The sequence below is a fragment of the Aestuariibacter sp. A3R04 genome (assembly GCF_018860805.1).
Lineage (GTDB): Bacteria > Pseudomonadota > Gammaproteobacteria > Enterobacterales > Alteromonadaceae > Alteromonas.
This window is the reverse complement of sequence record NZ_JAHKQR010000003.1, coordinates 1-57,671: the sequence shown is the minus strand read 5'-3', so window position 1 is coordinate 57,671 and position 57,671 is coordinate 1. Positions and strand designations below refer to the sequence as shown.

At 47.3% G+C, this 57,671-nt stretch carries 47 protein-coding genes (1 of these 47 running past the window's edge); 35 read left to right on the top strand and 12 right to left on the bottom strand.

Going from position 1 to position 57,671, the window contains the following annotated elements:
* The 3 genes from KO518_RS05175 to KO518_RS20180 all read right to left on the bottom strand — a co-directional run.
* On the bottom strand, positions 1–632 hold the 5' portion of the coding sequence (locus KO518_RS05175; protein WP_216024782.1) for a hypothetical protein. 505 nt of this gene lie to the left of the window's left edge; only the first 632 of its 1,137 coding nucleotides appear in the window; its start codon is at positions 630–632; its stop codon lies beyond the left edge, outside the window.
* A 248-nt stretch (positions 633–880) separates the two neighbouring features.
* Positions 881–1,363: an acyloxyacyl hydrolase gene (locus KO518_RS05170; protein WP_216024781.1), complete on the bottom strand. Its 483-nt coding sequence runs from the start codon at positions 1,361–1,363 to the stop codon at positions 881–883.
* Positions 1,364–1,540: 177 nt separating this feature from the next.
* Positions 1,541–2,728, bottom strand: coding sequence for a dimethylsulfonioproprionate lyase family protein (locus tag KO518_RS20180; protein WP_216024780.1), 1,188 nt, complete (start codon positions 2,726–2,728; stop codon positions 1,541–1,543).
* A gap of 62 nt (positions 2,729–2,790) precedes the next feature.
* Between KO518_RS20180 and KO518_RS05160 the strand changes: the two genes are divergently transcribed.
* On the top strand, positions 2,791–4,230 hold the full coding sequence (locus KO518_RS05160) for a hypothetical protein (protein ID WP_216024779.1): 1,440 nt from the start codon (positions 2,791–2,793) through the stop codon (positions 4,228–4,230).
* Between the two features lie 3 nt (positions 4,231–4,233).
* Positions 4,234–4,860: a dimethylsulfonioproprionate lyase family protein gene (locus tag KO518_RS05155; protein WP_216024778.1), complete on the top strand. Its 627-nt coding sequence runs from the start codon at positions 4,234–4,236 to the stop codon at positions 4,858–4,860.
* On the opposite strand, the gene KO518_RS05150 is transcribed toward KO518_RS05155, so the two are convergent.
* Both KO518_RS05150 and KO518_RS05145 read right to left on the bottom strand, forming a co-directional pair.
* Positions 4,857–5,903 (bottom strand): PLP-dependent cysteine synthase family protein, encoded by a 1,047-nt coding sequence (locus tag KO518_RS05150; RefSeq protein WP_216024777.1) that lies wholly within the window; start codon positions 5,901–5,903, stop codon positions 4,857–4,859. The genes KO518_RS05155 and KO518_RS05150 overlap by 4 nt on opposite strands.
* Before the next feature lie 218 nt (positions 5,904–6,121).
* The gene (locus tag KO518_RS05145; RefSeq protein WP_216024776.1) at positions 6,122–6,514 is read right to left on the bottom strand and encodes a helix-turn-helix domain-containing protein; all 393 of its coding nucleotides are present in this window, start codon (positions 6,512–6,514) and stop codon (positions 6,122–6,124) included.
* A 310-nt stretch (positions 6,515–6,824) separates the two neighbouring features.
* Here KO518_RS05145 and KO518_RS05140 point away from each other — a divergent pair, with 310 nt between their 5' ends.
* Positions 6,825–8,009, top strand: a complete 1,185-nt coding sequence (locus tag KO518_RS05140; protein ID WP_216024775.1) for a DUF547 domain-containing protein — start codon at positions 6,825–6,827, stop codon at positions 8,007–8,009.
* 88 nt (positions 8,010–8,097) lie between these two features.
* On the opposite strand, the gene asd is transcribed toward KO518_RS05140, so the two are convergent.
* A complete protein-coding gene (gene asd, locus KO518_RS05135; protein WP_216024774.1) occupies positions 8,098–9,219 on the bottom strand; it encodes an aspartate-semialdehyde dehydrogenase in 1,122 nt (373 codons plus the stop codon).
* A gap of 646 nt (positions 9,220–9,865) precedes the next feature.
* On the opposite strand from asd, the gene KO518_RS05130 reads away from it, so the two are divergent.
* The 7 genes from KO518_RS05130 to KO518_RS05100 all read left to right on the top strand — a co-directional run bounded on the left by KO518_RS05130 (position 9,866) and on the right by KO518_RS05100 (position 16,140).
* The gene (locus tag KO518_RS05130) at positions 9,866–10,270 is read left to right on the top strand and encodes a hypothetical protein (RefSeq protein WP_216024773.1); all 405 of its coding nucleotides are present in this window, start codon (positions 9,866–9,868) and stop codon (positions 10,268–10,270) included.
* Positions 10,271–10,451: 181 nt separating this feature from the next.
* On the top strand, positions 10,452–11,390 hold the full coding sequence (gene cyoA, locus KO518_RS05125; protein ID WP_216024772.1) for a ubiquinol oxidase subunit II: 939 nt from the start codon (positions 10,452–10,454) through the stop codon (positions 11,388–11,390).
* A gap of 2 nt (positions 11,391–11,392) precedes the next feature.
* Positions 11,393–13,378 (top strand): cytochrome o ubiquinol oxidase subunit I, encoded by a 1,986-nt coding sequence (gene cyoB / locus KO518_RS05120; RefSeq protein WP_216024771.1) that lies wholly within the window; start codon positions 11,393–11,395, stop codon positions 13,376–13,378.
* Positions 13,375–13,971, top strand: coding sequence for a cytochrome o ubiquinol oxidase subunit III (gene cyoC / locus KO518_RS05115; protein ID WP_216024770.1), 597 nt, complete (start codon positions 13,375–13,377; stop codon positions 13,969–13,971). The genes cyoB and cyoC overlap by 4 nt, the downstream gene beginning before the upstream one ends.
* Complete coding sequence (gene cyoD / locus KO518_RS05110; RefSeq protein WP_216024769.1) at positions 13,971–14,309, top strand: cytochrome o ubiquinol oxidase subunit IV; 339 nt, start codon at positions 13,971–13,973, stop codon at positions 14,307–14,309. Before cyoC ends, cyoD begins: the two co-directional genes overlap by 1 nt.
* Before the next feature lie 57 nt (positions 14,310–14,366).
* The gene (gene cyoE / locus KO518_RS05105; protein ID WP_216025446.1) at positions 14,367–15,254 is read left to right on the top strand and encodes a heme o synthase; all 888 of its coding nucleotides are present in this window, start codon (positions 14,367–14,369) and stop codon (positions 15,252–15,254) included.
* A gap of 295 nt (positions 15,255–15,549) precedes the next feature.
* Positions 15,550–16,140, top strand: coding sequence for a porin family protein (locus tag KO518_RS05100; RefSeq protein ID WP_216024768.1), 591 nt, complete (start codon positions 15,550–15,552; stop codon positions 16,138–16,140).
* A 76-nt stretch (positions 16,141–16,216) separates the two neighbouring features.
* Here KO518_RS05100 and KO518_RS05095 read toward each other — a convergent pair whose 3' ends face one another.
* The 4 genes from KO518_RS05095 to KO518_RS05080 all read right to left on the bottom strand — a co-directional run bounded on the left by KO518_RS05095 (position 16,217) and on the right by KO518_RS05080 (position 23,603).
* Positions 16,217–18,637 carry a TonB-dependent receptor gene (locus KO518_RS05095; RefSeq protein WP_216024767.1) on the bottom strand — a complete coding sequence of 807 codons (2,421 nt, stop codon included), beginning with the start codon at positions 18,635–18,637 and terminating at the stop codon, positions 16,217–16,219.
* 303 nt (positions 18,638–18,940) lie between these two features.
* A complete protein-coding gene (locus KO518_RS05090) occupies positions 18,941–20,668 on the bottom strand; it encodes a solute:sodium symporter family transporter (RefSeq protein WP_216024766.1) in 1,728 nt (575 codons plus the stop codon).
* Positions 20,669–20,684: 16 nt separating this feature from the next.
* The gene (locus KO518_RS05085; RefSeq protein WP_216024765.1) at positions 20,685–22,754 is read right to left on the bottom strand and encodes an alpha-xylosidase; all 2,070 of its coding nucleotides are present in this window, start codon (positions 22,752–22,754) and stop codon (positions 20,685–20,687) included.
* A 99-nt stretch (positions 22,755–22,853) separates the two neighbouring features.
* Positions 22,854–23,603: a TSUP family transporter gene (locus KO518_RS05080; protein ID WP_216024764.1), complete on the bottom strand. Its 750-nt coding sequence runs from the start codon at positions 23,601–23,603 to the stop codon at positions 22,854–22,856.
* A gap of 101 nt (positions 23,604–23,704) precedes the next feature.
* On the opposite strand from KO518_RS05080, the gene KO518_RS05075 reads away from it, so the two are divergent.
* From KO518_RS05075 to KO518_RS05035, 9 genes are all read left to right on the top strand, one after another.
* Positions 23,705–24,454 (top strand): GntR family transcriptional regulator, encoded by a 750-nt coding sequence (locus tag KO518_RS05075; protein ID WP_216024763.1) that lies wholly within the window; start codon positions 23,705–23,707, stop codon positions 24,452–24,454.
* Between the two features lie 263 nt (positions 24,455–24,717).
* On the top strand, positions 24,718–25,671 hold the full coding sequence (locus KO518_RS05070; protein ID WP_216024762.1) for an aldo/keto reductase: 954 nt from the start codon (positions 24,718–24,720) through the stop codon (positions 25,669–25,671).
* 9 nt (positions 25,672–25,680) lie between these two features.
* Positions 25,681–26,688 (top strand): TauD/TfdA family dioxygenase, encoded by a 1,008-nt coding sequence (locus KO518_RS05065; RefSeq protein WP_216024761.1) that lies wholly within the window; start codon positions 25,681–25,683, stop codon positions 26,686–26,688.
* Positions 26,689–26,692: 4 nt separating this feature from the next.
* A complete protein-coding gene (locus tag KO518_RS05060) occupies positions 26,693–27,697 on the top strand; it encodes a YeiH family protein (protein ID WP_216024760.1) in 1,005 nt (334 codons plus the stop codon).
* An 83-nt stretch (positions 27,698–27,780) separates the two neighbouring features.
* Positions 27,781–29,067 (top strand): sulfite oxidase, encoded by a 1,287-nt coding sequence (locus KO518_RS05055; RefSeq protein WP_371742277.1) that lies wholly within the window; start codon positions 27,781–27,783, stop codon positions 29,065–29,067.
* Positions 29,068–29,098: 31 nt separating this feature from the next.
* Complete coding sequence (locus KO518_RS05050) at positions 29,099–29,464, top strand: hypothetical protein (RefSeq protein ID WP_252735952.1); 366 nt, start codon at positions 29,099–29,101, stop codon at positions 29,462–29,464.
* 92 nt (positions 29,465–29,556) lie between these two features.
* Positions 29,557–30,195, top strand: a complete 639-nt coding sequence (locus tag KO518_RS05045) for a 4'-phosphopantetheinyl transferase superfamily protein (protein ID WP_216024759.1) — start codon at positions 29,557–29,559, stop codon at positions 30,193–30,195.
* 238 nt (positions 30,196–30,433) lie between these two features.
* The gene (locus tag KO518_RS05040) at positions 30,434–32,626 is read left to right on the top strand and encodes a VTT domain-containing protein (RefSeq protein WP_216024758.1); all 2,193 of its coding nucleotides are present in this window, start codon (positions 30,434–30,436) and stop codon (positions 32,624–32,626) included.
* Complete coding sequence (locus KO518_RS05035) at positions 32,614–33,333, top strand: endonuclease/exonuclease/phosphatase family protein (protein WP_216024757.1); 720 nt, start codon at positions 32,614–32,616, stop codon at positions 33,331–33,333. Before KO518_RS05040 ends, KO518_RS05035 begins: the two co-directional genes overlap by 13 nt.
* On the opposite strand, the gene KO518_RS05030 is transcribed toward KO518_RS05035, so the two are convergent.
* The gene (locus KO518_RS05030; RefSeq protein ID WP_216024756.1) at positions 33,330–34,304 is read right to left on the bottom strand and encodes a LysR family transcriptional regulator; all 975 of its coding nucleotides are present in this window, start codon (positions 34,302–34,304) and stop codon (positions 33,330–33,332) included. The genes KO518_RS05035 and KO518_RS05030 overlap by 4 nt on opposite strands.
* 456 nt (positions 34,305–34,760) lie before the next feature.
* Here KO518_RS05030 and KO518_RS05025 point away from each other — a divergent pair, with 456 nt between their 5' ends.
* The 16 genes from KO518_RS05025 to KO518_RS04950 all read left to right on the top strand — a co-directional run bounded on the left by KO518_RS05025 (position 34,761) and on the right by KO518_RS04950 (position 56,453).
* Positions 34,761–37,331 carry a TonB-dependent siderophore receptor gene (locus tag KO518_RS05025; protein ID WP_216025443.1) on the top strand — a complete coding sequence of 857 codons (2,571 nt, stop codon included), beginning with the start codon at positions 34,761–34,763 and terminating at the stop codon, positions 37,329–37,331.
* 117 nt (positions 37,332–37,448) lie between these two features.
* Positions 37,449–38,270 (top strand): sulfite exporter TauE/SafE family protein, encoded by an 822-nt coding sequence (locus KO518_RS05020; RefSeq protein WP_216024755.1) that lies wholly within the window; start codon positions 37,449–37,451, stop codon positions 38,268–38,270.
* A 30-nt stretch (positions 38,271–38,300) separates the two neighbouring features.
* Positions 38,301–39,467, top strand: coding sequence for a histidinol-phosphate transaminase (locus KO518_RS05015; RefSeq protein ID WP_216025442.1), 1,167 nt, complete (start codon positions 38,301–38,303; stop codon positions 39,465–39,467).
* Between the two features lie 289 nt (positions 39,468–39,756).
* Positions 39,757–40,941: a methyl-accepting chemotaxis protein gene (locus KO518_RS05010; RefSeq protein WP_216024754.1), complete on the top strand. Its 1,185-nt coding sequence runs from the start codon at positions 39,757–39,759 to the stop codon at positions 40,939–40,941.
* 68 nt (positions 40,942–41,009) lie between these two features.
* Entirely contained in the window at positions 41,010–41,375 is a 366-nt protein-coding gene (locus KO518_RS05005) for a response regulator (protein ID WP_216024753.1), read from the top strand.
* 20 nt (positions 41,376–41,395) lie between these two features.
* Positions 41,396–43,327 (top strand): chemotaxis protein CheA, encoded by a 1,932-nt coding sequence (locus KO518_RS05000; protein ID WP_216024752.1) that lies wholly within the window; start codon positions 41,396–41,398, stop codon positions 43,325–43,327.
* A gap of 90 nt (positions 43,328–43,417) precedes the next feature.
* The gene (locus KO518_RS04995; RefSeq protein WP_216024751.1) at positions 43,418–44,254 is read left to right on the top strand and encodes a CheR family methyltransferase; all 837 of its coding nucleotides are present in this window, start codon (positions 43,418–43,420) and stop codon (positions 44,252–44,254) included.
* Positions 44,247–44,861, top strand: a complete 615-nt coding sequence (gene cheD / locus KO518_RS04990; RefSeq protein ID WP_216024750.1) for a chemoreceptor glutamine deamidase CheD — start codon at positions 44,247–44,249, stop codon at positions 44,859–44,861. Before KO518_RS04995 ends, cheD begins: the two co-directional genes overlap by 8 nt.
* Positions 44,862–44,868: 7 nt before the next feature.
* Positions 44,869–45,915 carry a chemotaxis response regulator protein-glutamate methylesterase gene (locus KO518_RS04985; protein WP_216024749.1) on the top strand — a complete coding sequence of 349 codons (1,047 nt, stop codon included), beginning with the start codon at positions 44,869–44,871 and terminating at the stop codon, positions 45,913–45,915.
* 210 nt (positions 45,916–46,125) lie between these two features.
* Complete coding sequence (locus tag KO518_RS04980; protein WP_216024748.1) at positions 46,126–46,491, top strand: response regulator; 366 nt, start codon at positions 46,126–46,128, stop codon at positions 46,489–46,491.
* The gene (locus tag KO518_RS04975; RefSeq protein WP_216024747.1) at positions 46,488–47,072 is read left to right on the top strand and encodes a chemotaxis protein CheC; all 585 of its coding nucleotides are present in this window, start codon (positions 46,488–46,490) and stop codon (positions 47,070–47,072) included. The genes KO518_RS04980 and KO518_RS04975 overlap by 4 nt, the downstream gene beginning before the upstream one ends.
* Entirely contained in the window at positions 47,072–48,361 is a 1,290-nt protein-coding gene (locus tag KO518_RS04970) for a sensor histidine kinase (protein WP_216024746.1), read from the top strand. The genes KO518_RS04975 and KO518_RS04970 overlap by 1 nt, the downstream gene beginning before the upstream one ends.
* A gap of 49 nt (positions 48,362–48,410) precedes the next feature.
* Entirely contained in the window at positions 48,411–50,282 is a 1,872-nt protein-coding gene (locus tag KO518_RS04965; protein WP_216024745.1) for a GGDEF domain-containing protein, read from the top strand.
* Between the two features lie 5 nt (positions 50,283–50,287).
* Positions 50,288–52,669: a DNA polymerase II gene (locus KO518_RS04960; RefSeq protein WP_216024744.1), complete on the top strand. Its 2,382-nt coding sequence runs from the start codon at positions 50,288–50,290 to the stop codon at positions 52,667–52,669.
* A 134-nt stretch (positions 52,670–52,803) separates the two neighbouring features.
* Entirely contained in the window at positions 52,804–56,091 is a 3,288-nt protein-coding gene (locus KO518_RS04955; RefSeq protein ID WP_216024743.1) for a winged helix-turn-helix domain-containing protein, read from the top strand.
* Complete coding sequence (locus tag KO518_RS04950) at positions 56,088–56,453, top strand: DP-EP family protein (protein WP_216024742.1); 366 nt, start codon at positions 56,088–56,090, stop codon at positions 56,451–56,453. Before KO518_RS04955 ends, KO518_RS04950 begins: the two co-directional genes overlap by 4 nt.
* 10 nt (positions 56,454–56,463) lie before the next feature.
* Here the strand turns inward: KO518_RS04950 and KO518_RS04945 are convergent, their stop codons facing one another.
* Positions 56,464–57,402, bottom strand: a complete 939-nt coding sequence (locus tag KO518_RS04945; RefSeq protein WP_216024741.1) for a sensor domain-containing diguanylate cyclase — start codon at positions 57,400–57,402, stop codon at positions 56,464–56,466.
* Positions 57,403–57,671 lie beyond the last annotated feature (269 nt).

Sequence of the window (57,671 nt, the reverse complement as noted above, 5' to 3'; positions counted from 1 at the left end):
TTCAGACCCGCAACAAGCTGATGGATGCCCTCCACGTCTGCATCCACTTCTTCTGTGCTCAGAGTCGCAGCCCTGAGTTGCCAACCGCCATAATTTACTTCAACCACACCGCCATAAAGCGCATCGACAGATAGATTAAACGTTTCGCCGCTGTTCTCGAAATCTGTGTTAAATCCACCGTAATACCCTTCCACATCGATGTAGACTTCATCAATACTCAACTGATACCGTGCTATAGCGCCTTCGAAGTTAGAAAAGAACAAATAGCTGCCGTACAGCTGCTGCGGTGCAGAAAGCCATGGATAGGCAAACCCGACATCGATGACATCTGAGTATTTGAGGTAGGGCGTTCTGAGTTTGCCCACGAGCAGTTTCAGGTTGTCTGTAGGCTTATAGGTGAGGTACGCCCATTCAATACCTGAATCCCTATTGCTATCACTGTGCAGTAACAGCTGTGCAGACGCTGACCACGTATCAGTAAGTCGATAGTCTCCCTGTAGAGCGAAGAGCGACTTCTCTGAGAAGCGAATACTGTTGTCATACCCTTCAAAGGATGCGTCACTGGTATCCAGTACGCCACCAATAACCCGAGCGAAACCAGACAGTGCAAACCGGTCTGATTCTTGTGCCATGGTATCTGTAGCAATACTAAGGCAAATAAATACTGCCCCAAATTTAAAAACTTTCACCATTGTTGTCACGAATACCAATACATATAGAATATAGTTAATATGATGAAAGAGTAGCAATCTAAAGGGATTTTGCCAGCAAACTTAGGTATGGATAACCAGGGCGTGGTATTGTCGCCCTGGTGCGAAGGATACGAATTATGGCAAGGGAAGCGAGCTACTGCGACACAGCGGATATCGCCAAAAAGCACTCAAAAGCTCTTTATTACACTTACCACGAAAGACTCTGAACCTGGGTTCGTATCGCCCAATCCGCCATTGGAGATATGTCCTACCTCCGCTTCTATGGCCCAATCACTATCGAGGTGATACCGGCCAGACAATGCCGAATAAAACTCCATGGTATCACCCAGTTCCTCCGCAGAATCCATCAGACCTGCGTGAAAGCTGAAACGCACTGACCAGGGCCAATTTTCATACAAATCTTTGGCTAACCCGGCGGCAAAATAGCGCTGACCTTCGTCTGCCCAGATCATCAGTATAGTGGGCCTAACACCGTAATGCTCATCAAGTGGCCGCAGCGTATAGGCGATGTGGATCGCGCTTCGATCTGCATCATCCATCAGGCTCCATATAGCCGCGCCGGTTTTTAATTCCGCCATGGGTCGGCTATAAGCAGTTGGAGCAAGGGTTAAGAACAAAAACGTAACTACAACAATTAACGTGTATTTCATCTGTGTTTTCCAGTTTGAGTGTTAGTGCGACCTGCCGGCCAAGTAACACACAAATAGGAACTAGGTAACAAAAATCAACCTACACAGTAAAAGTAACCTAATAAAAATTACATCTTTCTTATATCAAAAATGTCGCCCGCCATTTTCACTCTTTAAACACAGGTCGTTCGAGCGACGCTAATACTCCCATTTAGTGGGGTTGCAGATGTAACGGGAATGAGGTTCTGCGTTACGGGCTACACTGCGTTTTTCAACGACTTCACAGAGTCGGGTACTTTGTTCGTTGTCTCTTGCCGTGGTTCTTCCCCACACAGAAACAAGGCCGGAGGGCTGATTGCTACACCCTTTGCCAACGTTAAAGGCGTGAATCGCATTGCGTTCAAAATAGGTAAAATTATTGCCATTGGGTGATTGAGGAATAAACCAAGCAGGAAGATCTGCCGAGGGGTCTGCATCGATGTAAAAACCATCCTGCCGGGAGTGACGCTCAAACAATGCGCTGTCTTCTTGAGCTACGAAGAACAGGTGCTCATCACCACAGGACGCTGAAGTCAGAGGCATGTAAAACTCTTGTGGATGATGATAGTGATAGGGGTAAAACGTATCGCTAAGCTGAACGGTCATGCCAATTTCAGCCCCTACAGGTTCACCATCAATGGTTTTTATGCGCAATAGCCCCCAAGGCCCCATTACTTCGGCATAGGCATACCCTCCGCGAAAACGCACGTTATGCGCTTTTTCACTATCGGCGTAAAAAGGTAACCAGCCCACAGCAGCCCAAAGATCAGGAAGTTGCCGGACGGAGATATCCGTCTTCAGATAATAAGGCATTTTGCTTTGCTGCAAAATGGCCCAAAAGTCGTTTGCCAGAGACAGACCTGCGTCTTTCAATTCCCCTGATTTTTGCTGATAAAACGCGACTAAAGTAGGTCGGTCAAGCCAGGCTGCGACAGTAGATTTGGCCTTAATATCATCGTTGGCAGAATAAAGAGGAAAGGCATCGTAGTGCTTCTGCGTATCAAAGCACTTTCTCGCTGCATCGGGTTCTTTTAATACACTATCGAGGTGTTTAATGGCTTTTTGAACATCCTGATATTTGGTCACACACTGCCGGGCGACGTTTCCACCTCCATCGTTAGTTTCAACCACCGCCAGCGGCCCGTCATTGCAGCCGTTGTTCTCAGTTAGAATTTCCCTCACACCTTGAAGGTATGTTAGTGTTTGACTCCATAGTATGTTTGCTGCTTCCGAGTGTTTAGCTGACGCATCAATATCGTCGCTGCAAACAAACGTGGCGGCTGCGGCCATCGACGAGAGCATCCACAGTTGCACCCCCGCCGCATAGCTAATAAATTGGATTTTCACGATATTTTCCAGCTTGTTTCACACTGACAAAACTATAACATAACCAATTTGAAGGAATAGCAGTGCAAACCCCAGAACAGGAATATCTCATTGACAACAATGTGCAATTGTTTCTCGTTGCACCAGTTTGGTTTTCTTCAGCCTCTGTAGGTATGTCCCCTCAGGAACGCCCTACCCTTCTAGAACTGCTCCAGGAAGAACTCAATGAAGACGGAGACTGTGGTGTATGGAAGCTCGAAAAGTTTCTCGCACCGCGTACGCTGATGTTGCGCAAATACGGACAATTGTGGCGTGAGTTTTCTTTTAATAGCCAATTTATGCAGGCCATCTCTTCCATTTTTGGTGAAGATTTATCTGATGCCGTCTTCGCTCGACTGACAATATTCGACTACGGGCTGGGAAATGTGGAGGTGTCGGTAAACCTACCGCTAGCTAATACCGAATCGCTGGAGGACGTTGCCACTAAAGCAGAAGCATTAAAGCTAAAATTTGTGAAAGAGTTTAACCAAGGGTTGCCTAATGCAGAACTCGAACTCACTGCTATCGACAAAAAATATGTGACATTTTCCGAAGATTATCTCAACGGCGTCGTCAATCAACTTCGGCCTGAATACGATGAAGGTGTGGTTCCAAAACGGGTTGCTTTTATGTGTGGCCCGGTAAGCAGAAACCTGTTGTTTGTCAATTCCGGAGGCGTGTGTCCCCAACTCACCGTTCACGCCCAGCAATTGCATGAAACTGCGTACACCTTTCTCAACGACGCAAACGATAACATGGGCTTCACCGGTTCCGAAAAAATTCCTATCAGTCACGAAGGGTTTGAAGGTGCAGTGGCCTTGGTCAACCGAAGTGAGTCATCCTGTATCCGCTACCGCAAAAACATTAAGCGAGGCATGACCTTTAGTGAGTTATGCGCGGCGGAAAAAGAGAACATTAAACGCACCAAGTTTCTGTGGTCCTTGGTACATTTGTACTGGTCAGCGTTGTTCTGCTCTTCGGAAGGCTATTATGTGATTGCGGCATCCAGTCGCATTGCCGATTACAAATCAATGGCAGCTATCCATGAAGAAATACGCAACATTGAGAATTATCAGTCTATTATCTCCATGATAAAATTTGAAAGTCAGCCGGAAAAAGTAATCGTAGAGGGTGAGGATTCTATTCGTTACGCCGCCATATGGGATGCGTATAAATCTGAAGATCTCATTCGTTCACTGATCCAAATTCAGAGCGATTCTGAGCAGTCGCTACTGACATTGAGAGATAAAATGCGCGAGCTTTCCAACAAGCGAACTAATCGCATACTGGCAGCGTTTACCGGCTTTACAATTATAAGTGTTATTATTGACCTCATTCTGTTTTACGACGTTCAGAATTTACTCCCCCCACCCTCGCGTTTTTCCTATCTGGGCTACGCACTTTCAGCGTTAGGTATTCTCACTCTGGGCTATTGGGGAGTAAATTTTATTCTTCATCGGGCGGCTATTTTGCGAAAAGAGTAGTATATGCGAAATCAAACCATAGATAACTACGTTAACACCTTTGTGTCGTATTTGGGCTTTCAGCCCGCTAATAATGACATAAAAGCCACCATACAGGCAGCACAGCGGTTTTTAGCAGATAAATCGCTGGAGCGCTCCACCGTACAGCCAACCCAAGCGCCTGTCACCCGGTGGTTGGATCAAGCCCTTGAATCAGCACTTGCTGAACCACACGACAACGACCACTTACTTTCACTCTGCCAGGCAACCCAAGCGGTGCTACCTTGCTGTCCGTGGACACCGGGCTACGACGAGAAAGACGTGGGCAGTGCATTTAAGCAATATTTTGCCTATGCAACGTTAGTGGGAGATGGCGGGATTATTCCCTGTAGTTACTTTTCAACGGGGATCACACTCATTGCCCCTGATTTCTTCTATGACTGGCACCACCATCCGGCCATTGAAATTTATTTGAACCTCACTCCGGGCAGTATGTGGGGAATCAACAAAGCACCACTCGATGAAAAAAAACTGGGCGATATCATTATTCACCCCAGTCAAATCGCCCACGCTATGCACTGTGAAAAAGCACCTATTTTGGCGCCTTGGTTGTGGGCTGGTGACGTCAATGTGCCAGCGAAAATGTGTTAGTTCAAAGGTATGTCGTCCAGCCAATTGCGATATTGCGTTGTTGAACCAAACTCTTTTTCAACCCACGCGGGGTTGTAGTATGTGTCCTGATAGCGGTCACCACTATCACACATCAGGGTAACAATAGAACCTGACTCTCCCCGCTGCTGCATACTTCGTGCAACTTGCAGTACCCCCCACATATTTGTGCCTGTTGACGCGCCAGCTTTTACGCCTAACATTTCTGACAGCCAAAGCATAGTGGCAATAGACGCACCATCATCTACTTGCATCATGCAATCAATCACATCAGGCTGGAATGAAGCTTCCACCTTGGGCCGGCCAATACCTTCAATTCGACTACCGCGCGTGTTCTGTACACTATTGTCCCGAGTTTGAAAACTCTCGAAGAAAACAGAGTGCTGTGGGTCGACGACCAATAATCGGGTAGCAAGCCCCTTGTAGCGAATATAGCGACCTATGGTAGCGGATGTACCACCAGTACCAGCGCTCATCACTACGGTATGGGGCTCTGCGTGAGGCTCCGCCGACATTTGGCCAAACATGCTTTCAGCAATATTATTGCTTCCCCGCCAATCGGTGGCACGCTCAGCGTACATAAATTGATCCATAAAATAACCATTTCTGGCTTTTGCCACACGTACAGCTTCGTCGTGCATCTGCGTTGGGCAATCAACAAAATGACAATGCCCTCCAAACTGTTCAATCAAAGCAATCTTACTTTGCGCGGTGGCAGCAGGCATGACAGCGACAAATGGCACGCCAATCATTCTTGCGAAATACGCCTCAGATACTGCAGTACTGCCGGATGAAGCCTCAACAATAGTGGTGTTTTCCCGTATTTTGCCATTGCACAATGCGTACAAAAATAGTGAGCGGGCCAGCCGATGTTTAAGGCTACCCGTTGGGTGAGTACTTTCGTCTTTTAGATATATATCTACACCTGGAATGTTGATTTTATCCAGTTTGATCAAATGTGTATCTGCAGACCGCTGGTAGTCTGCATTAATTTTTCCAATAGCTTGAGATACCCACGATGACATAACGCTACTCACTCCTCACCCAGTTGATAGTGCAAGTTTATACTGCATCAACGAGCACCATAATGCGAAGTAACATTACTTATCGAAAAAAAAGAGCAAAAAAACCCGAAAAAATAATAATAGTTAGAATTTTTTACCAACCCAAACCCTGCTTAAGTGCACATGCACAAAGTCCTTAAAAGGGCATATTGTAAAACGCAACATAAAAGGCAGTGACATTAAATATCGTTGGCTTCAGACCACTGACGAACAGCATCAAGAACTTTCAGCGCACTCCTGCCAAAATCCGTCAATTCATAACTCACCGCAACGGGCCTGTCATTAAGTACCTTGCGAACGACCATATTGCGACTTTCTAACTCTTTTAGACGCTGATCTATCATTTTCTTACTTGCCCCTCCCAGCATACGCACCAAATCATTAAATCGCACGGGCTCGTCTTTGAGATGATAAATAATAGACCCCGTCCACTTACCGCCGATGACGCGCATACCTCTTTCAATTGCACAGGGCTCGAGGCAAGTTTCACGTGAATTTCTTTTTCGGGACTGCTGCCCTTCGTGACCATTTTGCAAACTAAAATCTCCTTTGCTGGTACAGCGCTCATTCATGTCAATGCTGCGTTAGCGGCAACCATACAAGAAAACCCTGGCAATACCAATTCACCGTACTGCGAAAGCAATGAAACTGTAGAGACACGCACGGCCTTGTCGATGTCTCTATCCCTGGTTACGAAAATTAACAATTTTTCTATTCACAGTCCAAACACAAGTATGGCAGGGCCCTGAGACCAAGTGTCAATATTTGTTGGTCTATATGCTTTGTACAAAAATTTACAAGGCAGTTGATGTTGTTGATAATTAAGCCTATAACAATGCATATTAAGTATTGTGACGAGAAGACGACAGAAAAGGATTTAACATGAAAATAAGCGCACTCTTTCTTTCAACCCTCCTGCTAGCAGGGTCATTCAACGCTTTTGCAGATGAGAAAAAAATTCCAGAGCCATTCCGCGGTGACGATCCTGACTCAAAATTTGAAGTTAGCTATGACGACCTCGATGCATTTTTACAATCATTGGTACTCGATGTAGGCCGATCCAGCAGAAAAAAAGCCCCCCGCCCGCAAAATACCGGGACGCGAATGAAATCAAGAGTTAACAGACTTACCGCTCTTGAGGGAAATCGTTTTAATTTTGATGCCCTGGATGACGAAGAGGTCACAAAAATTCTCACTACACTGCAAGACAGCCTGGAGACACTTCCAAGTCAGGTACCACTGAGTTTGCTCAACCGAAATGAGCAACTTGCCTACTGGCTCAACCTTTACAACTTCACACTGCTAGATGAGTTAGCAAAAGAAAAGCCTACAAGCAGCGTTAAGAAATTACTGGACTACGGTGATGAAGATTCGATATTAGCGAAAAAAGTACTCAACGTAGGTGGCGTTTCTTTAAGCCTTGACGATATTCAGTTTACGATCTTGAAAGAGAAATACCACGATAACGCACTGGTTATTTACGGCCTGTTCCAAGGCAACATAGGCGGTCCAAGTATTCAGAATAAGGCGTTCCAAGGTAGCAACGTTTGGCGTCAGCTTGAAGAGAATGCGACTGAGTTCGTTAACTCTAACCGTGGCACCTACTATGACGGTAAGATCTCGGTGTTTTACGAGCGAAACCTGCCTTTTTTTGATAACAGTAAAGAAAAACTGAAAGAGCATCTACTGGATTTTCTGGAAGATGATTTTTATACCGAAATCATGAATGCGAAAACGCTGGACTTCGATACCGCTGACTGGCAAATTGCCAGCCTGACGGGGGGAGCCAGAGATTTTGGAGCGTCGGGTATGATCAACAACGCCGCATTGCTCGATGCAGTACAAGCAAAACAACGCATCGGTGGTGGAAGCGGCGGTGTTAGTAGTGTCGCAATTGAAAACCCACTTGGAGAAAACGTTGTTGACATGGCTCGCTTGAACACCCGCTTCCCGGCCGCACAAATTGAAGTACTACAACGGCTACGGGAAATGCAAAAAATTAATCAGGGTAAAGTGGAAATTAAGGACCTTGATAAGGAAGATGTGAAAAAAGACATCAAAAATTAATAAAATATTACTTTTACCAATAAAAAAGCGGCTGTTGTGATGCCGCTTTTTTTATTGGTGCAACCTGCCGATGCCGGCAACGACTTACTTATTTTTCCAACAAAATTCGCAACATGCGACGCAGTGGCTCTGCAGCCCCCCATAATAGTTGGTCGCCAACGGTAAACGCGGAAATATATTCAGGCCCCATATTGAGTTTGCGAATACGGCCCACGGGGATCGATAATGTGCCAGTTACCTTTGCCGGTGTTAACTCCTTCATGGTCAGTTCTCTATCATCAGAAATAACCTTTACCCAATCGTTGTGTTCACCAATGATCCGGTGAATCTCATCAAGGGGTAAATCGCGCTTCAATTTAAGGGTAATGGCCTGACTGTGGCAACGCATTGCGCCTACTCGCACACAAAGCCCGTCGATAGGAACCGGCGCAGCTTGGGTACCCAATATTTTATTGGCTTCTGCCTGTGCTTTCCACTCTTCACGACTTTGCCCAGAAGGTAACTGACTGTCGATGTAAGGAATGAGGCTACCCGCTAAAGGCACGCCAAATTGCGCCGTAGGATTATCATCAGAACGAATGAAATCTGCAACTTGGCGATCAATATCAAGAATGGCCGAAGACGGGTCGTCTACTAAAGACTTAACACTGCTATGTACGGCACCCATTTGACTGAGCAATTCTCTCATGTGTTTAGCGCCGGAACCAGACGCGGCCTGATAGGTCATAGGCGACGCCCACTCCACCAAATCCTGCTCGAATAATCCGCCAAGGGCTAATAACATCAAAGAAACGGTGCAATTTCCGCCAACAAAAGTTTTCAGGCCATTATCCAACCCTTTGTCAATTTCCTTTCGGTTTACCGGGTCGAGAATAATAACCGCATCGTCACTCATTCGAAGGGCCGATGCTGCATCGATCCAGTAGCCGTTCCAGCCTGACTCACGAAGAGCAGGATAAACGGCCTTCGTGTAGTCACCACCCTGACATGTGATGATGATGTCCTGCATTGCCAACGCATTGATATCATGTGCATCTTCGAGAACACCACTCGATTTACCGGCAAAGTCAGGCGCAGCTAGACCTTTTTGAGAGGTTGTAAAAAAGGTTGGCTCAATAGAAGCAAAGTCGCTTTCTTCCTGCATTCTTTGCATTAATACCGAACCGACCATACCGCGCCAGCCCACCAAACCAACTTTTTGCTGAGACATTTGTAAACCCTTATTTCGTATCCTTTCCGATGTCTGCCTCGTGACAAAACCTCTGAGCGGGTTCTTTATCTCATTGTCACTTTCATCAGAAAACGTGTTGTAAAGCCCGCAGTCTATAAAGAATAAGATTGCTTTGCCAGTTGCAATTCACGGTTAGTCACAAATAAAAGGCCGAATGAATTCACTGGCAGAGCGGAAATGGCTAGGCCTAAGCGTAGTCAGCAATGAGTCAACCTTTACTACTGAGTAAATAACAAACAGTTCTATATGGCCTCTCTTCGGAGTTTCAGCAATATAACTTAAAAATAATACAGCTTAACGCTTGTGTAAAAAATGTTAATGACCATACATTTTTTACTGTTTTTTGTTGGCTGGTATGACGCTTACTTTCTCAATTTGTCTAAAAAAACAACGCCAAATCGAAAACCTGATTTCTTTTTGTACAGCTTATGAAAAATTGATACAGATCAATTACTCACGGCTATTCGCTTGCCTCCCCCTCTATTTACAATTCATTTTCAATTGAGAGATCAATGAGCACCCCGCTCCCATTCTCACTCTTGTTTACCCCACTTAGTTTCTCTACTCTCTGCCCGGAGAATTTGTACCTGGCATAGTCAATTTCAGTAAATTAAGAGCGTTAATCATGCAAACCGTTCCGCACCAGCCTGGCTTCAACTCGGTAGTCTTTGACCGAGTGGTGTTAGACAGCACCAAAGCTGTCGGCATGCTGTTGTGGATCGCTACTCTCGTATTGCTCTTCAACGTAACCACTATTATCAGCGGTATCATGGCTGACTCTTCTGAATTCGTAAGTGCACTTCACGACAATCTCGTTGTCGAGCCACATTTTCTGGCAATTGCACACGTATCCTTGTCAGTATTTTTCCTGTCAACCACCTTGCTACTGTGCTTAATAGGGCTAAGACTTTACCCCCGCGCTTTCGCACGATCACGCGTAAGCAAAGTTGCCACACCGATTTTTGTCTTAAATGACACGTACCGCCAGCCGTTTGTTCACCAATTCGGTAGCCGGGCTCCCCCTTTCTAGCAGATGACAACCGCTGGTTACACATGGCTCCAAGACACATTTGTAACCAAGGGCGCTTAATTCGGCGACAAGCTGTCTTTCCGCGTTCATTTGTTTGAAAAATCGTCGATATATTCTATCGATTTTACGCATGTCGCGCTAAGCGACAATAACGATAAACCTGGGTTATAGGAAAATGCTTTTGTCTATTCGTAACCTTTCTAAAATTGCTTTTGCAGCAATCGTGCTGTTTTTGGCCGGTTGTAGCGGTGGCGTACTTGATCCCAAAGGGCAAGTCGGCATTGAGGAAAAGAACCTTATCATTTTATGTACGGTTCTGATGCTCATCGTCGTTGTGCCAGTGATAGTACTTACCTTGTTTTTCGCCTGGAAGTATCGCGCCAGCCGCGATTTTGAAGTCTATACACCCAAATGGGCTCACTCGACCAAGATTGAAGCCACAGTGTGGACTATTCCCATTCTCATCATTATCGCCCTGGGCATAATTACCTGGCGTTCAACGCACTCACTGGACCCATACGCCCCACTAGAAGGTAAAGGTGAGCACATGACGGTTGAAGTGGTTTCGCTGAACTGGAAATGGCTATTTATCTATCCGGAACAGGGTATTGCCACGGTGAACGAATTGGTGTTTCCAACCGATAAGCCCATTGCTTTTAAGATCACATCTGAAGGCACAATGAATTCATTCTTCATCCCTCAACTGGGAAGTCAGATTTATTCAATGGCAGGCATGGAAACCAAGCTTCACCTTATTGCTGAAGAGCCGGGCACGTACAAAGGTATTTCGTCTAATTACAGTGGCGCAGGTTTCACCGGTATGAAGTTTGATGCCATTGCGACATCTACTGAAGACGAATTTGAAGCTTGGGTACAAAAAGTGAAACAGGAAGGCGGCGCGTTGACCTCAGAAAGCTATAAAACCTTGGCTGAACCGACGGAATATCATCCTGTTACCTACTTTAGCACCGTTTCCGACGGTCTATTCCACGAAATCGTTATGAAGTATATGAAAGATCATGGCTCCATGGATTTCTATGGCAAACCGGCTAACGCTGTTCAGGGTGAAAAACCCAAACACAGCGGGCACAACGGCCATCATATGGGAGTTGAAGAGTAATTATGTCTTTTCTCGGTAAATTATCACTGGAAGCCATTCCACACGATCCAATTATTATCGTTACCTTGTGTGTAGTGGCAGTACTTGGTGTTGTGATTGCATTTATGCTCACCAAGTACAAACAATGGGGACCTCTGTGGCGCGACTGGATTACCTCTGTTGACCACAAACGCTTGGGTATTATGTACATCTTGCTGGCCATGATTATGTTATTGCGCGGCTTCGCCGACGCCATCATGATGCGGACACAGCTCGCTGTAGCCACTAATGGCGCTGAAGGTTACCTGCCGCCGGAACATTACGACCAAATATTCACTGCCCACGGCGTGATCATGATTATCTTTATGGCAATGCCTTTCATGGTGGGTCTGATGAACATCATTCTGCCTCTGCAGATTGGTGCCCGTGATGTGGCGTTCCCGTTTTTGAACAACCTAAGCTTCTGGTTAACCGCCGGCGGCGCAATCCTCATTAATATATCATTGGGATTGGGTGAGTTCGCTAAAACAGGTTGGGTAGCCTATCCACCGTTGGCCGGACTGGAATACAGTCCGGGGGTTGGTGTTGACTACTACATATGGGCGTTGCAGATATCCGGGCTCGGTACGCTATTGACGGCCGTTAACTTCTTGGTAACGGTATTTAAAATGCGTGCACCTGGCATGAAATTAATGCAAATGCCAATTTTCACCTGGACCTGCACCTGGGCGAACATTCTGATTGCCGCGTCATTCCCTATTTTGACTGCGGTACTGGCCATGTTAACCCTTGACCGCTACCTCGACTTCCACTTTTTCACCAATGATGCCGGTGGAAACTCGATGATGTACATCAACCTGTTCTGGGCTTGGGGTCACCCTGAGGTTTATATCCTGGTATTACCTGCTTTTGGTATATTTTCAGAGATTATTTCAACCTTTACCGCTAAGCGCTTGTTTGGCTACAAGTCTATGGTATATGCCTCTGGCGCCATTGCTATTTTGGGCTTTATCGTTTGGTTGCACCACTTCTTTACAATGGGGTCAAGCGCAAATGTTAACGCCTTCTTCGGCATCATGACTATGGTTATTGCCGTCCCTACCGGTGTAAAACTGTTTAACTGGTTGTTCACTATGTATCGCGGTCGTCTGACTATCAGCGTACCCGTACTATGGACGCTTGGCTTTATGGTTACCTTTACCATTGGTGGAATGACGGGTGTGCTGCTTGCTATTCCCGGTGCCGACTATGTATTGCATAACAGCTTGTTCCTAATTGCCCACTTCCACAACACCATTATCGGTGGTGCGGTATTTGGTTACCTGGCAGGTTTTGCGTTCTGGTTCCCTAAAGCAATGGGCTTCAAACTGGACGAAAAAACCGGTAAAGCCGCGTTCTGGTGCTGGCAAATCGGATTTATGGTGGCATTCATGCCGCTGTATGTGCTTGGTTTCCTGGGAATGACACGTCGCTTAAACCACACGGATAATCCGGATTGGAATATCTGGTTGTACATAGCTGCCGTAGGTGCCTTCATCATTGCCGCTGGTATTTTCTTCCAACTGTTGCAATTGTTCATCAGTTTCAAGAACAGAGAAAAACTGAAAGATACAACAGGTGATCCGTGGAACGGCCACACGCTGGAATGGTCTACTGCCTCTCCGCCTCAGTTCTACAACTTTGCACACATCCCTCACATCAAAGACATCGATGCCTGGACGGATATGAAAGAACGTGGTGAAGCGTATCAGCAACCACAAAAGTACGCCCCTATTCACATGCCGAGAAACACCTCTGCTGGGTTCCTGATGAGCATGTGTTTCACCGCTATGTGTTTCGCACTTATCTGGCACATCTGGTGGCTGGCAGCGGTGGGTTTCATCGGCGGTATCGCAGTATTTATCAAGCGCTGTTACACCAGCGACGTTGATTACTACGTACAACCTGATGAAGTAGAAAAAATTGAAGCAGAGCACTTATCTGCCAATGCGAAAGGAGTGAGCGCATGAGCACAGTAGCAGCTGATATGCACCACGATCACGAGCATCACGAAAACAATAACGTATTCGGTTTCTGGCTGTACTTGATGACCGATTGCCTGTTATTTGCCTCGTTCTTCGCAACATACGCGGTATTATTTATGAATACCGCTGGCGGAGTATCTGGTAAGGACATTTTCGAACTGGACTTCGTGGCCGTAGAGACAGCAGCATTGCTGTTAAGCAGTATTACCTTTGGGTTTGCTATGATTGCAGCCCACAAGCAAAACAAAGGCGGCACATTACTGTGGCTTGCCGTAACCTGGGTTTTCGGTGCGGTCTTTATCGGCATGGAAATTTACGAATTTCATCACTTGATCGTCCATGGCAATGGCCCACAGGAAAGTGCGTTTTTAACAGCATTCTTCTCGTTGGTCGGTTTGCACGGCTTGCACGTGTCCTCTGGTCTTGTCTGGATGACGATTATGATCATCGAGGTGATGCGCCGCGGACTGCCTGATAAAACCGTTACGCGCCTGAGCTGCTTAAGCTTGTTCTGGCACTTTCTGGACATTGTCTGGATTTGCGTATTTACCGTTGTTTATCTGATGGGAGCACTGTAATGAGTCAGCACGATACAAATGCTGTTAGCCACGCAGAAGACCATGGTGATGTGAAGTCTTATGTCATTGGTTTTGTCTTGTCTGTCATTCTCACCGTGATCCCCTTTTGGATGGTCATGGAAGGTGATTTCAGCAAAACTACCACCATCTGGAGTGTCGTGACTCTGGGTCTGGTACAGATTTGGGTACATTTGAAGTACTTCCTGCACCTGAATTTCGTCACAGAAGAAGGTAAAGCAAACACAATCTCGTTCCTGTTCAGTGCACTGATTATCTTTATGGTAGTTGGCTTGTCCGTCTGGATCATTTACGAGTCAAACGCGATGATGATGTACTAGCCTTCTGGCTGGTACATCTCAGAATGGTTGAATGAGGTAAACGGGCAAATGAAACCCATATTTCGTCGATATTTAACAGTGACAAAACCCGGTATCATCATGGGTAATCTCATTTCCGTAGCCGGCGGTTTTCTGCTGGCCTCGCGGGGTGAAATTGACATACTTCTGATGACAGCAACACTGCTGGGATTATCACTGGTTGTTGCATCAGGATGTGCGATCAATAACTGCATTGACCGGGATATTGATGCCAAGATGCAACGCACTCGTACACGGGTTACAGTGACGGGTGAGATGTCCGCAAAAGCCGCTTTCTGGCACGGTATTGTGTTGGGTGTGGCCGGTTTTTCGTTGCTCGTTGCTTACACGAATCCCACCGCAGTATTTTTTGCTGCCTTGGGTTACGTTGTGTATGTCGGGCTCTACAGCCTCTACATGAAACGCAACTCGGTGTATGGGACCTTAGTGGGCAGTCTGTCAGGTGCCGTACCGCCAGTGGTTGGCTATTGTGCAGTAAGTGCGCAGTTTGATACCGCTGCTGCCATTTTGCTGGTGATGTTTAGTTTATGGCAAATGCCGCATTCTTATGCCATCGCCATTTTCCGCTTCAAAGATTACGAAGCAGCGAATATCCCGGTACTTCCGGTGGCAGAAGGTATCGGCAAAGCCAAGCACCACATTGTGCTGTACATCGCAGTGTTTGCATTGGTGACCCTGTTGTTGCCAATTAGTGGCTATACAGGTCTTGGATTTATGGCCGTTGCTTGCACCACCAGCTTCTGGTGGTTGTTAATGGCACTCAGGGGTTATCGCAGTGATATAGACGTTAATGGCTGGGCCCGCCAGGTATTCGGATTTTCTATTCTGAATATTACAGTGCTGTCCATCGCCATGGCCGTAGATTATCACGATACAGCCACCTCGCTCTTTGCCATTGCACTATGATTAAAAACAGCTCTTCGGAGCTGTTTGTTTTTCGCAACTCTATTCAGTGACATTTGTAATCCCTACACATCCCCCTGACACTTTTGCACTGCCCCCTACAAACAGTACAAGATTCACTCAAATACCGTCTGTATAGCTCTCAGATCGACCAGCTTTCATACAACCATTTTGGTACGCTAATTGAAATGCTCCTAATGAAGTAAACACAGACGGTGTGCAAACTGACTTCATCTGTTCTCTAGAGAAACTAAACAATTAAGCCCACCGACATGTAACAATGTTAAGGAGTATATCCATGACTAAATCACTATCCTTTATCGCCAGTGTTTCAGCAATAACGGCCTTTTCTTCTTTCAACACACAGGCACAGTCACTCGATACGCCTTGGCAGGATGATCCGGGTGTATACGTGGGAGGAAATTATGGCTACCTCAAGATTGATGGTGCCGGCGACTTTGACGATGACAAAGACGTATTTCAAGGACTAATAGGCTATCGCTTTAACCGCTACCTGGCCTTTGAGGGTTCAATTATAGATTTCGGAGATTACGGCAATGCGTTGTCAAACGCAGACACCGATGGCTGGACAGCTGCTATCAAAGGTACTTTGCCGCTCACTAATCGCTTTGCCGTGTATGCTAAAGCAGGTCAGCTTTGGTGGGATACTGACTACGATGTCGCAGGCGCGACCGGCAGCTACGATGACGAAAGCTTATTCATTGGTGCTGGTTTGTCTTACAACGTGACCAAGCACTTTCTAATCAATGCAGAGTACACAGTGTACGATGCAGATTTAGACGCTGATACGCTGGCTGACGATGTCGACGACACCAACTTCGATACAGACCTAAAGCAAGCCAGTATTGGTATCGAATACCGGTTCTAACAGCCTTTTCACTATTCACTTCGAACAAAAAATGGGGCGTATATACGCCCCACGAACACACACTACTACTTTTTTATTAGAATTGTGCTTTTAGCGCAATGCCGAAGTAGCGATCAGCATCCCTTGGAATTTGATAGCGGAAGTTGTCCCCACTATAGGTAGTGGCATAGCTTTCATCCAGTAGGTTCTTCGCAATCAGGGATACGCGCAGCGCATCTTCGTTAAACGACATACCCACACTGGCGTTTACCATCGAGTAATCAGGCAGTAGTGACGCTGGGTTAAAGCTACCGGTATTACCTGGCAAATCCGAATACTGCTCGTCGGTATACACATATGAAGCATTGTAAACCAGGTCAAAACCGTGAGATGTTTCCATAAAGTACTCAGCTGATAGTGAGTATTTCAAGTCTGGTGAGAAAGGAACGTCTAGTCCAGAGCGATCAGTACAAGCATCGGGATCCACTTCTACCGGGCAGTTAAACTTATCTATTTCCGCTTTCGTGTAAGCAGCACCACCTATGAGAGTAAGGTTATCAGTGGCATGCCACATAAAGTCTACTTCAACACCTTGCGTCGATACATCACCTGCATTTGTCAGCCGCGTAATACAGGCACCGTCAGAACAATCAAAGTTGTTTGCCTGGAAGCCTTCGATATCCGTAGCAAATAACGCTACGTTTAACAGTAAATCACGGCTGGCATATTTATATCCCACTTCAATTGAATCTGACTCTTCTGCGCCAATCGGGCGACCATCATTGTCTGGATTGAAGTTATAGTAGACATTGAATCCCGGGCCTTTGTAGCCTTGGGAATACGTACCGTAAATCATTTGTCCCTGAGCGATATCGTATTGAATTCCAAGACGTCCTGACAGATTAGTTTCATCCACACTACCCTGCGTATCAGTATTCTCGGTCGCTGGACGCACACCCACACCCCGGCGACCATATTCGTCATTGCTCACACGTCGATGGGTATACGACACTTCATCGTCGGTATAGCGCAACCCAAATATCAGCCTTAAGTCATCACTGAGATCATACGTACCATCACCGTACAGCGCCCAGTTATTGAATTCTGTGCTCATATACGCCGTTGCAGAAACAATGTCGTTTGCGTTGCAAGTTACGCCCAGAGAAGCTGCATACGCTCCTAAATCAGACATCGCGGTAGTCAGCGCTTCACCTGACAGATTGTTCTGTGCGTAAAATGCCATTGCCTCATCTAACTGACCCGCGTTATTTTGACAGCTGGCATCACGGGTAAAGCTGCGCTCGGAGTCCATATTCCAGTAAAACAAGCCAGCGAGGAAATTAAACGGGCCATCGAGGTTTGAGGCTACGCGAAATTCCTGTGAAAATTGACTCCACTCCTGAGGCCCTACGTCATGCAGAAGAAACTGTGCGCCAAACACAGGCTCATTACTGTCTCCGGCCGTCGAGGTAAAATCTCCTTCCCGGTACTCCGTGTTTTCCCACGAACGCTGGGCAGTGATAGACGTATACGTATAGTCACCCACCGTCTTGTCTACCTGCACAGAAAACGCCGCGTGGTCGTCAACAGTTCGAGATTCAAAGTCATGGTCAATTCGGCGTTGTTCAAGATCAATATCTGCCACACCGTCGACAATGCCATTACTATTAGGCGCGGCTTTAGAATCTGGGTTCCGGCCACTTGGCAACCCTTCTAAATCAGCACAGCAATCATCGTCTGCGCTATAGAATTCACTGATAAACTTGACGGAAAGGTCATCTGACGGCTCATAGAAAACCACCGCCCGCGCGCCCTGGCGGTCATAACCATTGACTTTCTCATTGTTAAATACATTGTCGATGTAACCGTCAAACTTACCCTGGAATACCGTCAGGCTTGCAGATATTTCATCAGTCAGTCCACCGCTTACAGTGCCTTTCAGGCGATATTCATTGTCTTGATAGAATTCAGTGGACAAACTGCCCGTCAATTCGTCGGAAGGGGTTTTGGTGGTGATATTTACAACCCCAGCCGAGGCATTTTTACCAAACAAAGTGCCCTGTGGGCCCCGTAGAACTTCAATTCTGTCCACGTCATACAAATCAGCAAATGCTTGCCCTGAACGCCCTAATACAACGCCATCAACAACGGTAGCTACACTTGGTTCTGCAGCAATACTAAAGGAGATGGTGCCGATACCACGTACCGTAAGTGCAGAGTTACGGGTCGTGGTACCTTTTCGAAAACTGACTGACGGCACGAGGGCCTGGAGATTCTCAACACTATTGGCAAAGGCTGCGTCTATTTGATCACCTCTGAGTACAGAAACAGCAACAGGAACATCACTGATACTCTGCACTCGCTTCTGTGAAGTAACCACAATTTGTTCGAAGGACTTGTCATCAACGGCGTCACCGCTTTGTTCATTGTCCTGTGCAAAACTTAGCGTGCTAACAAATAATCCGGACGTCATAGCAAGAGTTACCGCTCGACTGACCAATGACCTAGTTGTATTCATGTTGTTCTCCAGGGTGTTTCGCTTTTCGCACTTTTTACCGGTGTTCACAATGACTTGTTAGGGACTGAGCACCAGCGCTTGCGCATTCGGTTTTTATTGTTGACGTAGACTAATGCACTACGCGACATCTACAGCATAAGTAGTCTTATATAAGAAGCAATCTTCCATCTGATGTCTTATATAAGAGTAACCAATTTAAACAAAAGTTTAATATTTTGCAAACACTATGTTAACTTTTTTGATTTATTTCGAGGATCTCTTTTGACTAGCGTTCCAGTGCAATATCTTTTTGCCCGTTAATATTCAGGAAGGCACATTGACCAGCCGTTTAAGCCGCTGAGAATAGCGTTTGTTCCACCACTTCATACTCAGGCCAATGGCAAAGAAACACGACACCCATACAGCAATTAGCGCAGGTGCAAAAGCATCGCTTAAGCCGCCCACAAAACCCACCGGTGAAAACACAATATAGAGCGTGGTAATAAGACCCACCAAAACAATGGCACTGGGGATGGCATAGCGCCAAGGCGTCATATTGACAGCGGCTTTCGGAGTAAAATGCCAAGGCGTGGCCATGGGATATAACCGCCCGATCACCAGCATAATGGTCAATTCAATGGCAAACAAAATAGCGTAGATATGTATGAAATTGATATCCACATCCCAGACAAATTTTAATAACGCATACGCGACAATATGGAATAAAATAGCAACTTTAGCCGCCAGCGCAGGAACGCGTTTGGTAAATAGTCCTACTAACACGATAGTTATCACCGGAATATTGTAAAACCCGGTAAATATTCGAATGATTTGCCACAGTCCCTCCGGCGCAAACATCAATAGCGGTGCGGTTATAAATGAAAGCACAGCAATGATCAGGCTGGTAATTTTTGCCACTCGAATAAGCTGGTCATCACTCACTGGACTTTTCTTCAGCGGCTTGTACACATCCAAACAAAAAAGCGTGGCCGCACTGTTCAACAGTGAGTTAAAAGAGCTAAATACTGCGCCAAGCAATACCGCCAGAAAGAAACCTGACAAATATTGTGGCAGTACATCTTTTACCAAATGCGGGTATGCGAGATCAATGGTCTGCAGGTGCTCATCCTGATAAAGGTGGTAAGCAATAACACCAGGAAGCATCATCATAAACGGCACAAGTACTTTGAAGTAACCGGAAAACAGTACCCCCTTTTGTCCTTCGACCAGGTTTTTGGCGCCTAACGTGCGTTGAATAACGTATTGATTGGTGCCCCAGTAAAACAGGTTCGCAAGTATCATACCGGTAAAAATAGTACCGAAAGGCACGGGGTCATCGGCGCCACCTATGGCATTTAACTTTTCAGTTTCCGTGGTGGCAATGGTGGATAAACCAACACTAAAGCTGCCATCGCCCAAGGCAATAAGCCCCAGTACCGGAACGAGTAATCCCACAATAAGCAGTCCAATACCATTAATGGTGTCTGATACCGCCACAGCTTTAAGGCCACCGAAAATGGCATATAAAGCGCCGACAGTACCTACCACAACAATAGTAAATACCAACGCCGCTTCATAACTGATATTGAACAGGCCAGGCACATCGAACAACCGCAATACTGCAATGGAGCCAGAGTAAAGCACGGAAGGTATAGTGACCAGTGAATACCCCACCATGAACAACACCACTGTCATACGCCTGACACTATCGTCAAAGCGATCCCGAAGAAACTCGGGTAAGGTAGAAAAGGCGCCAGCCAAGTAACGGGGCAAGAAAATTAGCGCCATGATAATTGTGGAAATACCCGCAGTAACTTCCCAGGCCATGGCGCTGAGGTTATATCCAAATGCCGAACCATTCAGGCCAATTAGCTGTTCAGCGGACAAATTGGTCAGAATCATTGAGCCCGCAATGAAGGTACCAGTAAGTCCACGACCAGCAAGAAAGTAACCATCCTGGGTGTTCACTTCCCCTTTCGTTTTCATATAAGAAATAACTGCAACCAGAGTCATAAACATCATGCAGGTTAAAAGGGTCAGTGTGATATCCATTTACTTCGCTCCTTCTCTACTGCGCTGGCCAATGAGTGATGGCAGACATATCCATATCGGTATGCTGCACCTCCGGCCCAAGTTCAATTTGCTTTCCTTTTCTAATGAACACGGCCATCTCGGCTAAGCCCAATACGTCTTCCTTATAAACGCCCCCTTGTACTACCTCTTCACCGCTCAGAGAAACCCACTCTCCTTTAGGAAGGTAATATTTCACTTTGCCACCGGGTACCAAACAAGGCACCACCAGCAAATCATCGCCACACATAAATTGATGCTCAAACGCGTGAGACAATGGCTCATCAGGGAAGGCAAGCACCATGGCACGTTGTACCGGCAACCCGGTTTTTGACGCCTGTGTCGCGACAGATTGCAAATAGGGAATAAGCCGATAGCGCAGCTTCAATGCACTAAATACGGCATCCGATGCTGCTTTCCCATAAGACCAGGGTTCCCGTGGACCAATCCCGTGTAAACGCATGTGGGCGCTAAATACCGATGCCTGTGCCCAACGCACATACAGTTCAGCATCGCGACAGTCTTTGTAGAACCCCCCGATATCTGTCGCAAAGAATGGGCCGCCTGACAACCCCCATGACAAACTGCCTCGCAAACTTGCGGCAAGACCTTGCCAGTCAGCCTGCGGGTCGCCCCCCCATTGTGCTGGATATCGCTGACTACCTGTCCAGGCTGAACGGCTAAACAGAAACGGGCCCGTTTTACAGTACTTTTCTGCGGCTTCGTAGACACAGCGGTTATATAGCATACTGTAAACGTTGTGCAGTCGATGCCCCGAGTCTCCGCTGAACGAAAGCATATTATCGTCTTCAATTTGTTCGCCAAAGTCCGCTTTAATCATGTCGATACCAAGTTCAAATAGCGGACGGTGGGATTCCCGCCAAAAGGCATAAGCTTCTGGATTTGTAAAATCCAGTATTCCCGATTCCGGCAGGGGCGTCAGTACCTCGCCAAACGGGCTCAAATCCCACTCGTAGCGGTATGCATCTGACGTACGCTTGTCTCTTATCAACCACCCTTTTTCTCTGGCGGTTTCAAACAGCGGATTATTCACGGAAATCATGGGGTATTCCCATACGCAAATTTTAAAGCCCAGTGATTTGAGTTCGTCTATTACAGGTTTTGGGTTTGCATACCGCTTTGGATCCCATTCAAAGGCAAAACGAGTATCGGTATCTTGCCAAGCTCTTCCATCGAGTGTTATGACGTCGCAGGGCATGTGCTTTTCTCTGACTTCTCGTGCTACGGCCAAGAGTTCTTCTGCATCCCGGTAATATGCTTTAGAGAGAATAACACCTAAGCTCCAAGTGGGCGGTATTGGCGCAAACCCAGTGAGTTCACTGTACTTGTGCAAGCTTTTAGCCGGTGTATCTTCGTGATAAAGAAACATATCCAAGGCAGCGTCTTCTACCAGACAAATATAGGCTCGCTGAGACCATTGAGGGAAGCCTACGCCGTGGGTAACGGGGGCGGGAGTATGGACAAACAGGTTCCAGCCTTTTGGGCTCCACGCATACGGTGTATTTTTATAAGATTTTTCTGCATTCACGCCCAGGGCATCATGATTGTAGGAGCGCACCAACTGACCACGCTTATTTACACTGCCCCATTTTTCACCCAGGCCATAGACCCCTTCGTCGTGATCCAGCTCGAGACTCACTAGCCAACCTTTTTCAGTTTTGGCGAAAGGCGGTACACGATGCTGACGAACAAAATGACCATCAGTCGCACTTTGCTGGATGAGTATATCGTTCTTATAGAGTTTGAAGTAAAGTGGTGCAGAGAATAGTTCGAGGCGATAGGCCCCCGCCAGTAGCGTACTGTGCGTCTGATCACCAGAGTATTGAAGTGGTTCATTAACAGGCTGAGAGGCAAGTATTTCAAACCCGGCATCATGACTTTCACCACATTGAATGCGCAACCCAAACGCGCTCACCGATAATTTGAGATCACCGAATTGCGTAGGTACCACTAACACATCTTCCCCGTTGAGGAATGGCGCGGCCGTGATTGTGGCAGCTTCGATGGCGTTCCAGTCTGGCTCAACAACACATAACGAATTACTCATTTACCCATATCTCTTGATGTCTTATATAAGATATAAGTTAATGAAATGTAATTTAGGTGTCAATCAACAATTGAAAAAATATGATATCGACTTAACAACTCACACCACAATGTTGTGTGCAATCAGGGTCACGCCACTCATCGCCAGCATAGTAACAGCGATAACACGAATAATTGACGGTTCGACCCGCGTAGCGATCAGGTGACCGGCACGAGTAAATATAAGCACCACCGGCACCGCGCAGAGTGTGGCGATAAGAATATCAGAACTGGGGACCGTGCCGAAGGGAACCATACACAGCCTTATCACTGCCGTGATTGTAAACACTGCCAGCAAAGTAAATCGTATTTCACTTACCGACCATTGTTGTCGGTAACACTGAAATACCACGGGCGGCCCAAACGTAGAAAAAAGTCCCCCCAGTAGCCCACCTAACATACCGGCAATACCGAACCCTCGCCGTCGTCCGGAAGCTGCTTTTTTACGCTTGACTAATAGCAGGATACAGCACACTAAAATGGCACAGCCCAGCAATAAATTAAGCCATGTTGTCATACCCGCAGACATATATTCGAGTAGTGCATAGCCCACGACCATAAAAGGAATTCCCGTGAACAGTAAAATGTAAAAGGCCGGCTTGTTCACTTTGTCTGTATTCTTGATCACCAGGCTCACCGAGTTAAATAAGCTGAGAAAGCTAACGATAAACGTAGTGGCGGTAAGTGGCATAATATCGAATAGCGTAAAGCTGGACACTACCATCAGACCGAATCCAAATCCGCTTAGCGTCTGTAAAAGTGTAGCAAGAGCCAGTAAAGTAAACATGGGAAGTAAAATGTCTGGCAGCATTCAGCTATATTCCTGAGATCAGTGTGATTTATATCAAAAGTGCGCTATAACTCTTATGTATGATATAACAACAAAAGCAAAAAATAGTAGGTAACAGTTCAATGTCATCATCTCAATTCGATCACAAACTCGGCGGCCCCAGCCTGGCTTTTCAGCCTCTCTATCAACAGGTCGCAGAATATATTAAGCAACTGATCGTTGAACGCCGGTGGCAACCGGGCGAAATGTTACCCAGTGAATTTAAATTGGCTGATGAGTTTAACGTCAGCCAGGGAACCGTGAGGAAAGCTCTTACACTTCTCACCGATACTAAAATTGTATCCCGCCGTCAGGGCGTAGGCACATTTGTATCAGAACACACAGCCCAAGATGCCCTGTTCCGTTTTTTCCCTTTGCAGGCCGATGGCAAAGGGGCAGATCTCCCCAAGGCCGAGTTACTCAGTCAAGAGCAGATAGACCCACCTGAAGTGTTACAGGTAGCCTTGGCTATTTCGGCGAAAGAAAAAGTGGCTAAACTCAAGCGCCGCCGTATTCTCGATAATGAATTTTGCATGCTGGAAACCATTTTCCTGCCAGCTAAATTCTTTCCTGCAATAGAAAAAAGGGAAGATATCCCACATACCCTCTATCATTTTTACCAGACTGACTACAATCAAACTGTGTTTAAAACCCGTGACAGTATCAAGGCCGTATTGGCCACAAAGTCAGACGCGAAAAGTCTGGGAGTAGAAAAAGGTGCGCCTTTGTTACTGGTTACCCGTATTACTGAATCGATAGATGGCAAGCTCATAGAGTATCGCGAAAGTAAATGCCGCACAGATCACTATCACTATCAGGTTGAACTCGACTAAAACGCCTCGTCTTCTCGCTCCGCTACCCCAATATGCCAGTTGTCGATACTGACACTTAACCTGCAGTCAGTACTATTTTTTGTACCAGAGGCAAGTATTGCGGCTGCCGTTTCGACCCTGAGTAAAAAACTCAGTCTCTCACACAAATGTTAACAGCTTGTTGACAATGGCATAGCTGTATAATAACTTATGTCTTATACAAGACTAAAGTGTACTAGTTATCTTAGTCAGTCTCAACATTAAACCATAAGGTAAGACGAGCAATGCAAACAATACCACCCGTGGGCTTTGGCTTTTGGAAAGTCGATAAAGCGGTATGCGCTGATACCACCTATGACGCGATAAAAGCCGGTTACCGGCATCTCGACTGTGCGTCGGACTATGGTAATGAAAAGGAAGTAGGCGAAGGCATTAAACGCGCCATCGCCGATGGTCTGTGTACCCGCGATGAACTGTGGATAACCTCGAAACTGTGGAATACATTTCACGCCCCTGAACACGTAAGCCTTGCACTTGAGAAAAGCCTGTCTGACTTGCAGCTGGATTACCTGGATTTGTATTTGATTCACTTTCCAATCGCGCAGAAGTTTGTGCCTGTTGATACCCGTTATCCTCCTGAGTGGTTTTACGACCCGGATGCAGACGAACCTAAAATGGAATTGGCGCCTGTGCCCTTGTACCAAACCTGGCAGGCCATGGAAAAATTGGTTGACGATGGCAGTGTCAGACAAATAGGTGTATGTAACTACAATACCGGGTTGTTAAACGATTTGATGAGCTACGCTCAGATAAAGCCTGCCATGTTACAAATTGAGTCCCACCCTTACCTCACCCAAGAAAGGCTTATTCGTCTGGCAAAAAGTTACGGACTCAGCGTCACCGCGTTCTCGCCTTTAGGTGCACTTTCTTACCTCGAGCTGGAAATGGCAGACAAAACCGAGTCGGTACTTGAACAGGAAGTCGTGAAACAGGCGGCAGAATCTCACGGTAAAACACCTGCTCAGATCGTACTTCGGTGGGGTATTCAGCGAGGAAATGCGGTCATACCGAAAACATCTAAATTTGAGCGAATGAAAGAAAACCTCGCCCTGTTTGACTTTGCTCTCACTGAGGACGAAATGCAGGCAATTTCCGCATTAAACTGCAATCGAAGATTCAATGATCCAGGCCATTTTTGCGAGGCGGCCTTTAATCGCTTCCACCCTATTTACGACTAGGAGTCAGCCATGACAGATTCAACTGCAACTTCACCCGTAGAGTACGTATCCGTGGCGACGCAACACACCTACAAGGACAGTGTGTTTCCGCAGATTGTTGTGAACAACGGGCGCTGCAAAACAGTAGCCGACACAATGGCCTTTGTGCGCGAAAACCAATCCGAACTGGAAGCGCGTTTAGCAAAATCCGGCGCGCTACTGTTTCGCGGATTCCCAATTGAATCGGCAGAGACGTTTGATACGTTTTCTGCCGGGTTTGGCTATCCAAACTTTACTTATCAAGAATCCTTGTCCAATGCGGTTAGGATTAACTTTACTGAACGGGTATTCACCGCCAACGAGGCGCCGAAAGATGTTGAGATATTCCTGCATCACGAAATGGCGCAAACACCAATTTCTCCGAGCAAGCTGTTTTTCTTTTGTCAGTCAGCTGCAGAAGAAGGCGGAGCGACACCACTTTGCCGTTCAGACAAACTGTTCGAAGCACTAAAAGCGGAAGACCCGGACCTGGCTCGTGATTTCAAGGAGAAAGGCCTGAAATACACAACCACAATGCCCGCGGCAAATGATGCTAACTCAGGACAGGGAAGAAGCTGGAAAAGCACCCTTAGCGTTGCCACAGTAGAAGCAGCAGAAGCGAAACTAAAAGAATTGGGCTATCACTGGGAATGGCTGGAAGACGGCAGCCTGAAAGCCATTACCCCCGTTCTACCTGCGGTGATCGACCTAGATGATGGTTCAGAAGTATTCTACAACCAGCTCATAGCCGCATACATGGGTTGGAAAGGCGTAAGACAAAATCCATCTTCTGCTATCACCTTTGGTGACGGCAGTCCAATACCCAAAGAAGGCCTTGAGCGAGTGTCAGTATTAGCTGAAGATTTTACTTTCGATCTAGACTGGCAGGACGGCGATGTCGCTATTGTTGACAACTATCGCGCAATGCACGGACGCCGCCCCTATTCCGGCGAACGAAAGCGCGTAGTACTGGTTGCACTTGTCGCATCTGAGCGATAACCCAATGACTGGCTTGGCAGTAACGTGCAAACGCATTTGGCCGGGGCTGGGCATTGCCACCATTACCGGCATGGCCGCTTTGTTCTTAAGCGAGCACTATCAAGCTCCGGCAATGCTGTTTGCGTTGTTACTGGGTATGGCTATTTCGTTTCTCTATCAGAACAATTCGCCATGTGCTTGTGGTATCGATTTTACTGCCAGCACTCTGCTGCGGGCAGGTGTCGTGCTGTTGGGGTTGAGAATCGCCCTTGGTGATCTGGCTATTTTGGGCTGGCAAACTGCACTTATGCTAGCTGCAGCTATTTTGACTACCATTGTACTGGGTATCATTATGGCGAAGCTGTTTGGCATGCAGAAGCGCTTTGGTGCTCTCACCGGAGGCTCGGTCGCTATTTGTGGTGCATCTGCCGCGTTAGCCATTTCAACCATCCTGCCCAAAGGCAACAATCACGAGCGTGACACGCTGCTTACTGTTATCGGTGTTACGGCTATGTCTACCATTGCTATGGTGATATACCCGATTGTCGCCGGGCAGCTGAAAATGACTGACACCGAAGCCGGTATTTTTCTCGGCGGAACAATACACGATGTAGCACAAGTCGTTGGTGCCGGTTACTCGGTATCGGAAAGCGCTGGCGATATGGCCACGCTCACTAAACTGGTACGCGTGGCCATGTTGATGCCTGTGGTGCTGATCATGATGGCCGGAGTCCGGCGTTTTTATAGAGCAAACGCGCACATCGATGGCGGCGATGTCCCCAAAATGCCAGTATTTTTGATTGGCTTTATCGCACTGATGTTGCTCAATAGCTGTATTCAGTTACCTCAATTTGTCATTGATACCGGCACTCAAATATCGCGCTTTTTCCTGGTAGTTGCGATTACTGCCATTGGCATGAAGTCCAACTTAGGTAAACTTGCTGAAGTGGGCATGGTGCCCATTGTTATGATTGTGTTCGAAACCCTTTGGATTGCATTGCTTATTCTTGGGTATTTATATTTTATTTAACGCGAGTACGCGCCACCAGCCACAACGAATTAACGGGTTATAGTTACTGGCAACACGAGGAAGTTAACGTGAAGAAGAAAGGCCTGCATGCACTCTACGCTGAAGATCCACACAAGGCAGATGAATACGTGTTTGGCAGAACCAGCCAGCCTCTTACCCGGCGCGGCTTTCTGTCTGGACTCAAGTCGCTATCCGCCTTATTGGGTGCGGAAATTGTTTACAGTCAGTTTATGCCAGCGGGCCTCATCCCCGCGGCTTTGGCCCAAGATGACACTCCGTTTACCATTGCGGGTAAAGACGGGCTAGTGGTATTGAACGATCGCCCCCTCAATGCAGAAACGCCGGCCCACTTGCTTGACGACGAGGTCACTCCCGCCTCGCGCTTTTTTATTCGCAACAATGGGATCGTTCCACAAACACCAAATCCAGACACCTGGACACTGGTTATTGAAGGCGAATCTGCTGCGCAGAGTAAAACCTTCACCCTATCGGATCTCAAGACTCAGTTTAAACACTACACTTATCAACTCACCCTTGAGTGCGGGGGCAATGGTCGGGCAGAGTTTTCGCCTGCTGCCACCGGAAATCAGTGGACAACAGGCGCTGTAGGTTGCCCGCGCTGGACCGGCGTGCGTTTGAAAGACGTACTAACGGCTGTAGGCGTCAAACAAGACGCAGTTTATATTGGCTATTATGGTGACGATCTGCACTTGAGCAGAACACCGGGTAAAGCGTCTATCTCTAGGGGTGTTCCTATTGCTAAGGCCATGGAAGATGAATCCCTCATCGCTTGGTCAATGAACGACGCCCCCCTGCCCCTAATGAACGGCTTTCCATTGCGACTCGTCTTTGGCGGTTGGCCGGCTTCAACATCAGGAAAATGGCTGAAAAAAATTGTCGTGCGCAACCAGGTACACGACGGTGCTAAGATGCTCGGTAAGGCCTACCGTACCCCGTGTAAACCTGTTGCGCCTGGCACATCGGTGGCGGACGAAGATATGTGTATTATTGAAGCCATGCCGGTTAAATCCCTCATTACCTACCCTAAGTCAGGCATCAATCACCCCCTTGCCAAATCACTTGAGGTTCGGGGCCACGCTTGGTGCGGTCACAGCGCCGTCAGCAAGGTACTTACATCGATAGACTTCGGACAAACCTGGCAATCAGCATCATTAACCCGGCCAGTAAATAAGCACGCGTGGCAGCATTTTAAAACCGAGCTGACTTTCCCAACAGATGGCTACTATGAAATTTGGGCTCGGGCGGTAGATGAAAACGGTCGTGCTCAGCCAATGGTGCTGCCGGGCTGGAACCCCAAAGGTTACCTCAACAACGCCTGCCACCGCATCGCGGTAAAAGTGGTAGCGTGAATCATTTCACTTCTCAAAACAAGGCCGTAGAATGTATTTCCATTTTCTAAAGCTTGCGATGGTATGCTGGTTGTTGGTGAGTCCATCAGTCTCGGCCAGTCAGGAAGACCAACACGGTGAAATAGTCACTGATGCGCAATCAGGGTTAGTTGTTGCCGAAGGTTCGCAACTTGTGTTAGCGCATTGCAGTGCATGTCACTCTCCTTCGCTTATCGCGCAAAACGCCATGAGCAGAGAACGCTGGCTGGAAACCATTAGATGGATGCAAGATACACAAAAATTGTGGCCTTTGGGCGATGCTGAGCCAGTTATTCTCGACTATCTGGCAACATGGTACGGACCAAAGCAAAGCGCGCGTCGTCCTCCAATACCACAGCACCTAATGCCAAGCCAATGAGCCATAAACAACATACAATGAACCATGGTTTCCACTACCCGAGCCTGTCATGCCCAGAATAACCGCTGACAAAAATACAGGAGCGTAAAGGCTTGAACGCTGCGCCTTTAGCCCACGAAAAACATATTGCCATACAGGTTTGTCGTTACGAACCTGACAACGTCAATATAGCCATTCGCCCTTGGTTATCTGAGAAGGAACTGACTCGGCTGGCAGGTATGAAAAGCCCTCGCCGGCAAGCTGAATTTACTTTGAGTCGCTTTTTAATCAAACGGGAACTCGGCTTGACCAAACACAATGCTTCGCGTATTCACCTGTCACTGTTAAAGGGCTATTTGCGCGCTGACGGCTACCCGGGCTCAGCTATCGCGCTCTCTCACAGTGCGGGCACTATTGCCTTTACAGTTTTTGACCCGCGCCAGCATTCCCTGGGACTCGATATTGAAGTCCATAATGAAAAGCGAAACGTCAGTGAACTGAGTAATCTATTCAACCCCGCCGAACACACCGCCAGCGCCATTGAGTTTTATCGAATATGGACCCTCAAAGAGGCATTGGCCAAAGCACTGAATCAACCATTGCAGACCATTTTATCTTCGTCTGTCTTACATTTACTGGCGCAGCACAATTTCTCGTTCCACAGCGAAACGCCTGCTGACATGACTTGGTCCGTCGTACACAATATGTCGCCGAGCGTGCCGGTAACCATTCACGCCCTGCAACCAATGTAGTCGTGAACACAGTATCGTTTTCACTTTTTACCTTCTGAAAGAGTTACAGACAAAGGGATAAAGTTTTCCCGAACTTGTACTCCGCGCCACTCGCCAAACGGCCAGAAAAACAAAAAAATCAAACTATTCATAGTGTTGAAGAACTTTCAGCTCAACAGATGTGTTGGTATACCCTGTGCAACGTTAAGCATATTTGTCCGTGCTATACGCTCAGTCCGATGGGGATGAGGAGGGAAAGATGTCAACAACACAATCAATTTTCAAACAGGGAGAGAACTGCTGGGCCACCAGCGCAGCCAGTTATGCCGCTCCTTTGATTGACTGCGGAAACTACTACAAAGCACTACACTCATCCATTGTTAAAGCCAAACACAGTATTTTTATCGTGGGCTGGGACATCGACAGCCGGATCCGCCTGCTTCGCGGCGAAGATGATATTCGCAGTGATGCGCCTTCAGTGGTAAGCGATTTACTCGCCTGGAAGGCCAAACAGTCTCCCGACATCAGAATTTACCTTCTGAGGTGGGATTCATCCCTGGCTTTTTTTGCCCAAAGAGAAATGTGGGCCAAAGAAGTATGGGATGAAAAAACCCCGGACAATGTGCAAACAGAGTTGGACGACACGATCCCCATGGGAGGCAGCCAGCATCAGAAGATTGTCGTTATCGACGATGAACTGGTGTTCTCTGGCGGTATGGACATCTCAACAAACCGGTGGGATACCCGGGATCATGCGGTAAACAGTGAGGAAAGAAAAGGTCCTGACGGTACCTATGGCCCACTCCACGACGTACAAATTGTGTCTGCTGGGCCCGTGGTCGAAAGGTTTTGCGAGTTGGTGCGCTGGCGCTGGTTGCGCGTAGCACAAGCGGAGCCCATAGCGGTTCGCGAAGACGCGCAAACTGCCATAGACAGTCCATTGCCAGATGCCTGGCCCACTGACTTTGAGCCCTGGTTTGAGAAAGTCCACTGCGCATTGGCAAGAACCATTCCATTTATGGATGAAGTCGAACCCGTTCAGGAAGTCAGGCACATGTTGCTCGACCTCATCGCTCAGGCTGAGCGAGTGATATACATCGAGAACCAGTTTACTTCTCGTCAGGAAATTGCCGAAGCGCTCAACCGACGCCTGAAGGAAAAACCCAACTTACACGTCATCATCGTCAGTTCCTATGAGCCGAAGGGAAAATTTGAGTGCGAAGCGTTTTGGGCCGGCCGCATCGAGTTCAAGAAAATCCTTGAGGATGGCATTTCGCCAGACAGGATCCTAATGTCATACTCTTCCATTACTAACGAAATCGGAATAAGCGCAACAAAGCGCATCCATTCAAAAGTCATGACCGTGGACGACAATTACCTGGTGATCGGTTCGTCAAATATCAGCAATCGCTCCATGTCGCTGGATACGGAAATTGACATGGTGCTGTTTGGCAACTGCGAAGACAACCGCCGCCAAATTAGCCGGGTAAGGGATGACCTTTTGGCGGAACACACCGGCAGGACCCTGAATGACGTGTCAGCCCTGATGACTCAGAAAAACCCTGTGAGGGCGCTTATGGAAGGGCAACTTGCCCACGGATATGTATTGACTCAGGTACGGGATGAAATTTTTACAGACCAAGCATCCGGAAAAAACTTTTTCTCCAGTTTGTCTGATCCGGAAGAGCCGCTTATTCCGCCCATGCCTACACTCGGAGGCACAGTAATGCCAGTAAAAAACCCCCGCAGACGTACTATTATGATCAGTATCGGCGTGCTCTGCGTTACTATTCTGGCAGGCCTATTGCTTACAGCCAGTCACTTTATTCCGTGGTTATCCACAGACAACATTAATGCATTTTTAGAAGAAAGTCGCGGGACCTACTTTGCCTTGCCTACCGTATTACTGGTTTATCTTGTTGGCGGCTTCTTCTTCTTCCCTGTCACAGTAATGTCATTGGCAGTTTCTGCCATTTTCGGCCCGGTGTGGGGGCCGCTGTACGGTATTTTAGGAGCCTTACTCAGCTCGGCCTGTATGTTTGGCATAGGCAATCTCGCCGGCAACGCGGGTCTGAAAAAAATTGGCGGCCCGAAGGTCGAAGTCGTAGACAGGAAGCTAAAATCCAGCGGTATCGTGGGTGTAGCGGCAATAAGAATGCTACCCATCGCCCCCTTTAGCTTGGTCAACCTCGTAGCTGGTATTTCTTCAATCGGCTTAGTGCAATTTCTCGTCGGCACCTTTTTGGGTATGTTTCCTCCCATGATAGCTAAAGGCCTGGTCGGTGATTCCATTACGCAAATCTTTCGCAATCCGTCACCGGAAACCATCTCTTACCTTGTTGGTGGCATCGCGTTGTGGGCCTTGATGATTTGGGGTTCGCAAAAAATTGCCAAACGCTACCAGGCTCGCAAGCAAGCGGAAAAAGCGAAGGGCGAAGAATGTATCGCATAATAAGTTACAACATCCACAGTGGTGTGGGTACAGACAAGCGGCACGACTACCGACGGATTGGCCGATTCCTGGCAGAGCAACGTGCTGATATCGTGTTACTGCAGGAAATGGATACCCGCGCCCCTGACCGTGAAATCGAGTCGGACATCCGCGATATCTGTGCTGATAAGGTATTTGAGTTGGTGCCGTCCCCCGCACTCGTAGAACCTTCTGGATGGTATGGAAATGCGCTTCTTACGCGCTTTCCGGTAATAGCGCAACACACACTAGACGTCAGTCAACAGGGGGTTCAGCCTCGAAACATTCAGACGGTAGAACTGATGACGCCACAAGGACCGCTCACGGTGATTAATACCCATAAGGGGTTAACAAAAAAAGAACGTCGCTCACAATTTAGAAAACTTCACGAATATATTGCCTCGATACTGGCCACGAAACCAAGCCCGGTGATCCTCGGCGGCGACTTCAATGAGTGGCAGTTTTTTACCCGTGCATTTCGTCATCTGGACAAGGTTATGCAGCAGCATAAAGTAGGCGCCACCTTTCCCAGCGTATTGCCATTGTTTTCTCTGGACAGATTTTGGACGTCCCCGGACATTCGGCTAACAAGGATAAAAAAACTGAGAAACCGTCAAACTAAAATACTGTCTGACCATCTTCCGGTGCAGGCTGACATTTGCTTGCCACTAAGCCTGGCAAGCGATTAGGCACAGGCTACAGTCAACCGTCCGTGATGTAACCGTCCTCGCCAGTGATTCAACGCTTGCTCCTGAGCTGCAACACGGCGAATAACATCCTGCATTTTCAGGTTGCTGTCTGACAATGTCACACTGCGGCTAGTAGCGAGATATACCTGGCGCTTCATCTCAGGCTGCTCAATTTTAAGCGCCTTAACCAAGCCGCTTTCTTCCAGGTGAAAAATGGCAGAAGAAGGCAAGATCATGGCACTTTCACTTTGCAATAGTTGCCTGAACGCAGTCATTAACTGGCCGGAATACCCACCGGTATAATTCAGGGCAACACCGGTCTGTTTTTCGTAGTCCTGGATGAGTTTGCCCAGTGCATCACGCTCTCCAGGACTGAGCAAAGCAAACTCACTCAACTCCCAAAAAGCAATACTATTTCTGTCTTTTAATGACTGATAAACTGCGGATGCTTCGTTTGCCCCAACAACGAGGTACATGTATTCTTCTATTAGCGGCTGACACACCATAATGGCGGGGTCAATATCCTGCTCGTAAGTGATGGCGATATCGATCTCGTTTTTCTCTAACCAACCGCGAACGGAATAGGACGGGCCAGTACTGATATCCAGTTTTAGCTTCCCCTTAGTTAGTTCAGCTTCCGCTATCAGTGACATCGACAGCACGTTCCCGATCGAGGGCAACATTCCCACCTTTACTGTACTTTCCCGTTCGTCAGTCAAATAACGTAATTCAGCTTTTGCCGCGTTGATATCATCCACAAGCTTGCGCGCGTGTTTGGCGAAGATGTCACCCGCTTCGGTAAGCGACACCCCCTTGAAACTGCGGTGGAAAAGGGGAGCGCCCATTTCCCGCTCCAGGTTAGCGAGTTGCTGACTGATCGCTGGTTGTGCAATATCCAGTTCTCTTGCGGCAGCAGCAATACTGCCCGCTTTTGCAGTAATTAGAAAATACTGTAGCTGTTTGGAATTCATCCGGCCTGTCTCCTGACACTGGTTACGTCTAATTCTGTCAGTACTTGCCCTTACTTATTGTCGTGTCACATCCTGTTAACGTGGGACTTTTCCTGTGACGCAGCAAGCCATGTGCCAATTACAGCTCTATGACATCCACCACACGTAAAAAAAACGTTAATCAGGCACTCATTGACATTTAGTTGCTCTCTGCAGATTATCTCTTACCCTATGATTAATTAGTGTTTTTTTGCTAGCTCAACATTTTTCTTATACCCCTCAATATTCTTTTTTCTTCCGTCATGCGTCGATGTTTTTTTAGTCTGGCAACTACACAGCGCGAAAATAAATACGCGCACTTGATGTAGCCTGCTGCATTCAAATGGTGCTGCTGTGGACCACAGTTGGGCGAGAGTTTTACTCAGTCCGCGATATGAAAAATAAGAGCAATCAAGCATAACTCTGGGAACACACATGATGAAAATAAGAAAGCTCAGTGCATCCGTTTACGCCGGTCTGACCGGTTTATCAATGGCAATGGCACTTACTCCGTCTGTATACGCACAGGAAGCGGATACAACTGACGCCGACCCGTCTCTGGAAAGAATCGCGGTAGTCGGTGCCCGCGGTGCACCTCGATCAGTAACGAGTTCACCGGTACCCGTTGATGTACTGACTGCTGAAGATATGGAAGGGGTCGCGTTTTCTGACATGAACGATGTTATGATGACCTTAGTTCCCTCTTATTCTCTTTCCCGTCAGCCTATTTCTGATGGCGGCACATTTATTCGCCCCGCCACACTGCGAGGTCTTCCTACCGATAAAACCCTGGTTCTGGTGAATTCCAAGCGCAGACATCGGGCAGCACTGGTTCAAATTGGCGGCTCGGGTACCCAGGGACCGGACCTTGCCACCATACCCACTGCGGCAATCGGTTCAGTAGAAGTACTTCGAGATGGCGCAGCCGCCCAGTATGGCTCTGACGCCATAGCTGGGGTTATTAACTTCCAGTTGAAAAATAACACCGAAGGAGGTTCGCTAACAGCCGAAGTTGGGCAGTATTACGAAGGCGATGGCGATCAAATCGTTATTAGTGGTAACAAAGGGTTTGCCCTTGGTGATGATGGATTCTTAAGTATCTCCGCAGAATACACAGATTCCGAAGCCACGTTCCGCGGTGAACAGTACTGTGAAAGCTGGTTTTGTGTTACTGATCAGTCTGATGAATACATTGCAGCAGCAATTGCAAACGCAAACGACGTTCACGGCTCTGACGAAGTTCAACCTTGGGGCCAGCCAAATAGCAGTGGTACGAGAATTTTCTTTAACTCAGGTTATACAATTTCTGATGCTGTAGAGTTGTATGCGTTCGGTAACTATTCTGAAAGTGAAGGCGACGGTTCGTTTTTCTATCGTTACCCAGGAAATGGTACAATTGAAGATATTCGTCTGGAGGATGGATCGGTGTGGAGTCCCTCCGAATTCTTCCCCGGTGGTTTTACGCCGCGGTTCTTTGGTGATATTACAGACTACTCATTGGTGGGTGGCCTCAAGGGCATGAGCGGTGCCTGGACTTATGATATCAGTGGCCGTTATGGTTCAAACGAAATTGAATACACACTGAAAAACACCATTAACCCGTCTATGGGGAACCTGTCTCCAACATCGTTTAACCCTGGTTCATTGACCAACGAAGAACTGCAATTCCAAGCGGATTTTACCTATGATCTTGCTGAATACATCCTCGCATTTGGAGTTAGTTACCTCGATGAGTCTTACGACATTGCCGGTGGTGAAGAATCATCATACGAGGCTGGGCCGTATGCCTCTGCAGACCCGTGGGGTTTTTGTAATGACGACGGTACGGCAACTGCTGCCGGGTCAGCCATCTCGGGGTTAGACTGTGCCGACTCTGGCGATCCGGTGTATACTGTTGTAGGCGTAGGCTCTAATGGCTTCCCTGGCTACTCACCTGAATTTTCAGGAGAGTACACCCGTGATTCCTACGCGGTTTACGGCGACATTTCTGGCGATGTTACCGACGATATTTTCATGCAGGCGGCACTGCGATATGAAGATTATTCAGATTTCGGCTCTGAATTAGTATACAAAGTCGCAGGTATTTACCAAATCACCAGCGAGATAGCTATCCGTTCATCTTACGGGACCGGTTTTCGCGCTCCAACACCGGGTCAGCAAGGTACCACTAACGTTTCAACCAGATTGCCGAACGGCTTCCCGGTGGCAACCGGATTATTCCCGGCCAGCAGTGCTGTTGCCCAAGCATTGGGCGCAAGTGATTTGGCGCCTGAAAAATCAACCAACTTCACTTTGGGTATGACTGGCGACTTCGGCGACTTTACCCTTACCGTCGATTACTACAACATCGATTTGGAAGACCGCCTGAATGCAATCTCAACACTGGACGTAAGTTCTGATCCCAACGCAGAAGATCCGGAAGACTATCAACGTTACCTCAGTCTGGCGAATGCCGGTGTTTCTGGTGCGGAATCCATTGGCGGTGTTTTCTACTTCCAAAACGCCTTCGACACCAAAACTGAAGGTTTAGATGTCGTAGGTACTTATAGCATGCAGTCTGATATGGGTGACACCACAATCACAGCATCCTTCAACTACAATAAAACCACTTTAGAAGACGATCCGCAGAACTTCTACAACGCAGAAGACGAATTCGATTTGGAAAATGGTACGCCTGACATACGTGGTGTAATGTCAGTGAAGCATAGTTATGAAGACTGGATGGTTGTAGCCCGGATGAACTACTACGGCGAGTACGAGAATGCAGCAAACAGCGATCTCATTATCACGCAGAAGTTCGACCCTCAAGTACTGTTTGACCTCGAAGCGACTTATCACATCAGTGAGAACTTGTCGTTAACCGCGGGGGCACGAAATCTGTTTGACGAATACCCGGATGCGGGCTCTGAAGAAATGGGGGAAACCTGTTGTGGACGCATCTACCGTTCCGACTCTATTGTCGACTGGCAGGGCGGCTACTATTACACCAAGCTGGCCTTTACTTTCTAAGTCACGGTCGCAAGGTGTTCCCCCTCGGAAAGTCGACCCCTAGTGGTCGACTTTGCCGATTTTAGCGCGACTAAGCGCGCAGAAACGATATACACAAATGTGTGAGGTTATGTTGTTATGGAAATAGAGTTGGTCTGGTTTGTGCTAACGTTATGTGCGGCAGGTGCCATTGCCGGGATAACGTCAGGCCTGTTTGGCAATGGCGGTGGTTTTGTAGTTGTTCCTGCCCTGTCTATTGTTTTCCCATTTTTTGTTCCGGATTCCGATGAAATTGTAAAGGTTGCCATTGGCACATCACTGGCCTCGATTGTGGTATCGAGTCTGCGCTCCGTTATTGCCCACAAAGCAAAAGGCGCAGTGGACTTTGAAGTGCTCAAATCATGGTCTGTGTGGATTGTCCTTGGTGTCATAGGCGGCCTGCTAATCGCCGACAACACCAGTGCTGGCGGCCTTAAAATCGTCTTCGCAGCAGGGGTATTGTTGTACTCTATTTACTTCTTGTTCCCCGACTTTGTCGTCAGGCCGGGGGTGTATTTCTCTATGCCCAAAGGTATCGGAAGGGCGTCGTTGGCATTTGTCCTCGGCGGTTTTTCAGCCCTTTTAGGGATTGGCGGTGGTACTCCCACAGTAATTACAATGGTCATGTGCCGCCGATCCATTCAACAAGCGGTAGCTACCGCTGCAGGTGTAGGCTTTCTCATCGGCTTGCCCGGTGCGATTGGCTTTTTGTTTATGCGCCACTCTGAAACCGCCGCGTTGCCGGTAGGGACAGTAGGCTACGTCAATATCCCCGCTCTGATAGCCATCAGTATTGGCGCCATTATGACCGCGCCCATTGGCGCCAATATGGCCCACAGTTTCAGCGAAAAAATGCTCAAACGCTTATTTGGTATCTATTTGATAATTGTGTCGGCGGGCATGTTTTACAAAGCATTTTAATTTTTACGCTTTCTAAAAAGGAAAATAATGATGACTCACAACCCTTCGCGACGAATTTTCTTGGGAGGCAGCCTTGCCGCAACCGCAGCAAGTTCTACCGGTATTCTCACGCCGGCTGCACTGGCGGCCAGCCCCTCAATGGACGTGCCCAAAGTGATATACGGGCCACAGGCAGGCATTGCAAAACTCAACGCAAACGAAAACCCCTATGGTCCCAGTCCTGCCGCCCTCAAAGCCATTGCCAATGCCTCCTCAAGTGGCGGCGCTTATTACGCATACAATGCAGGTATGTATCTTACCGATATGATTGCAGAAGAGTACGGACTGTCGGCTAAAAATATTTCAGTAACAGCCGGTTCCAGCTTAATACTGGCATTTGCTGCCCTGGCAGCTACCAGCAAAGGCGTCATTCTCGGGCCGGATTTATTTTGGGACACCACCTCTAAAGCACCGATACGTCAGGGTGGCCCTGAAATAAAACGGGTTCCCAACACGGCAGATCTGAGTATCGATTTAGACGCTATCTATAACGCCATCGATGACAATGTGGCCATGGTACACATTTGTAACCCCAATAATCCAACGGGGAAAATCCTCGACCCCAAGAAACTCAAAGCGTTTTGCATTAAAGCTTCAAAAAAGACGCTCGTCCTCGTGGATGAAGCCTACAATGAACTAATTGAAGACGGCCCATCTCACTCCATGATTCCGTTAATAAAACAGGGCCATAATATCATTGTAGCCCGAACGTTCTCGAAAATATTTGGTCTGGCAGGTATGCGCGTGGGATACATGCTAGGTTCCGAAGAGAACATGTCATTTATCAACAGGTTTGGACTGGGCGGCTATTCGCTGAATCAGGCAGGCCTGGCTGCGGCCATCGCGAGCTACAAAGACGAAGCCTTTAAAGATTTCTCCCGCGAAAAAGTAGCTCAAGCCAAAGATATGATTTTGACAGCAGTTAAGGAAAATGGTCTCACCGCACTCCCATCCAGCACTAATTTTGTCTTTGTAAACCTTGGCGATAACGGCGATGCCAACGCATTTCAAAAAGCCATGGCAGAACAAAACGTACTCATTCGCGGCCAGTATCGCGCTTATAAACCTTGGTCCCGAGTAAGTACAGGGCGTATTGAAGACGTAAAAATGTACGTAGATGCAATACCTAAAGCACTAGAAGCAATATATCGCTCGTAATTCACTTTACCTACACGTTTAATACAAAAGGGAGCAATACTGCTCCTTTTTATCTTTTTCACTACTCCTATCCTCAAAATTACGACTAATTAACTAGTGACATTTGCGACAAATAAGAAAGTTGATATTTTTTATCTTCTTTACTTTCATTACTGAAATTCTTGTCTATAACTAAATTAATATTTGTTACCCGCGCCGCCTGCATTGCGATTCGAATACACAAGCATCCCATCGTGCTTTTCACAGCAGATTCGCAGTATTGGCCTGAACATGTATATGGAATATCAGTATGAAAAGTAACTCAGGTATGGTTTATTCCTTACGAACTTTACCCCCTCTTGCCTATATTGCCATGCTCGTCAGCATCGCCGTGGGTTGCGTGCTTACGTCGTTGGCATTGCCCTATCCAGGTGTCGTACTCGCCAGTTTTGGTGTGTTTTTAACGTTCGCCATTGCGGGAGGCAAGACTTCACCTTCAAAGGCGCCTGCTAGCAACGTGTATACTGACCCAGTCGAGCCAGCGAGTTCAGGTGACCTTTCGGATATCACGGTGCAACTGTCAGAAATCATGCAGGATTGCGACAAGAATCTGTCAGATATATTTGATACCCAAACCCACGCGGTAAACACGTTAAGCGAGGCATTTTTAAACTTGCAACGCCTGGTAGGAGAACAAAATACGTGTATTTCACAACTGATCCACGCTGATTCTGACAGTGGGGAGATGTATTCGAATCGCATGCGTCACTTTGCTGATGAAACAGAAAAGTCATTGGATAAATTTCTCGAGTCTACTGAACAAATTTCTGCAGGTACCACCACTATCTTAGAAAAAGTTAACCGCATTTACGACACAATGCCCACGGTTCTAAAGGCATTAGGTGACATTGATGATATTTCAGCACAAACCAACTTACTTGCACTCAATGCTGCCATTGAAGCCGCGCGTGCCGGAGAAGCAGGTAGGGGCTTTGCCGTTGTTGCAGACGAAGTACGGGCCCTGTCAAATCGCTCTACCCAGTTCAGTGGTGTCATTAAAAAGCAAATGGAGAATATTGGTGTACAAATTGACGAACTAACTCAAGACGTCAGAACCCTGGCAGCACAAGACACCAGTTATATTGTGGAAGCAAAAAAGGACATTCAGGGAGAGCTCGACCAAATCATCATCAAAGCAGAACGCGATGCTCAGACCACCACCCAACTGGAATCTATTTCAGAACAGCTGGACAACGCAATTGGCAACGCCATCAGAGGCATGCAGTTTGGCGATATTAACGGTCAAAACCTCACTTATACTCAAGAAATGCTTTCTTTTGTAAGCGAGCAAATGCCCGTCATCGGTTCAGGTGATGCAACGCAGGCCCAGAACAATCTGCAGGATTATCAGATTAACATGCGATCCAGATCCAAAGTCGATCACAACCCTGTGTCGGCTAATAGCATCGACGCGGGTGAAGTTGAATTGTTTTAGCCTCCGGTAGTCTAGGGAAACAAAAAACACATTTTTAACGGGAATTATCTTCAAAAGTCGGGAGCAATATGAGTAAGAACATTCTAATCGTTGATGACTCGCCATCTATTCGCCAGATGGTTGAAGTTACATTGAAGTCAGCTAACTATACAGTCACCACTGCGGTGGACGGACAAGACGCTTTGGATCAGTGCAAATACAAACGCTTTGATTTCGTCCTGACAGATCAAAACATGCCGCGAATGGATGGGCTTACCCTCATTAAAAATCTGCGCGGTATGTCAGCCTATGCCAGAACGCCCATCATCGTTCTAACCACCGAAGCCGGCGATGACATGAAAGCAAAGGGTAAGGCTGCTGGTGCTACAGGCTGGATGGTCAAGCCCTTTGACCCAACTAAACTTCTCGCCGTTGTCGGCAAAGTCCTCGGATAGTTGTTACAGGAAGCCGTAATATGTCAATCGATATCGAACAATTCCACGCCGTGTTCTTTGATGAAAGTCAGGAACATCTTGATGACATGGAACAACTGCTCATGGAGTTGGACGTTGAAGATCCTGACTTAGAACAGCTGAACAGTATTTTTAGAGCTGCGCATTCGATAAAAGGCGGCAGTGGAATCTTTGGTTTTGATGCGTTAATGGGGTTAACGCACATCATGGAAAACCTGCTAGATAAAGCGCGAAACCAAACCATCTCCCTAAATGTACCCACTGTCGATCTATTTTTAGAAACTGTAGATTTGTTGAAGGTCATTCTTGATGCGTACCGCAATGACGCAGAATTGCCCGCGGAAGAGATAGAAAAAGGAAAAGCTGCGCTGGAAAAAGCCCTCGCCGATACAGGTGCTATAGACACTCCACAAGCAGAGCAGACGGCAAATAGCACAAGCGACGATGACGAGATTGACGGCTTCGGTTTTTTTGACGAAGACGACCCAACAGACGACAAACCATCAGCGCATACAGAGAACGATACCAGCGAACTTTCCTCATCGAGCGAAGAAATTGATGGTTTCGGTTTTTTCGACGAAGCGCCACCCCAACCCCAATCCCCGGAAGAAAAGGCAGGATACGGTTTTTATAGATCGGTGGAAGCTATTGCCGCAGATGCAAAAGCGGCCAGCCAGATGCCCGCGCCCAATGAGAAAGGGGCAACAAAATCCGCTGCAAGAAAAGCAGCCAAACCCGCTGCCAATAAAGAAGCGTCATCAATCAGAGTAGATACGCATAAGATTGATGCCATGGTAAATCTGGTGGGTGAGTTGGTCATTACTCAGTCGATGTTATCTATGATCAGTGAGGAAGTGACTGGCACGGTAGGGCAAAAACTCCAAACTGCTATCGCTGAACTCGAGCGCAATACCCGGGAGATCCAGGAATCGGCTATGTCCATGCGCATGTTGCCGGTGAATATGACGTTTAACCGGTTCCCCAGAGTGGTCAGGGATTTATCGACCAAGCTCGGTAAAAAAGTCGATTTAATCATTGAAGGTGGTGCCACTGAAATAGACAAGAGCATGATAGAAAAACTGGTTGACCCCCTGACTCACCTGGTTCGCAACAGTATTGATCACGGTATAGAGACAACCGAAGACAGAATTGCAGCAGGTAAAAACGAAACGGGCACGGTGACACTGCGAGCTGCACAGCGCGGTAGTTCCATAGTTATCAGCATTATTGACGATGGGGCGGGATTGAGCCGCGAGCGAATTCTGGCGAAAGCTGAAGAGAATGGTTTAGCCGTTACCCCTGACATGCCAGACAGCGAAGTATGGTTACTCATTTTCCAAGCTGGCTTTTCTACTGCTGCAGAAGTCACCGACGTCTCCGGCCGGGGCGTTGGCATGGATGTGGTAAGACGCAACATTGAGGGCATTGGCGGACGCATAGAAATTGACTCCCACAAAGGCCTGGGGTCCGCCTTCCACATTCACCTTCCACTAACACTGGCTATTGTGGACGGGATCTGCGCTGCGGTTGGGGATCAGACGTTTGTTATCCCGCTTGTCAACATTATTGAGTCGCTACAGCCCAAAAAATCTCAGATAAAACTGATAGGTAACGATCGCCTGCTTTGGATTAGAGAGCAATACTGGCCCCTGGTCCCCCTTCACCAAACCATGTATGTAGAGGACGCGGTCACCAACCCGACTGAGGGAATCGTCGTGCTGATGGAAAGCAGTAAGCGCCGCTTTGCCATTCAGGTGGATTCCCTGTTAGGACAGCAGCAGGTCGTAATAAAAAGCCTTGAGCATCACTACAAAAAAGTGCCCGGTATTTCCGGTGCCACTATTATGGGTGACGGAACCGTCGCTATGATACTTGATGCTGATGCAATCGCTGACCTTTGCAAAACAATTCCAGAAGAAGAGCACGCCGTATGACAAACGGCCACAGTCTTCAAGCAGCTGTGATAAAAGTGATAACCCTCGGATACTGAAACGTGCAAACACATCTGAAGAGAAAACCCATGTATGAATGACAAAACTCATCAGGAATTCTCATTTAACGGCGATGACTTTGAAAGGGTTCGCAAAAAGTTGTATCGCAAAGCCGGGATTTCGCTGTCAGACAATAAAGACGCTCTGGTTTACAGTCGTCTGGCCCGCCGTTTGCGGGCCCTTTCACTGCAAAGTTTCGATGAGTATTTAACCTATTTAAAGCGCACACCGGCAGAAGAAGAGCACTTTATCAATGCACTCACAACGAATCTAACCTCATTTTTTAGGGAGCCCCATCATTTTACAGCCCTCGCACACTATTTGCGGGCTCACCCTGGAGAGAAAACCATTTGGTGCGCAGCAAGCAGCACAGGAGAGGAGCCTTACTCCATAGCAATGACCGTTGCTGAAGTGTATGACAGTTTTGACAATCCGGTAGCAATTATTGCGTCAGATATAGACAGCCAGGTATTGGAAAAAGCGCAGACAGGGATTTACCGCGAAGACACCACGAAAAATTTAAGTGCCCAACAATGTCAACGCTTTCTGCACAGAGGTAAAGGCACACAAAACGGGAGGGTAAGAGTGGTGCCTGAACTGCGTAAGAATGTCACCTTTAGACGCATCAATTTGACGGATACGTCATGGCCCATCAGGGGGCCTATCGACATTATATTCTGTCGCAATGTAATGATTTACTTCGACAAGCAAACTCAGATTTCAATACTAAAACGGATGATTAATCTATTGCCAGACGACGGACTTTACTTTGCAGGACACTCTGAGAATTTTAATCACAACCAGGATATTGTTTTGCCAGCAGGTAAAACGCTATACCGGCCAGCCCGTCATAGGCGTCGCTATGGTTGAAAAGTTTAACGATGGCAAGGCTCAAGCAGCAAACACTTACTTTGATGCCAGGTTTGTTCGCCAAGCGGTTAAAATTCTGCCGGGGGAGTATTTTGCCACCAGCAACGATACCCTAATGGTTACTGTGGTAGGTTGTTGCGTTTCTACTTGCCTGATGGATTTACACAATGGCGTCACGGGCATAAATCACTTTTTGTTGCCATCGGACAAAGGCGCAGAAGGTGAATTCTGCGAGGCCTCGCGCTACGGCATGTACGCCATGGAACTCCTTATCAACCAAATGTTGGCGTTGGGGGCAGATAAGCGTCATATGCAGGCCAAAGTGTTTGGTGGAGGTAATGTGGTAAGCGGTATTTCAATAACAAACCCAGGACAAATTAACGCAGAGTTTGTGACCACATATTTAAGGCGCGAAAACATACCGCTTATCGCCAGTGACTTACTGGAAGATTACGCGCGCAAAATCTATTTTTTCCCAGATACAGGTGAAGTGTTGGTCAAGCGGATAAGGAAATACAACAACTCTACTATTATGGATCGGGAGAGTGCTTACCGAATGAAGCTCAGAGAGCGACCCGATGAAGGTATATTTGAATTATTCGAATAGGTGAATCATGACAACAAAGGTACTGGTAGTAGACGATTCTGCTCTGATCAGAAATTTATTAGGCGAAATCATCAAAGGCGAGGAAGATTTGACCCTGGTGGGCGCGGCACCAGACGCCTTTGTCGCAAAAAAAATGGTGCAGCAGTTTTCTCCTGATGTAATCACGCTGGATATTGAAATGCCGAAAGTAGACGGCTTGCGATTTCTCGATGTGTTGATGAAAGCTAAACCAACGCCGGTGGTTATGATTTCAACACTCACTGAAACTGGTGCTGATGCCACCATGCGGTCGCTGGAGCTTGGCGCCATCGACTTTATACCCAAGCCTAAACTGGGTGTGGTGCAGGGCATTGAAGAATATCGACAGCTTATATTGGATAAGATCAGAACAGCAGCAAAATCAAAAGTGCGTAAACAGCGCACGACGGTGGCGAAATCTACATCAGCCCTGACCTATTCCAGTACAGAGAAGATCATCGCCATCGGCGCTTCTACCGGAGGAACAGAGGCCATCAAGACTATTGTGGAGTCTCTTCCCGCCAATGCGCCCGCAACTGTGATTACCCAACACATGCCACCAGGGTATACCAGTACTTTTGCCCAGCGCCTGGACGGAGTTAGCAGGCTTAAAATCGTTGAAGTAAAAGGAGACGAACGCCTGTTACCCGGACACGGGTACCTCGCGCCGGGAGACAGGCACATGGAAATTGTCAGAAGCGGCGCTGACTATCGCATAAAGCTCAATGACGGAGAAAGGGTCAGTGGACACCGCCCCTCAGTGGACGTAATGTTCAATTCTCTGGTAACGTCAGCAGGTGCCAATGTGGTGGCAGCATTGCTAACAGGCATGGGAAGAGATGGCGCTGATGGCCTGCTGGCACTCAAACAACAAGGTGCATATACCTTCTGTCAGGATGAAGACTCTTGTGTGGTATTCGGTATGCCCAAGGTTGCAATTGCACTGGGAGCGCCAGCAAAAGTGCTCCCCTTAGACAGTATTGCGCAGGCGATGGTAACGCAACTTGAAAAGATGAAAGCGGGTAGTCGACTTTAGCGTATTGTGTAAAGTCACTAAGAAAAAAAAGCGCTTGATTTTTAATCCAATGGATAATACACAAATGTCACTATTGTCCTAAAATAACGATATTGCGCATTTCTTGGTTACTTTTTATGTGCGCTTTTTTATTTAGCAGATAATACTTGCAGCAATGGAATAATGGCAAATACTTATCACTATTAGTTTCCAGATTGTTCGGAGGTAAGGATGGCAGTTCCACTCTTAGTGGCTGATGACTCTCGTTTATCCAGACGAAGTGTTATTAAAGCACTTCCACCTGAATTAACGTTTTCGATCACCGAAGCGGTAAACGGCCGGGAAGCAATCGAACACTTACAGTCCGATTCTTTCAAGCTGTTGCTTTTAGACCTTACGATGCCAGAAGTTGATGGCGTTGGCGTATTGGAATTCATTTCTACCCATGCCGTGAATATAGATGTCATTGTTATTAGTGCTGATTTCCAACCGGAAAAACAGCGTATTGTCTTAGAGCTTGGCGCAAAGAAGTTCATCAGAAAACCCTTGGACAGCGAAGAATTAGCGATGACTTTGTTTGAGTTGGGGTACTTATGAACGGCGTTACCACACTTACTGAAGATCAACGAGATGCACTACAAGAGCTGATGAATATATCCATGGGACAAGCCGCTAACTCGCTGGCACATCTCATTGAAACCAAAATAGGCATCTCCATTCCCAAAATTTCTTCGGTCACCCCCCCCGAACTGTTTGGCATGATAAACCGAAGTGACAACGCATTTTATACCCGTCAATCCTTCCTCGGTGACATTCAGGGGGAAGTGATGTCTGTGGTTTCAAGAGACGGCCTGAGCGAAGTGGCAAATTTATTGGAATACGAAGCCCCCCTTAGTCAGTCAGATATTGAAGAAACCATTCTGGAACTGTCGAACATTCTGGCCGGCGCCTGTCTTGCCGGGCTGTCCAGTCAGCTAGAGCTGGCAACCAATCTGAATATGCCTACGTTATTCTCACCCAAAAAGGCCTCTTTTGTGGAATTAAACTGGCAGCACAGTCTCGTTATGGAAGTGCAATTTGATATTGAACTCTCGTCGTTTTCCATGCGGGTGGTATTCTGCCTCGATCGTGTATCACTGGAAAAGCTGACCGCAACTATAGATGAATTGCTCGGATAATGTTTGAGCAACTGGTTGGAAAGCTACCTGTTGGGATCTGCGTCGTTAACGAGCAATATGAAGTTGTTTTCTTAAATGACTTTTTTGTCGATAGAATGGACGCGAACTTAAGAAAAGACTATCAGGATAAAAATGTCACCGATATTTTTCCTGCACAGGCAAAATTCTTACGTCGTAGGATCAAATCGGTTTTTGTTCTTCAACACCCGAGTTTCAGTTATTGGGAACAACGACCTCATATTTTCCCGTTTAACAGTAGCCGTCCTATTACCGGAGAGGAAACACAGATGTTCCAGAACATGGAAATCGTGCCCCTGTCATCATCAACACACGGTAAGTTGGCATGCATATTTTTACAGGATGTGACTGCACAGGCGAGTTACTATATCGCCCAGCAGGAGTTATCTAAAGCACTAAAAAGAGAACACGAAGAACAATTAAAGCTCATTAAGAAACTGGATTCGGCACAAAGCCAGCTAATCCAGGCTGAAAAAATGGCTTCCACAGGGCAATTGGCTGCGGGCATTGCCCACGAAATAAACAATCCCATTGGATTTGTATCTGCTAACCTCGATACCCTAAGACAATATGGCGAACACTTAATATCCATTGGGGAGAAGCTTGCTAGCCACAGTCCTGACGCTGACACGACAACCCATAAACTCATTCAGCAATTACTGGAAGCCCACCACTTCGATCTCTTGCGGGAAGACATGCCTCCCCTTATTGCTGAATCCTGTGAAGGGTTGACCCGGGTCCGGGACATTGTCGAAAATTTAAAACGGTTTGCACTCGAAGAGAGTTCCGGCTGGCAACTGCTCAATTTAGAGGACGCTATTAATCAAATGCTTGAGTTAGTGGCAATTCAGTACAAAAACCCTGTGTACAAAGCCCAAATAGAGCCCAAAGGACTGAAACTTTTTTGTGAGCCAGGGGGAATTAAACAAGCACTAATGAATATTGTCATTAATGCCGCTCAATCTGTAACGGGGGAAGGCTTTGTCAAGATTATCGCCAAACAGGATGACACCGCGACATACATTAAAGTGCTCGACAATGGCTCAGGCATTGATGCTCGTCATATCAAAAAGATATTTGACCCGTTTTTTACCACAAAACCAGAAGGTCTGGGGCAAGGTCTGGGTTTATCAGTGGCCTATACGGCAATAGAAAAGCACAACGGGCGAATTTCAGTAAACAGTAAGCTCGGAAAGGGAACCGTTTTTGACATTTCCTTGCCTTTGCAACAACCCGAAGACAGCGATGAATTAGTTGTAACCTCTGCCTAAGCCGTTATTATGTTTGACCTTAACGCCCAATAAGGTTTCACAATTACCCATGCAACCGGCTGTTTTTGTTCGACGTCCAGTTCTTAACCTGATAATTTTCTCGTTCTTAGCGTACAGTGTTCATGCCAACGGGGCTGACTGGCCTGCTTTATACAACACATTTATTGACAAGGTTCGCAATGATCCTCAACAGGTCCTTGACGATCTGTCTGAACTACAGTTTGCTGACGCCGAGCATATTGCCATAACAAGTTACATCAAAAGCCGCGCTTTCGGCGCGCTGGCCTTACATGAAAAAGCCAGGGTTTCCGCACGTGAAGGCCTTAGCGTCCTTCATGATGACAACAGGCCTTTGTATCACTATCTTCAACTGGCCCGTGCTGAAGCATTTGACGGTCTGGGAATGGCACAAGCCGTCATCGATGACGCGCGTCACTCTCTCAATTGGGCTCGCGCGCAAAACGATCCTGCTTTGCTCAACTACGCGCTTAGTGTCAATGGCTATTTGCATATCACGCTAAGCCAGTTTACCGAGGCGCAAACACTTTTCCAGGAAGGCTATCAGCGCCCGTCGGAAAAACCCAAAGCGTGGCATGAAGCGGATTTCGCCAGCATGCTTGCACTGGTTTATGAATACCGCCAGGAATCAATACGCGCCATTCAGTTGTACGAACAAGCAGAGGCATATTACCGAGAACATGAGATCCAGCTCGAACTCGCCAACACACTCTTTGGTCTTGGCAAAAATACTATTGGACTCGGCAACAGTGATAAGGGCCTGCGCTACTTATTGGAATCCGCCGACATTGCGTTGAACATTCGCGACCTGCAAGGCGCTGCATTCAGTTATGAAGCCATCGCTTCAGTACTCATTGAAAAAGGCATGTCCGCTGAGGCAGTGCCGTTTCTCGATGACGCTCTGAGCCTGTTTTCTCAGGCCGGTAATCCCTTTATGCAAATTAAAGTACTGGTTGAACAGGCCAATGTGTTTATTCAAAATGAGCAGGCAGAGAACGCTTTACCTCTTCTCTCAGAAGCGGCCAATCTCGCGTCTGGCGAATCCTTTTTACAGCAAAAAATTGCGATAGCGGATACCCGCTCCCGCGCACAAGCAAAACTCGGTGATTTTGAAGCTGCTTATGCCTCACAACTAGAGAGTCAAAACGAGCGTAGATTATGGCTGGAACAGGTTAATGACCAGCGTATTCTCGAACTGCAAACCCGCTTTGAAGTCCAGCAGCAAAAGGTGCAAAACGCACTGCTTCAGGAACAAAATTTGCGCCAACAAAACTTGTTGGAAAACGAACAGAAAGTGCGTCAGTACACCATCATTGTGGTACTGCTACTCTGTTTAATTTCAGCATTACTAGCCTGGCTGTACATAAACAGTAAGCGACACCAGAGGCACCTGGAAAAGCTGGCGAACAGCGACGGGCTAACGAGGCTGCTAACGCGAAGAAAAACAATGGAAGATGCCGAGCAGCAGTTTCAACTGGCCCAGCGGCACAATGCGCCATTAACTGTGGCAATCATTGATTTGGATCACTTTAAACACGTCAATGACACGTTTGGACACCAAACAGGCGACGACGTACTACGCGAATTCGGCAAGCTGGCACAGACACATTTTCGTAAAACAGATGTATTAGGGCGGATCGGCGGTGAAGAATTTCTCTTTGTTTTTCCTCACACATCAGCGAATACCGCAACAACAATGCTAGAGAGATTTGCCAAAGAAGTCAGTGCGATTCCGCATACATTGGCAGTAGAGAAACTCGTAGTCACCCTTTCTGCCGGACTCGTGGAATGCGAGAACTACAGCGGCCTTAAGCAGGTCATCGCTTCAGCCGACCATGCCCTTTACGAGGCAAAAAAGGCAGGCAGAGACAGAATTATCGTGGCTCAGTCATCACAGGAATAGCAAGCATGCCTCCTTCCCCTTCTTCTCAGACCTCAGGAAAAGGGTTGATATTATCCCGGCGGATAATCTCGCAAGGCAATAAGGACCTTATAGAATTATGGTTGGCCACAGACAGCGGAGCCGTTCGTTTGCTGACGCCGCCACAGTCGAATGTGTGTTTTGTTAAAACTGTGGATTACGACAAGGCATTGCACCTTATACAGGCTCACAACCTGGCGGTAAAAACTGAAGAAACCACGCTAAAAACGCTTGATCAACACACCACTGTCTTACTCCGAAGCGCCAACGAGCGAGTACAATCAGCACTTCGTCGCCTGGCTTCGGCCAACGCACTGGTACTACACGAAGCAGATATAAAATCTGTCGATCGCTTCCTAATGGAACGCTTTGCGTACGGTACCGTAGCGTACACTGGCCAGCGAACGCCACAGGGTGTAATCAATGCTAGAGTAAAAGGCACACAGTTCAAACCCAGCTTGCGCTCAGTGTCCGTGGACATCGAATGTGATGAAAACGAAAACCTGTATTCTATCGCTGTGGTCGGCGACACCTGTCAGCAAGTACTGTTGAATATTGAGAATACTCAGTGCCCTACCACGTCAACAGACACATTCCAATGTTATTGTTTTGACAGTGAAAAAGCGACCCTGGCTGCATTTGAAACGCTTATCAACGCGACTGACCCAGACGTGATACTCGGCTGGAATATTAAACAGTTTGACTTTGCTGTACTGAGCAGAATTGCTGCCAGGCATAATATGCAGTTGAAGCTTGGGCGTCACGGTGCCTTGCTTAATGTAAAAGCATGGAGTGATAGTGCCCAGGTGACGATTGACATACCCGGGCGCTGTATTATCGACGGTATAGAAGCATTGAAAACCATGACGTATACGTTCGAGCGATTCTCGTTAGATCACGTGGCCAATGTACTTTTAGGTACAGGGAAACTCATTAGCAGTGACGATCAGCTAGGCGAGATTAAAGCGCTTTACCACCGGGATCCACTCACTCTTTGCCAATACAACTACCAAGATTGTGTTCTCGTCAATCGCATTGCCCAGAAAACCCGCATGATTGATTTTTTAGTATTACGTGGCACATTGACAGGTTTGGATCCGGGTCGCCCTGGTGGTTCTGTAGCCGCTTTTATCAACGTTTACTTGCCCAAACTTCATCGCGCGGGATATGTCTGTGGGGTGAGACCTGACAACGGTGGCTTGGCCAGCCCCGGAGGTTATGTTATGCCCTCGCGTCCTGGCCTCTACGACAACGTACTGGTGCTGGACTTTAAAAGCCTGTACCCGTCCATTATTCGAACCTTTCTCATTGACCCACTGGGCCTTGCTGAAGGTCTGCGAGACAGTACTAACACTGTGGAAGGTTACAAAGGCGCTCGCTTTTCTCGCCAGTTTCACTTTCTCCCCGATATTATCGCGAATTTGTGGTATCAGCGCGATGAAGCTAAAAGAGAAGGCGACAGCGCCCGCTCGCAGGCAATAAAAATTATCATGAACTCGTTCTATGGGGTCCTAGGTAGCGGAGGCTGTCCGTTTTACGATCCTCGCCTCGCGAGTTCCATTACCATGCGCGGGCACGATATCATGCAAACTACGGCCAATTGGATAAGAGCTGAAGGCTATGAGGTTATCTATGGTGATACCGATTCGATTTTTGTCCATATCGAAAAAACATGCAGCACCTCTACAGCAAAGCAAACAGGCGAGCAATTGCAGGAATTGGTAAACCGAAAATGGCAGCAAGAATTGGCGAATAATTACAACCTTGAATGCCACCTCGAAATTGAATTTGAGACCCATTTTTCCCGCTTTTTTATGCCCACTATCCGGGGGTCGGAAGAAGGCAGCAAAAAACGTTACGCCGGTCTGGTGGAGAATGACGGGAAAAGCGAGCTCATTTTCAAAGGACTTGAAAGTGTACGGTCTGATTGGACACCTCTGGCGAGGCAGTTTCAGGCACATCTTTTTCGGCAGGTTTTTGCGAACCGGCCGGTAGATGACTATATTAAAAGTACACTAAGCGCGCTTCGCGAAGGCAAGTTAGATGATCGTCTGGTATACGCTAAGCGTTTGCGAAAGCCGCTAGCTGACTATGACCGCACCCAACCACCTCATGTAAAGGCAGCGCGACAAGCAGATGCTCGCAACGCGGACCAGGCAAAACCACTTCGCTATCAGCACCGCACCACAGTGCGCTATATCATGACGCTAAGTGGCCCCCAGGTAACAGAATACGTAACATCGCCAATAGACTACGAACACTATGTTGAAAAGCAAATACGCCCCATTGCTGAAAGTATTCTGCCTTTAACAGGCCAACAGTTCGAAGATATCAACAACCATCAGATGGGACTCTTTGACAATAGTTGAAAGCCAATGGGGAGCAAAGCGCCCCACGATAACGATCAAAAAGTACTGGCATTGTGATGAATTATCGCTGATGATGATATTTAACCACCACAATCAGCATGCTTCGGGCAACACGGCATCTCCAATACATTATCATGCAGTTTCAATTAGGTGAATGGCAGGTTTCACCCGCCGACAACACGTTAATTAAAGGCAGGATCAAACGTACTGTTGAGCCCAAAGCCATGGATGTTTTGTTGCTGCTCTGCCAGCATAGCTCTGAAGTGATCAGCACTGACCGTGTTATTGAACAATGTTGGCCTGAAACAGACATTGGTGATAACCCCTTGCACAAGGTTATCACCCAGTTGCGCCGTGCACTAAATGATAAAGCCAATGCTCCTCAATATATTCAAACCGTGCGAAAACGCGGCTATCGCATTGTTGCTGAGGTAACGTTTCCGCCACAGGAGAAAGATCGGGCAGCAAAAACGGTGTGGCACGGCAAATCGCCTTTCCCTGGTTTACAAGCCTTTACCGAAGCACAGGCAGAGGTATTTTTTGGCCGCTCAAGTGCCGTCAATCAGTTGCTATCACGTGTAGAGCGTCAACGTAAGCAACGTCAGATGCTCACTCTTATCCTTGGCCCCAGTGGCAGTGGTAAAAGTTCTTTGGTGTACGCGGGCTTACTACCACGTTTAAAGCATCCTAAAGGGTGTGCGGGTATTCGTGTGTTATCTGATGCCCGACTGGATGCCGCAGATATCGTGTCGGGCAATATATTTCTGGAACTGGCATGCGTACTGATGGATCTTGAAATCGACGACCAGCCTATTTTTTCTGGATATAGCAGTGAGCAACTTGCAGGACAACTCGAAAACGAGCCGGAACAAGTTAGGCAACTTTATGAGCAACAGATAAAACGAGAAGTGTCCGGCACTGCTCTTCTCCCAGCCTGCCTGTTGGTTGTTGATAAACTGGAAGCGATATTCGCAGATAAAACAATTCCCGCTGCCACCAAAAACCAGTATTTTCAGTGCCTGAATTGTCTTGCCGCTGGAGACAACTTTCTCATCTACCTGATATGCCGTAACGACTTTTATCCCGACATTTCAGCATTTGATGCCCTGATGCAACACAAAAACACCGGTTCTCATTTCGATTTACAGGCACCTACAGGCGTAGAAATTGGTCAAATGATTCGCCTTCCTGCCTTAGCAGCTGGGTTAACCTGGGAAATACATCCCGAAACAGGTGTCAGCCTGGATGAGCAACTTTCCATTGATGCTGTAAATCACGCAGACGGTCTGCCTTTGCTGCAGTATACGCTTCAGCAACTTTACCTGCAAAGAACTGCTGACACCTTACAATACGCTACCTATGACGCCCTTGGCGGCGTGGAGGGCGCCGTAGGTGTGCGAGCCGAAGCCCTCTTTACCGCCCAATCCAGAGCAGTTCAAGCGGCTTTCTCATCAATAATGTCTCATATCATTCGCGTAGGACAGGGAGGAGAGCAACTCACAAGTACATCGGTTCAGTGGCAAAAGTTAACGACACAGGAGGAGAAGACTTTTGTAGAAGTCATGGTAGACGCCCGTCTTTTTGTGTCGCACCTCCATCAGGGAAAGGCATGCTTCAATGTTGCCCACGAAGCCCTGTTGCGTCGGTGGACCCGGGTTACGACCTGGGTGGCAGAACATCAGCAGGCACTTGCTATAAAAGCCCGTGTCTACCACCAAGCTATGCAATGGATTGCCGACAATCACAGTCGTGCCTTCCTCCTTTCTCCGGGAAAACCACTTGATGAAGCAAGATTACTCGCAGCGCAGAGATTGATTCCTCTGGATAGTGATGAACTAGCCCTTGTGCGCGCGTCTGAAAAACAAGCTTATAGAAAAAAATGGTTCCGCCGCTCTACCCTTATTGCCTTGGCGGCTTTAAGCGTTGTATCTTTCCTTTCTATGCTAAGCAGCATGCAAGCCCAGTCATTAGCAGAACAGAAAAGACTTGAAGCGGAAAATTTGATGGGTTTTATGATTGGAGACTTTGCCGATACCCTTCGCAACGTCAAACGCATGGATTTGCTCGAAGGGATCAGCGAGAAAGCACTGAGCTATGTCGAGCAGTCCATCCGAGTACGAGAGCAATCTCTATTCCTCCCATCGCCACCACTACCGAGCTTCAACCTGAGATTACAACACGCGCTGTCCTTACAAGCTTCAGCAGAAGTTAGTTACTACAGGGACGACGCCGACAAAGCGGAGCGCCTTTATCAGGAGGCTGGAAAGCGTTTAAACGCGTTACTGGCAGAGTTTCCTGCACACACCGACTTACTCGCCGCAAAAGGGGTGAACGCTTTTTGGCTTGGCCACTTAAGTTATAAAAAAGACGACTTGGATGACGCTAAAACCCATATGCAAGAATATCTGTCTACCAGTCAAACTTCCCTCGCCCTCAACCCCAACAGCATAGACGCTCAGTATGAAATTACTTACGCCTACAATTCACTCGGCTCAATCGAGCTAAAGCAAGGAGAATACCAAAGAGCACTTGAACATTTCCAAAAAGCGCTGGAATTGCGACTTGCCCTTTCTCAAACCAATACACCGCCGCCGTTGATTGACATAGCTGATACTCGGTCCTGGATAGCATCATCCCTCATTCACATTGGAAATTATCAGGAAGCATTAAACAATTACCAAGAGGCGGAAGCGTTGGTGGCCACGGCACTTGCAGAAACACCAGATAACGCAAACGCTCTGGAAACATTGGCATATATAAAGACGCAGTCTGCGGAGTTATTGTATTTCACGGCGAAACGGCGCACAGTGCTAGAAAAACTTGAAGAGGCCGACGAGGCATTGCGAAAGATGCTAGCCCAAGATCCATCCAACAGCAATTGGCTCGCAGATAAACGCTATGTGGCGATGTTCAAGTTGCGCGTCGCTTCTGAACAGTTAATCCCCACTGAAATTGCACAACTCCGCAAGCGGGCAAGGGAGTTATATACAGAGCTACCACAAGATTCAGCGGAGAATGCCATATTACTTCAAGCAACAGAGGTGTTCCACAATTTACAATTGTGGCAGTGGAGAGATGAAATTATTGATGAATTGGGTGATAGGCTTTCATTGGCTGACACACAAAATTACGACGATATCTACAATGCAGATGACGCTATGCGTTTCATCATGAGCGCCGTTCGCCAGGCTGTTCATCACCAACAATACGAAGTACAGCGAAACTATTGTGAAAAGCTGATACACATTAGTAAGTACACGCTATCGCGAAGTAAAATCCCGACCGCATACATCGCTAAGGTATTTGCTGAGACTTGCACGAATAAAACCGAAGACGTTACAACAACTTCTGATCAGTTAGATTCTTACTCTCTACTTGCACCGGCAATGCCGGACTTTATCGACCAGGGAGTAACACCATGACAACCAGCACAAGCATTCCATTTACCGTATCAGTAGATACTACGACGAATCCAGCAACCTACACCATATTCGACAGCCAAGGAAAGATTGTCACCAAACCGACGAAAGTAACCTCACCAAATACCGTAATTACATACACGTTGAACAGTGACAGTAGTGATCTCAGTTTTATAGCACCTATTGTTAACGGTGATCCTGCCCACAATTTACAAGTATCCATCGCTAAGAACGGACAAACACTGACGATTATAGACAGCGACGGCGATGCAGAAACCATTTGCGTACAACTCGTCACCGTAAGAACAGCTGCTAAAATGGTAAGTCCTGATCCTCAGATAAAAAACCGACCCGGTCAGAACTAACCCTAGGCGACTATAAGCAAATCTGATTTCGGCCAGCTTCCTTTGCCTTGTACAATAACGAATCAGCAGCTTCTATCAGACTGCTTGCTGATTTGTATACATTGCCTTTCTGGGTCACAACACCTGCACTGACTGTGATAAGCGGCTCTATTTGTAATGTTAGCTCCTGGAACCGAAGCTGAGCAATATGTCGCTGGATACGCATGGCCAGTAAATGAGCTGTATGAGTGTTACAGTGAGGAAGTATTAAGGCAAATTCTTCACCACCGTACCGCGCAGCAATGGCATCGCGATGTGGCAAACTCAACTGTATCGTCTCTCCGATCCGTTTTAGGCATTTATCACCGGCAACATGTCCAAACGTGTCGTTTACATGCTTAAAGTGGTCTACATCAATCAAAACCAAACTCAGAGGCACTGACTCTCTGATTGACAGTTGCCATAAACGCTGGAGTTCCTCGGTAAAATAATGACGATTCGCCAACCCAGTCAACTGGTCGGTTGTGGCTTTTCGATGTAACTCGTTGTGCTCAGCTTTGTGTATAGTCAGATCGTGTAATACACAAAAATACAAAATATCTTCCGGGCCTTCCTGTACTTCAATTGGCGAGATAGACAAATCCACAAGAACCTTGCCACCGTCTTTGCGACGCAATGCCACTTCTCTTGGCTGAACACTGATGGCAGTAGCGCTTTCTTTATCGCTAGTGGCGTGAGCAACGAGTTGTTGTTTTAGAGAATCATTTGCGTGATAGAAAAACTCCGCAATATCATCTCCCAACAACTCTACTCGACTGCCTCCCAGAAGAGTTGAGGCCAACACATTTATCATTTCAATATGCCCTGCGGGCGAAAAAACCAGTACGGCTTCATTGATAAAATTAATCATGCGGGCAAGTGAAGCATGCGGGTATACCGGCATTTCAAACAAAGAAAGATCTTTTTTCATAAATCGGCGTCCACGTAAATTTAAATTCCACGGACATAGTAGGTATTTTTCGACCGCCTTACCTTCTGCAAACCTTCCCATCTAAACAATTGAATTGAATACAATAATTAAGATATCTGTCAGTTAGAAAAACAGTAAACAAACGGAATATTTTACGTTTAAAACGCAAGCAAACTTCAAGTGGGCTTTTTCGTGTATTTGCCATCGCTTCGCAATGCGCCGGTGACGATTCACTTCGTGACGAGAACGACTCTCACATGGGGGTGAAG

Coding starts and splice junctions, on each gene's coding strand:
- KO518_RS05170 (WP_216024781.1), bottom strand. CDS start 1,363: ATGAAATACACGTTAATTGTTGTAGTTACGTTTTTGTTCTTAACCCTT.
- KO518_RS05155 (WP_216024778.1), top strand. CDS start 4,234: ATGCGAAATCAAACCATAGATAACTACGTTAACACCTTTGTGTCGTAT.
- KO518_RS05150 (WP_216024777.1), bottom strand. CDS start 5,903: ATGTCATCGTGGGTATCTCAAGCTATTGGAAAAATTAATGCAGACTAC.
- KO518_RS05145 (WP_216024776.1), bottom strand. CDS start 6,514: ATGAATGAGCGCTGTACCAGCAAAGGAGATTTTAGTTTGCAAAATGGT.
- KO518_RS05140 (WP_216024775.1), top strand. CDS start 6,825: ATGAAAATAAGCGCACTCTTTCTTTCAACCCTCCTGCTAGCAGGGTCA.
- asd (WP_216024774.1), bottom strand. CDS start 9,219: ATGTCTCAGCAAAAAGTTGGTTTGGTGGGCTGGCGCGGTATGGTCGGT.
- KO518_RS05130 (WP_216024773.1), top strand. CDS start 9,866: ATGCAAACCGTTCCGCACCAGCCTGGCTTCAACTCGGTAGTCTTTGAC.
- cyoB (WP_216024771.1), top strand. CDS start 11,393: ATGTCTTTTCTCGGTAAATTATCACTGGAAGCCATTCCACACGATCCA.
- cyoC (WP_216024770.1), top strand. CDS start 13,375: ATGAGCACAGTAGCAGCTGATATGCACCACGATCACGAGCATCACGAA.
- cyoD (WP_216024769.1), top strand. CDS start 13,971: ATGAGTCAGCACGATACAAATGCTGTTAGCCACGCAGAAGACCATGGT.
- KO518_RS05100 (WP_216024768.1), top strand. CDS start 15,550: ATGACTAAATCACTATCCTTTATCGCCAGTGTTTCAGCAATAACGGCC.
- KO518_RS05095 (WP_216024767.1), bottom strand. CDS start 18,637: ATGAATACAACTAGGTCATTGGTCAGTCGAGCGGTAACTCTTGCTATG.
- KO518_RS05090 (WP_216024766.1), bottom strand. CDS start 20,668: ATGGATATCACACTGACCCTTTTAACCTGCATGATGTTTATGACTCTG.
- KO518_RS05085 (WP_216024765.1), bottom strand. CDS start 22,754: ATGAGTAATTCGTTATGTGTTGTTGAGCCAGACTGGAACGCCATCGAA.
- KO518_RS05080 (WP_216024764.1), bottom strand. CDS start 23,603: ATGCTGCCAGACATTTTACTTCCCATGTTTACTTTACTGGCTCTTGCT.
- KO518_RS05075 (WP_216024763.1), top strand. CDS start 23,705: ATGTCATCATCTCAATTCGATCACAAACTCGGCGGCCCCAGCCTGGCT.
- KO518_RS05070 (WP_216024762.1), top strand. CDS start 24,718: ATGCAAACAATACCACCCGTGGGCTTTGGCTTTTGGAAAGTCGATAAA.
- KO518_RS05065 (WP_216024761.1), top strand. CDS start 25,681: ATGACAGATTCAACTGCAACTTCACCCGTAGAGTACGTATCCGTGGCG.
- KO518_RS05060 (WP_216024760.1), top strand. CDS start 26,693: ATGACTGGCTTGGCAGTAACGTGCAAACGCATTTGGCCGGGGCTGGGC.
- KO518_RS05050 (WP_252735952.1), top strand. CDS start 29,099: ATGTATTTCCATTTTCTAAAGCTTGCGATGGTATGCTGGTTGTTGGTG.
- KO518_RS05040 (WP_216024758.1), top strand. CDS start 30,434: ATGTCAACAACACAATCAATTTTCAAACAGGGAGAGAACTGCTGGGCC.
- KO518_RS05035 (WP_216024757.1), top strand. CDS start 32,614: ATGTATCGCATAATAAGTTACAACATCCACAGTGGTGTGGGTACAGAC.
- KO518_RS05030 (WP_216024756.1), bottom strand. CDS start 34,304: ATGAATTCCAAACAGCTACAGTATTTTCTAATTACTGCAAAAGCGGGC.
- KO518_RS05025 (WP_216025443.1), top strand. CDS start 34,761: ATGAAAATAAGAAAGCTCAGTGCATCCGTTTACGCCGGTCTGACCGGT.
- KO518_RS05020 (WP_216024755.1), top strand. CDS start 37,449: ATGGAAATAGAGTTGGTCTGGTTTGTGCTAACGTTATGTGCGGCAGGT.
- KO518_RS05015 (WP_216025442.1), top strand. CDS start 38,301: ATGACTCACAACCCTTCGCGACGAATTTTCTTGGGAGGCAGCCTTGCC.
- KO518_RS05010 (WP_216024754.1), top strand. CDS start 39,757: ATGAAAAGTAACTCAGGTATGGTTTATTCCTTACGAACTTTACCCCCT.
- KO518_RS05005 (WP_216024753.1), top strand. CDS start 41,010: ATGAGTAAGAACATTCTAATCGTTGATGACTCGCCATCTATTCGCCAG.
- KO518_RS05000 (WP_216024752.1), top strand. CDS start 41,396: ATGTCAATCGATATCGAACAATTCCACGCCGTGTTCTTTGATGAAAGT.
- KO518_RS04995 (WP_216024751.1), top strand. CDS start 43,418: ATGAATGACAAAACTCATCAGGAATTCTCATTTAACGGCGATGACTTT.
- cheD (WP_216024750.1), top strand. CDS start 44,247: ATGGTTGAAAAGTTTAACGATGGCAAGGCTCAAGCAGCAAACACTTAC.
- KO518_RS04985 (WP_216024749.1), top strand. CDS start 44,869: ATGACAACAAAGGTACTGGTAGTAGACGATTCTGCTCTGATCAGAAAT.
- KO518_RS04980 (WP_216024748.1), top strand. CDS start 46,126: ATGGCAGTTCCACTCTTAGTGGCTGATGACTCTCGTTTATCCAGACGA.
- KO518_RS04975 (WP_216024747.1), top strand. CDS start 46,488: ATGAACGGCGTTACCACACTTACTGAAGATCAACGAGATGCACTACAA.
- KO518_RS04970 (WP_216024746.1), top strand. CDS start 47,072: ATGTTTGAGCAACTGGTTGGAAAGCTACCTGTTGGGATCTGCGTCGTT.
- KO518_RS04965 (WP_216024745.1), top strand. CDS start 48,411: ATGCAACCGGCTGTTTTTGTTCGACGTCCAGTTCTTAACCTGATAATT.
- KO518_RS04960 (WP_216024744.1), top strand. CDS start 50,288: ATGCCTCCTTCCCCTTCTTCTCAGACCTCAGGAAAAGGGTTGATATTA.
- KO518_RS04955 (WP_216024743.1), top strand. CDS start 52,804: ATGCAGTTTCAATTAGGTGAATGGCAGGTTTCACCCGCCGACAACACG.
- KO518_RS04950 (WP_216024742.1), top strand. CDS start 56,088: ATGACAACCAGCACAAGCATTCCATTTACCGTATCAGTAGATACTACG.
- KO518_RS04945 (WP_216024741.1), bottom strand. CDS start 57,402: ATGAAAAAAGATCTTTCTTTGTTTGAAATGCCGGTATACCCGCATGCT.